This window comes from Pseudomonas sp. FSL R10-0056 (genome assembly GCF_009600105.1).
GTDB classification, from domain to species: Bacteria; Pseudomonadota; Gammaproteobacteria; order Pseudomonadales; family Pseudomonadaceae; genus Aquipseudomonas; species Aquipseudomonas bubulae.
The window spans coordinates 1-57,436 of the sequence record NZ_WIWL01000176.1; the positions used below are offsets into that span (position 1 = coordinate 1).

47 protein-coding genes and 1 pseudogene are annotated in these 57,436 nt (G+C 58.2%); 26 read left to right on the forward strand and 22 right to left on the reverse strand.

What is annotated here, in order from left to right:
- The 3 genes and pseudogenes from GHO42_RS11905 to GHO42_RS11915 form a co-directional block, all read right to left on the reverse strand.
- Positions 1-2,012, reverse strand: a pseudogene (locus GHO42_RS11905) (translocation/assembly module TamB); the annotation flags it as partial.
- A complete protein-coding gene (locus GHO42_RS11910; RefSeq protein WP_095001668.1) occupies positions 2,009-3,736 on the reverse strand; it encodes an autotransporter assembly complex family protein in 1,728 nt (575 codons plus the stop codon). The pseudogene GHO42_RS11905 and the gene GHO42_RS11910, both read right to left, overlap by 4 nt.
- Positions 3,737-3,800: 64 nt before the next feature.
- Positions 3,801-4,451, reverse strand: coding sequence for a GNAT family N-acetyltransferase (locus GHO42_RS11915; protein WP_095001669.1), 651 nt, complete (start codon positions 4,449-4,451; stop codon positions 3,801-3,803).
- Positions 4,452-4,633: 182 nt separating this feature from the next.
- Between GHO42_RS11915 and xthA the strand changes: the two genes are divergently transcribed.
- Positions 4,634-5,446, forward strand: coding sequence for an exodeoxyribonuclease III (gene xthA, locus GHO42_RS11920; protein ID WP_095001670.1), 813 nt, complete (start codon positions 4,634-4,636; stop codon positions 5,444-5,446).
- 119 nt (positions 5,447-5,565) lie between these two features.
- Positions 5,566-6,873 carry a substrate-binding domain-containing protein gene (locus tag GHO42_RS11925; RefSeq protein ID WP_153327884.1) on the forward strand — a complete coding sequence of 436 codons (1,308 nt, stop codon included), beginning with the start codon at positions 5,566-5,568 and terminating at the stop codon, positions 6,871-6,873.
- A gap of 27 nt (positions 6,874-6,900) precedes the next feature.
- Here the strand turns inward: GHO42_RS11925 and GHO42_RS11930 are convergent, their stop codons facing one another.
- Positions 6,901-8,106: an acyl-CoA dehydrogenase gene (locus tag GHO42_RS11930; protein ID WP_095001672.1), complete on the reverse strand. Its 1,206-nt coding sequence runs from the start codon at positions 8,104-8,106 to the stop codon at positions 6,901-6,903.
- 155 nt (positions 8,107-8,261) lie between these two features.
- Here GHO42_RS11930 and GHO42_RS11935 point away from each other — a divergent pair, with 155 nt between their 5' ends.
- The 3 genes from GHO42_RS11935 (at position 8,262) to GHO42_RS11945 (ending at position 10,657) form a co-directional block, all read left to right on the forward strand.
- On the forward strand, positions 8,262-9,215 hold the full coding sequence (locus tag GHO42_RS11935; protein ID WP_095022890.1) for a LysR family transcriptional regulator: 954 nt from the start codon (positions 8,262-8,264) through the stop codon (positions 9,213-9,215).
- A gap of 26 nt (positions 9,216-9,241) precedes the next feature.
- Positions 9,242-9,652 carry a MerR family DNA-binding transcriptional regulator gene (locus GHO42_RS11940; RefSeq protein ID WP_095001674.1) on the forward strand — a complete coding sequence of 137 codons (411 nt, stop codon included), beginning with the start codon at positions 9,242-9,244 and terminating at the stop codon, positions 9,650-9,652.
- 108 nt (positions 9,653-9,760) lie between these two features.
- Positions 9,761-10,657, forward strand: a complete 897-nt coding sequence (locus GHO42_RS11945; protein WP_095019304.1) for a hydroxymethylglutaryl-CoA lyase — start codon at positions 9,761-9,763, stop codon at positions 10,655-10,657.
- Positions 10,658-11,328: 671 nt separating this feature from the next.
- On the opposite strand, the gene GHO42_RS11950 is transcribed toward GHO42_RS11945, so the two are convergent.
- Entirely contained in the window at positions 11,329-13,011 is a 1,683-nt protein-coding gene (locus GHO42_RS11950; RefSeq protein ID WP_153327882.1) for an AMP-binding protein, read from the reverse strand.
- Between the two features lie 204 nt (positions 13,012-13,215).
- On the opposite strand from GHO42_RS11950, the gene GHO42_RS11955 reads away from it, so the two are divergent.
- From GHO42_RS11955 to GHO42_RS11970, 4 genes are read left to right on the forward strand one after another with little or no spacing between them, the layout of a single operon-like run.
- Positions 13,216-14,379, forward strand: coding sequence for an isovaleryl-CoA dehydrogenase (locus GHO42_RS11955; protein ID WP_095022892.1), 1,164 nt, complete (start codon positions 13,216-13,218; stop codon positions 14,377-14,379).
- Between the two features lie 11 nt (positions 14,380-14,390).
- A complete protein-coding gene (locus tag GHO42_RS11960; protein ID WP_095001678.1) occupies positions 14,391-15,998 on the forward strand; it encodes a carboxyl transferase domain-containing protein in 1,608 nt (535 codons plus the stop codon).
- Between the two features lie 27 nt (positions 15,999-16,025).
- Positions 16,026-16,844: a gamma-carboxygeranoyl-CoA hydratase gene (locus tag GHO42_RS11965; protein ID WP_095038682.1), complete on the forward strand. Its 819-nt coding sequence runs from the start codon at positions 16,026-16,028 to the stop codon at positions 16,842-16,844.
- Entirely contained in the window at positions 16,841-18,781 is a 1,941-nt protein-coding gene (locus GHO42_RS11970; protein WP_153327880.1) for an acetyl/propionyl/methylcrotonyl-CoA carboxylase subunit alpha, read from the forward strand. The genes GHO42_RS11965 and GHO42_RS11970 overlap by 4 nt, the downstream gene beginning before the upstream one ends.
- Positions 18,782-18,841: 60 nt before the next feature.
- Here the strand turns inward: GHO42_RS11970 and GHO42_RS11975 are convergent, their stop codons facing one another.
- Positions 18,842-19,501 carry a LexA family transcriptional regulator gene (locus GHO42_RS11975; RefSeq protein WP_095001681.1) on the reverse strand — a complete coding sequence of 220 codons (660 nt, stop codon included), beginning with the start codon at positions 19,499-19,501 and terminating at the stop codon, positions 18,842-18,844.
- Positions 19,502-19,630: 129 nt separating this feature from the next.
- Between GHO42_RS11975 and GHO42_RS11980 the strand changes: the two genes are divergently transcribed.
- Positions 19,631-19,978: a DUF6124 family protein gene (locus tag GHO42_RS11980; protein ID WP_095001682.1), complete on the forward strand. Its 348-nt coding sequence runs from the start codon at positions 19,631-19,633 to the stop codon at positions 19,976-19,978.
- Between the two features lie 47 nt (positions 19,979-20,025).
- On the opposite strand, the gene GHO42_RS11985 is transcribed toward GHO42_RS11980, so the two are convergent.
- Positions 20,026-21,078, reverse strand: a complete 1,053-nt coding sequence (locus GHO42_RS11985) for a Glu/Leu/Phe/Val dehydrogenase dimerization domain-containing protein (RefSeq protein ID WP_153327878.1) — start codon at positions 21,076-21,078, stop codon at positions 20,026-20,028.
- Positions 21,079-21,248: 170 nt separating this feature from the next.
- Here GHO42_RS11985 and GHO42_RS11990 point away from each other — a divergent pair, with 170 nt between their 5' ends.
- The 3 genes from GHO42_RS11990 (at position 21,249) to GHO42_RS12000 (ending at position 24,887) form a co-directional block, all read left to right on the forward strand.
- The gene (locus GHO42_RS11990; protein ID WP_095001684.1) at positions 21,249-21,716 is read left to right on the forward strand and encodes an Lrp/AsnC family transcriptional regulator; all 468 of its coding nucleotides are present in this window, start codon (positions 21,249-21,251) and stop codon (positions 21,714-21,716) included.
- Between the two features lie 535 nt (positions 21,717-22,251).
- The gene (locus GHO42_RS11995) at positions 22,252-23,403 is read left to right on the forward strand and encodes a M14-type cytosolic carboxypeptidase (RefSeq protein ID WP_153327876.1); all 1,152 of its coding nucleotides are present in this window, start codon (positions 22,252-22,254) and stop codon (positions 23,401-23,403) included.
- A 173-nt stretch (positions 23,404-23,576) separates the two neighbouring features.
- On the forward strand, positions 23,577-24,887 hold the full coding sequence (locus tag GHO42_RS12000; RefSeq protein WP_153327874.1) for a protein kinase: 1,311 nt from the start codon (positions 23,577-23,579) through the stop codon (positions 24,885-24,887).
- 56 nt (positions 24,888-24,943) lie between these two features.
- Here the strand turns inward: GHO42_RS12000 and GHO42_RS12005 are convergent, their stop codons facing one another.
- From GHO42_RS12005 to GHO42_RS12015, 3 genes are all read right to left on the reverse strand, one after another.
- A complete protein-coding gene (locus tag GHO42_RS12005) occupies positions 24,944-25,648 on the reverse strand; it encodes a YebC/PmpR family DNA-binding transcriptional regulator (protein WP_016782338.1) in 705 nt (234 codons plus the stop codon).
- A gap of 107 nt (positions 25,649-25,755) precedes the next feature.
- Positions 25,756-27,147, reverse strand: a complete 1,392-nt coding sequence (locus GHO42_RS12010; RefSeq protein ID WP_153327872.1) for an FAD-dependent oxidoreductase — start codon at positions 27,145-27,147, stop codon at positions 25,756-25,758.
- Between the two features lie 15 nt (positions 27,148-27,162).
- Positions 27,163-28,488 carry an MFS transporter gene (locus GHO42_RS12015; protein ID WP_153327870.1) on the reverse strand — a complete coding sequence of 442 codons (1,326 nt, stop codon included), beginning with the start codon at positions 28,486-28,488 and terminating at the stop codon, positions 27,163-27,165.
- A 291-nt stretch (positions 28,489-28,779) separates the two neighbouring features.
- Here GHO42_RS12015 and GHO42_RS12020 point away from each other — a divergent pair, with 291 nt between their 5' ends.
- Positions 28,780-29,649, forward strand: coding sequence for a LysR substrate-binding domain-containing protein (locus GHO42_RS12020; protein ID WP_095001689.1), 870 nt, complete (start codon positions 28,780-28,782; stop codon positions 29,647-29,649).
- 44 nt (positions 29,650-29,693) lie between these two features.
- On the opposite strand, the gene GHO42_RS12025 is transcribed toward GHO42_RS12020, so the two are convergent.
- Positions 29,694-30,551: a LysR substrate-binding domain-containing protein gene (locus GHO42_RS12025; RefSeq protein ID WP_153327868.1), complete on the reverse strand. Its 858-nt coding sequence runs from the start codon at positions 30,549-30,551 to the stop codon at positions 29,694-29,696.
- A gap of 113 nt (positions 30,552-30,664) precedes the next feature.
- Here GHO42_RS12025 and GHO42_RS12030 point away from each other — a divergent pair, with 113 nt between their 5' ends.
- The gene (locus GHO42_RS12030) at positions 30,665-31,774 is read left to right on the forward strand and encodes a 2-aminoethylphosphonate--pyruvate transaminase (RefSeq protein ID WP_095001691.1); all 1,110 of its coding nucleotides are present in this window, start codon (positions 30,665-30,667) and stop codon (positions 31,772-31,774) included.
- Positions 31,775-31,846: 72 nt separating this feature from the next.
- Positions 31,847-32,674, forward strand: a complete 828-nt coding sequence (gene phnX, locus GHO42_RS12035) for a phosphonoacetaldehyde hydrolase (RefSeq protein WP_095001692.1) — start codon at positions 31,847-31,849, stop codon at positions 32,672-32,674.
- A gap of 63 nt (positions 32,675-32,737) precedes the next feature.
- On the opposite strand, the gene GHO42_RS12040 is transcribed toward phnX, so the two are convergent.
- Positions 32,738-33,286, reverse strand: coding sequence for an NADPH-dependent FMN reductase (locus tag GHO42_RS12040; RefSeq protein ID WP_095001693.1), 549 nt, complete (start codon positions 33,284-33,286; stop codon positions 32,738-32,740).
- 196 nt (positions 33,287-33,482) lie between these two features.
- Between GHO42_RS12040 and GHO42_RS12045 the strand changes: the two genes are divergently transcribed.
- Both GHO42_RS12045 and GHO42_RS12050 read left to right on the forward strand, forming a co-directional pair.
- A complete protein-coding gene (locus GHO42_RS12045) occupies positions 33,483-33,704 on the forward strand; it encodes a hypothetical protein (protein WP_095001694.1) in 222 nt (73 codons plus the stop codon).
- Positions 33,705-33,875: 171 nt separating this feature from the next.
- Entirely contained in the window at positions 33,876-34,787 is a 912-nt protein-coding gene (locus GHO42_RS12050; RefSeq protein ID WP_153327866.1) for a LysR family transcriptional regulator, read from the forward strand.
- 53 nt (positions 34,788-34,840) lie between these two features.
- Here GHO42_RS12050 and GHO42_RS12055 read toward each other — a convergent pair whose 3' ends face one another.
- From GHO42_RS12055 to GHO42_RS12070, 4 genes are all read right to left on the reverse strand, one after another.
- Positions 34,841-35,416: a GNAT family N-acetyltransferase gene (locus GHO42_RS12055; protein WP_095019315.1), complete on the reverse strand. Its 576-nt coding sequence runs from the start codon at positions 35,414-35,416 to the stop codon at positions 34,841-34,843.
- A gap of 67 nt (positions 35,417-35,483) precedes the next feature.
- On the reverse strand, positions 35,484-36,242 hold the full coding sequence (dnaQ, locus tag GHO42_RS12060) for a DNA polymerase III subunit epsilon (protein WP_095001697.1): 759 nt from the start codon (positions 36,240-36,242) through the stop codon (positions 35,484-35,486).
- Positions 36,235-36,687 carry a ribonuclease HI gene (gene rnhA / locus GHO42_RS12065; protein WP_095001698.1) on the reverse strand — a complete coding sequence of 151 codons (453 nt, stop codon included), beginning with the start codon at positions 36,685-36,687 and terminating at the stop codon, positions 36,235-36,237. The genes dnaQ and rnhA overlap by 8 nt, the downstream gene beginning before the upstream one ends.
- 86 nt (positions 36,688-36,773) lie before the next feature.
- Positions 36,774-37,532: a class I SAM-dependent methyltransferase gene (locus GHO42_RS12070; protein WP_095001699.1), complete on the reverse strand. Its 759-nt coding sequence runs from the start codon at positions 37,530-37,532 to the stop codon at positions 36,774-36,776.
- Positions 37,533-37,641: 109 nt separating this feature from the next.
- On the opposite strand from GHO42_RS12070, the gene gloB reads away from it, so the two are divergent.
- The 8 genes from gloB (at position 37,642) to fabI (ending at position 48,264) form a co-directional block, all read left to right on the forward strand.
- Positions 37,642-38,421, forward strand: a complete 780-nt coding sequence (gene gloB / locus GHO42_RS12075; protein WP_095025492.1) for a hydroxyacylglutathione hydrolase — start codon at positions 37,642-37,644, stop codon at positions 38,419-38,421.
- A gap of 97 nt (positions 38,422-38,518) precedes the next feature.
- On the forward strand, positions 38,519-39,919 hold the full coding sequence (locus GHO42_RS12080) for a lytic transglycosylase domain-containing protein (protein ID WP_153327864.1): 1,401 nt from the start codon (positions 38,519-38,521) through the stop codon (positions 39,917-39,919).
- Positions 39,920-40,099: 180 nt separating this feature from the next.
- Positions 40,100-41,905 (forward strand): extracellular solute-binding protein, encoded by a 1,806-nt coding sequence (locus tag GHO42_RS12085; protein WP_371926180.1) that lies wholly within the window; start codon positions 40,100-40,102, stop codon positions 41,903-41,905.
- Positions 41,902-43,743: an extracellular solute-binding protein gene (locus tag GHO42_RS12090; RefSeq protein WP_153327860.1), complete on the forward strand. Its 1,842-nt coding sequence runs from the start codon at positions 41,902-41,904 to the stop codon at positions 43,741-43,743. The genes GHO42_RS12085 and GHO42_RS12090 overlap by 4 nt, the downstream gene beginning before the upstream one ends.
- Positions 43,744-44,817 (forward strand): microcin C ABC transporter permease YejB, encoded by a 1,074-nt coding sequence (locus GHO42_RS12095; protein WP_095019319.1) that lies wholly within the window; start codon positions 43,744-43,746, stop codon positions 44,815-44,817.
- A gap of 1 nt (position 44,818) precedes the next feature.
- On the forward strand, positions 44,819-45,838 hold the full coding sequence (locus GHO42_RS12100; protein WP_095019320.1) for an ABC transporter permease: 1,020 nt from the start codon (positions 44,819-44,821) through the stop codon (positions 45,836-45,838).
- A gap of 1 nt (position 45,839) precedes the next feature.
- A complete protein-coding gene (locus tag GHO42_RS12105) occupies positions 45,840-47,450 on the forward strand; it encodes an ABC transporter ATP-binding protein (protein WP_095001706.1) in 1,611 nt (536 codons plus the stop codon).
- 19 nt (positions 47,451-47,469) lie between these two features.
- On the forward strand, positions 47,470-48,264 hold the full coding sequence (fabI, locus tag GHO42_RS12110; RefSeq protein WP_016782317.1) for an enoyl-ACP reductase FabI: 795 nt from the start codon (positions 47,470-47,472) through the stop codon (positions 48,262-48,264).
- 226 nt (positions 48,265-48,490) lie between these two features.
- On the opposite strand, the gene GHO42_RS12115 is transcribed toward fabI, so the two are convergent.
- The 6 genes from GHO42_RS12115 to tig all read right to left on the reverse strand — a co-directional run bounded on the left by GHO42_RS12115 (position 48,491) and on the right by tig (position 57,004).
- Positions 48,491-50,362: a SurA N-terminal domain-containing protein gene (locus GHO42_RS12115; RefSeq protein ID WP_095019322.1), complete on the reverse strand. Its 1,872-nt coding sequence runs from the start codon at positions 50,360-50,362 to the stop codon at positions 48,491-48,493.
- A 229-nt stretch (positions 50,363-50,591) separates the two neighbouring features.
- Positions 50,592-50,864, reverse strand: coding sequence for an HU family DNA-binding protein (locus GHO42_RS12120; protein WP_016782315.1), 273 nt, complete (start codon positions 50,862-50,864; stop codon positions 50,592-50,594).
- Positions 50,865-51,012: 148 nt separating this feature from the next.
- The gene (gene lon, locus GHO42_RS12125; RefSeq protein WP_095001708.1) at positions 51,013-53,409 is read right to left on the reverse strand and encodes an endopeptidase La; all 2,397 of its coding nucleotides are present in this window, start codon (positions 53,407-53,409) and stop codon (positions 51,013-51,015) included.
- Positions 53,410-53,571: 162 nt separating this feature from the next.
- Positions 53,572-54,855, reverse strand: a complete 1,284-nt coding sequence (gene clpX / locus GHO42_RS12130) for an ATP-dependent Clp protease ATP-binding subunit ClpX (RefSeq protein ID WP_016782313.1) — start codon at positions 54,853-54,855, stop codon at positions 53,572-53,574.
- A 106-nt stretch (positions 54,856-54,961) separates the two neighbouring features.
- The gene (clpP, locus tag GHO42_RS12135) at positions 54,962-55,603 is read right to left on the reverse strand and encodes an ATP-dependent Clp endopeptidase proteolytic subunit ClpP (RefSeq protein WP_095001709.1); all 642 of its coding nucleotides are present in this window, start codon (positions 55,601-55,603) and stop codon (positions 54,962-54,964) included.
- Positions 55,604-55,693: 90 nt separating this feature from the next.
- On the reverse strand, positions 55,694-57,004 hold the full coding sequence (gene tig / locus GHO42_RS12140) for a trigger factor (protein ID WP_029611584.1): 1,311 nt from the start codon (positions 57,002-57,004) through the stop codon (positions 55,694-55,696).
- Between the last annotated feature and the right edge of the window lie 432 nt (positions 57,005-57,436).

Genomic DNA, 57,436 nt, shown 5'->3' on the forward strand with positions numbered 1-57,436 from the left:
CGCTCCAGCCGTGCCGGGTTTTGCAGCACCCAGGCCTGGCCGCCGGCCTTGACGTCGCCACTGGCCAGTCGCCCGCGCCAGTTGCCTTTGTCCAGGCCGCCATCCACGGCCAGGCCCAGTTGCACCAACGGTCCTTGCAAATCCAGCTTGAGCTGCTGACGCTTGATATCGCCACTGCCGTTGGCGGTGAGCACGCCCAGTTGGGTGTCACCGGCGCGGATGCCGCTGCCCTTGAGGTCGATGCGGCCACGCTGGTTGCGATCGAGGCTGGCATCCAGGGTCAGGCTTTGCAGATGATTGTCGGCAAACGCAAGTTGCTGCCCATTGAGCGCCACTTTGCCTTGCGGTGCCTTGAGGGTTCCGCCTACATCGACACGGCCCTTGAGCTGACCGCGCAGTTCGGGCCACAGCTGGCCCAGACGCGGCATATTGAGATCAAGCTGGGCCTTGATTTGCTGCTGCAAACTGGCGCTACCATTGATGCGATTATCGCCCAGGCGAATATCCAGCGCACTGACGGTCCAGGCCTCACCGGCGCCCTGGGCCTTGGCTTGCAGCACCGCAGGCAGGCCGCGCAAACGGCCCTTGAGGTCGAGATTGGCATCCAGCTCCAGACGCTCGTTTTTAAATGAACCCTTGCTGCGCAACGGGCCTGCCAGCGTACCCGGTAACTCGGCCACCCAATACGCAGGGTTGAGCGCACTCAGGTCCAGCGCCGTGTCCCACACCACGCCATCGGCAAACTGCACATTGACGTGGCCCTCGGCTTTGCCCTGCCCGGCCACCAGTTTGAGCTGCGGCAGGAAGACCTTGCCCAGATCGCCACTGAACGGGCTGCTGAGGCTGAACTTGCCCGCCGGGCCATCAAGGTCCGCCTTGAAGTTGCCCAGATAATTACCGTCGCGATAGGACACTTCAGCCACAAACGTGCGCAAATCCACATCAGGCTTGTCGATCAGCGGATACAGGTTGTGCCAGGGAAACTCCAGCCAGTCGATTTTGGCCTCGGCGCTCAAGCCTTCATGCCAGTCCACTTGCCCCGACAGTTTCAGGCGCTGCTGCGGGTTGGCGGTCAGGTCCAGCGCTGCGATCTGCGCACCCTTGGCATCCACGCGGCCTTTGAGCTGCAGGTTCACTGGCTGTTTTTCGGCAGGCAACAGGGCGCTGCCATTCAATTCATAGCCGTCCTTGAGGTCGCCCTTGGCCGTCAGCAACAACTGATTGAGCACCAGGGTGTCCGGCAGATCGGGGCTGGCCTTGAACGGTTCGGCGGTGATTTTCAATTGCGCCGGCAAGTTGTCGGCCAAAGGCTGCAGCTCGCCCGTCAGGTGCGCATTGATATAACCGGTGGTGTCGGCCTTGAGGTTCAAGCTAGTACGCAGATTGCCATCAACCTTGAGCGCGATCGCCAGGGGTTTGCCATCCGGAGCTGGCAGGCTGACGTTACCTTGCAAGGTCAACGGCCAGTCGCCATTGGGTTGCAGCAGGCCGGACAGTTCAACGTTGAGGTCTTCGCGCTCGACCTGCACCGAGTCGAGCTGCAAGCCCTTGGCCGTCCACTGCGCCGACATCTGCATGCCCTTGAGCTGCTCGATGCCGTTGAACAGTACATTGCCGACCTTGACCACACCCACTTCAATCGCCAGCGGCAATTTCAGCTCCGGCAGGCTGATCGGCCCGCTGCTGCTGTCTTCACTGGGCGGAAATTGCAGGCTGATGGCGTCAGCCTGCAATTGATCGATACATAGCGTCATGCGGGTCAGACAGCCCGGCGACCAGGCAAAGATCGGCCGGCTTACCTCCACCCGGCTGGTGCCTTGCTCCCACAAGAGATGATCGGCACCCCACTGGCCGCCCAGGCGCCCGGCAAAATTCTCCACCTGCAAACCCGGTACCTGCCCCAGCACCCAGCGGCTGCCTGCTTGCGTACCCAGAATCACGCCCACACTGACAACGGCCAGCAGCACCAACGCCACCAGCACCAGCCCGGCTATTTTCAAACCACGAATCACAGTTCTGGCCCCATCGAAAAGTGCAAACGGACACCGCCATCGTCATCCAGCGCATGGGCCAGATCCAGACGTATGGGGCCTACCGGCGAGATCCAGCGAATACCAACGCCGACCCCGGTTTTCAGGCTCGGAAAGTCCAGTGTGTTGAACGCATTGCCCTGGTCGACAAAGGTCGCCCAGCGCCACTTTTCGGCGAACTGATATTGATATTCCAGGCTACCCGCGAGCATGTAGCGCCCGCCAATACGATCACCTTCGGAGTTTTTCGGCGACAGACTCTGGTAATCATAACCACGCACGCTCTGGTCGCCACCGGCGAAGAAGCGCAGTGACGGTGGAATCGATTTGTAGCCGTTGGTGGCACTGCCACCAAACTGGATCCGGCCCAAAAAGCGGTGTTTTTCCCACAGGGTGGTCAACGCCTTGAACTGCACATCGCCATGCAGCAGGTTGGTATCGGACATCAACCCTTGCTTGGCCACCTGCATATCCGTGGTCACACTGTAGCCGTGACTGGGGTCGATGCGGTTGTCGCTGCGCAATACCGAATAGCTGACGCCCGGCATCAGCAAGGTACTCAGGCCCGAGTCATCGCCCAGGCGGTACTCTTCATGCTGCCATTTGAGCGAGATGACGCGCGTCCAGCCGTTATCCAGTTTGCTGTGCCACTCCGGGCCGACCGTGAGCAGCTTGCTCAAGGTGTCGGTGTTGGCGATTTCTTCGTTTTGATAACCCGCAGCAAGACGCAGTTTATCGGTCAGCGGTGGATCCAGCGGGATGTCATACCAGGCACCGACGTTTTGCTTGGGCTGGGATATTTCGGATTCAAAGCCGTAGCTGTCACCGCGCGGGTTGCCCCAGTGGCGCATCCAGCTGGCCTTGCCACGGGCTCCGGTATCGGTCGAGTAACCCAGGCCCAGGGTCATGGTGCGAGGCTTGCGGGTTTCCAGGTCGACGTCGACCGGGATCACCTGCCCCACCGCAGTACTGGGTGCGGCATCGACGCGCACCACTTCAAAGTAGCCACTGCTTTGCAGGTTCTGGTTAAGTTCGGCAACCAGTTCCGAGTCGTACGGGGTATCCGGGGTAAACGGCACCATGCGTTGCAGCAAGGTCTGGTCAAAGGGTGCATCGCCGGCAAAACTGACTTTACCGAGAAAAAAACGCGGGCCGCTTTCGTAGACCAGATTGATATCGGCAAAACCGCCCTTGGGGTCGACCAGCAGTTCGTGCTGAGTGAATTTACCATTGAAAAAACCGTAACGCAGGGCACGGTTCTGGATCAGGCGCTTGGCGTCTTCGTAGTTGCCCTGATTGAGCACCGCGCCGGGTTTGAGATCATCGCTGGCCGGTATCTGAAAGGCCTTCAGCGAAGCGGCCGGGCCTTCGACGCGCACGTTGACGTTGCGCAGATGCACCGGCTCGCCGGGATCGATGCTCAACACCAGACGCGGCGGATCGCCGGGCTTGACCTCGGCGTCGATGGAGGGCTGGTAGTAACCCAAGGCCTGGGAGGCTTTCAGGGCCTGCTCCTGCGCGCCACGTTGAAAACGCAAAAGCGCTTTCTCGTCACGATCGCCGAGGCTGCCAATATAGCCTTCCACGTTGGCCTTGAGGGCGTCGTTTGCCGGTTTGACCTTGACCACCAACTCGCTTTGGGCACACGCCGCAAAACTGCTGAGCAGCAGGACAACACCACTGGTAAATCTTCCTGGGAACGTCATAGGCGCGGATGCTATCACGGGCTGGGGTGCTCATAGAGCGCGTCAACGGGCAAAAAGTTCGTGTTCAAACCGTTGCGGTATGTGACACCTGCGGATTGGCATGGAAGAACACATGTTCTATCACCGGCCCCACCGCAACTTCCCCGATCTCCACATAGCCCTGGCGCTTGTAGAATTCAAGGTAATGCGGGTTTCCGGTGTCGAGCACCACACCTTCGGAGTGCTCGTCCTCGGCGCACCAGTTATGCACTGCTTCAAGCAACTGCTCACCGTAATGCAAACCCTGGAATTCGGGATGAATACCCAGCAACGGCAGCATATGCACGGCATCTCCCGGCACGCAGGCCTGCACTGCCTGGTGATAGTCCAGATACCGCCGCGTGCAGTTCAGCCCGGCACTGAGCACCATGCGCAACTGCCAGGCCCAGCTTTCGGTAATCCCCAGGCGCCGCTGCGGCGGGGCAATCAGGGCAATGCCCACCAGGCGGTCATTGACCAGCAACCCCAGCGCCGGCAAGTCCTGAAAAAAATGTTGCCTGACCAGCTCCCGCACTGTCGCGCGAACCCGTTGTTCGTAACCGCTGCGCTCGGCGTTGAACAGAAAGCGGAATGTCGGCTCATGGCGATAGGCCTGATACAGCAAGGAGCGCGCTTCTCTTGAATAGCCACTGTCAAGCAACTGGATCTGACTGGTGGCGTTCGGCGTTTGCGTCATGCGATCAACTCCCCGGCGCGGCCTGGATAGCGGCGCTTCTAATGCGTACGAACCCCCGAGGGCCACAACAGTTCCATCATGGCCAAGTGCATCCTACGTTAGCAGTGCATTTGCCCCACTGCACGCTGGCAGCCAGAGCGTCAGTCCGCTAGCATCGCAGTTTTGTTCAGGACTGCCCGCCCATGAAAATCGTTTCATTCAACATCAACGGCCTGCGCGCTCGGCCACATCAGCTGGCAGCGCTGATCGAGAAACACCAGCCTGACGTGATCGGCCTGCAGGAAACCAAGGTCCATGACGATCAGTTCCCCATCGCCGACATCGAAGCGCTGGGGTATCACGTGCACTTCCATGGTCAAAAAGGCCATTACGGGGTCGCCCTGCTCTCGCGCCAGGCACCTCTGGAGCTGCACAAGGGTTTTGCCGGTGATGAAGATGACGCCCAGCGGCGTTTTATCTGGGGCACTTTCGCTGACGAAAACGGCCAGCCGGTGACCATCATGAATGGTTACTTCCCACAGGGCGAAAACCGCGATCACCCCACCAAATTCCCGGCCAAGCAGCGTTTCTACAGCGACCTGCAGCAGCTGCTTGAAAGCCAGTTCAGCAATGAACAACCACTGGTGGTAATGGGCGATATCAATATCTCGCCGCAGGACTGCGATATCGGTATCGGCCCGGACAACGCCAAGCGCTGGCTGAAAACCGGCAAGTGCAGCTTTTTGCCGGAAGAACGCGAGTGGCTGGAACGTCTCAAGGGCTGGGGCCTGGTGGACAGCTTTCGCTACCTGCACCCGGACGTGGCCGACCGTTTCAGCTGGTTCGATTACCGCAGCCGTGGTTTTGAGGATGAGCCCAAGCGTGGCCTGCGCATTGACGTGATCCTTGCTTCCCAGGGGCTGGTGCCACGAATCAAGGCAGCGGGTGTGGACTACGACCTGCGTGGCATGGAAAAACCATCGGATCATGCGCCGATCTGGCTGGAATTGAGCTAAGAACAATCCCGTAGCAGCTGCCGAAGGAACGAGGCTGCTACAGAGGGGCCTGTCATCGGCTTGAAACCTTTCTGACTTAAATTGCAGGCCTTTCTATGGCTCCAGGAAGGTGCCTGCCGATGCTGCGTTTTATGTCCTTGACCCTGTTATGCGCGCTGACCGGCCTGGTCTGCGCTGCCGACCTGCGCATCCAGGGCTCCAACACCATCGGCGCCAACCTTGGCCCTGCACTGGTCAGCGCCATGCTCGCCGAGCAAGGCCTGCATGACATCCACAGTGTCCCGGTCATCCCGCCCAACGAGCACACTATTGTCGGCACCACGGCGCAGGGCCGGCAGATCCGGGTGGATGTCGCCGCCCATGGCTCGGGTACCGGCTTTACTGCCCTGGCCGCCGGGCATGCGGATCTGGTGGCGTCCTCGCGCCCCATCAAGGACCGCGAACTGGTAGACCTTGAGCGCCTGGGAGACCTGAAAAGCCCGAGCGCCGAACAAGTGATTGCCATCGATGGCCTGGCGATCATTCTCCACCCGCGCAACCCGCTCAATCAGCTTGATACCGAGCAACTGGCACAGGTTTTCAGTGGCCGGATCAGCCGCTGGGAACAGCTGGGCGGGGTCGGTGGTGCCATTCATTTATATGCCCGCGATGGCCAGTCCGGCACCTGGGAGACCTTTAAAGAGCTGGTCTTGAACCGCAACGGGCAGTCCTTGAGCAGTACGGCACAGCGTTTCGAATCCAGCGAAGAGCTATCCGATACCGTCAGCCGTGACCCACAAGCCATCGGCTTTATCGGCCTGCCGTATATCCGTGAGGCCAAGGCCCTGGCTATCGTTGATGGCGCATCGCAGCCCATGCTGCCGCTCACCAGCCTGATTGCCAGCGAAGACTACCCCTTGTCGCGGCGTCTGTTCTTTTACCTGCCTCCCTCGACGATAAATCCCTGGGCAAAAGCACTGGTTGCCTTCACCCAAAGCCCGCAAGGTCAGGCCATTGTCGGGCAAAACGGCTTTGTCGCCCAAAGCGTACAAGCTGGCAGCGTGCTACCGGGCGCGCACATGCCCCAGGCGTATCAGGCGCTGACGCGGGAGGCACAGCGCCTGTCAGTCAACTTCCGTTTTGAAGAAGGCAGCGCCTCACTGGATAACAAGGCGCGTCAGGACTTGCTGCGTGTGGCCGACTACCTTAGCGCCCATGGCAAACTCGACAAACAGATCACACTGGTGGGTTTTGGCGATGCCAAGGATGACCCGCAGCGAGCACAATTGCTGTCAACGTTGCGGGCGATGGCCGTACGCCGCGAGCTGGTGAAAAGCGGCGTGGTGCCCAGGGAAATTCGGGGCTATGGCGCACAAATGCCGGTGGCAGCCAATATCGAAGATGAAGGGCGCCAGAAGAATCGTCGGGTTGAGGTGTGGGTTTATTGAGTGTGCAAGGTCAAATGCCCCCTCTCCCTAGAGTGCATATTTATCCAGCTCAAACTTGCCCACTGCCGCCCGGTGTACTTCGTCCGGACCATCCGCCAGGCGCAGCGTGCGCTGCATGGCGTACATATAAGCCAGCGGAAAATCCGCCGAAACCCCTGCCCCGCCATGCATCTGAATGGCCCGGTCAATCACCTTCAAGGCAACGTTGGGCGCGACAACCTTGATCTGGGCGATTTCACTTCTGGCCACCTTGTTGCCTACCGTGTCCATCATATACGCAGCCTTGAGGGTCAACAGGCGCGCCATGTCGATCTCCATGCGCGAGTCGGCGATCTTGTCGATATTGGCTCCCAGACGTGCCAGCGGCTTGCCGAACGCGGTACGTGCCAGCGAACGCTTGCACATTAAAGCCAGTGCCCGCTCGGCCATGCCAATCGAGCGCATGCAGTGGTGAATCCGGCCCGGCCCAAGACGCCCCTGGGCAATTTCAAAGCCCCGGCCTTCACCCAACAAAACGTTTTCATACGGCACTCGTACGTTGTCGAACAGCACTTCGGCATGACCATGAGGAGCATCGTCGTAGCCGAATACCGGCAGTGGCCGTACGATTTTCACCCCTGGGGTGTCTACCGGCACCAGGATCATTGAGTGCTGCTGATGCCGCGGATTTTCAGGGTTGCTCAAGCCCATGAAAATCATGATCTTGCAGCGAGGGTCACAAGCTCCCGACGTCCACCATTTGCGGCCATTGATCAGCCACTCGTCACCGTCACGCACGGCGCATGCCGTCATACTAGTAGCATCCGACGAGGCGACGTCCGGTTCGGTCATGGCAAACGCCGAGCGAATGTCACCCCGCAACAGCGGCTCCAACCACTGCTTTTTTTGTGCCTCGCTGGCGTAGCGCACCAGTACTTCCATATTGCCGGTATCCGGTGCCGAGCAGTTGAAGGGCTCGGAACCCAGCATCGAGCGCCCCATGATTTCTGCCAGCGGCGCGTATTCAAGGTTGGTCAGCCCGGCGCCCAGTTCGGACTCTGGCAAAAACAGATTCCATAGCCCTTCAGCCCTGGCCTTGAGTTTCAACTCTTCCATGATCGCTGTGGGCTGCCAGCGATCACCTTCAGCCACCTGCTGATCAAAAATCGCCTCCGCCGGGTAAACATGGGCGTCCATAAACGCTGTCACACGCTCACGCAGGGCCTGAACTTTCGGAGAGTAAGCGAAATCCATAAGTGACTACCTTCTACCGGGCTGCTGAAAAGTGATACCCGATGCTAGATTAGCCACCCTTTATTTGCGCCATCTATTAACGACGTGTATTACCATTCATAAGCAATATATGATCGGGGCGCGTTTTCCTTTCCAATAACAAGAGCCAGCGCGTCATGAACCTGAACAAGGTCGATCTCAATCTGTTTATCGTCTTCGACGCCATCTATACCGAAGCCAACCTGACCCGCGCCGGGCAGATTATCGGCATCACCCAGCCAGCCGTGTCCAATGCCCTGGCGCGATTGCGCGAGAGCTTCAATGACCCGTTGTTCGTGCGCACCGCCCAGGGCATGGTGCCCACCCCCATGGCACAGAACATCATCAGCCCGGTGCGCAGTGCCCTGGCGCTGTTGCGTGTTTCGGTGCAGGAAAGCCGCACCTTCAACCCCCTGCAAGCCAACAAGACCTACCGCATCAGCATGACAGACCTGTCAGAAGCGGTGATTTTGCCGCCGCTATTCCAGCGGCTACGGCGTCAGGCGCCTTCGGTGGTGGTCGAGAGTTTTCTCTCTCATCGGCGTGAGACCACCAGTGATCTGGCTGCCGGGCGTCTGGATTTTGCGGTGGATGCGCCACTTAACACCGACCCGCAGGTGCGCCACGTCAAATTGATGGAGGACCGCTACGTTTGCGCCATGCGCCAGGGCCATCCATTGGCCGCCAAGGCAGGCCTTAGCCTGGATGAATACCTGGCGCTGACCCACATTCATATCTCGACCCGGCGCAACGGCCTCGGCGAGGTCGACCTGGCCCTGGGCAAGATGGGCCTGCAGCGCAAGATCACCCTGCGCTCGCAGCATTACCTGATGGCCTCCAATGTGCTGCAGCAAACCGACATGGCAATGACCGTGCCCGAGCGTTTTGCCCGCCGCCATGGCCTGCACTTTGTAGCCTTGCCCCTCAATGAACTGCCCAATGTGGAAACCCATTTGTACTGGCACGAAAGTACCGAGCAAGACCCGGCCAATCGCTGGATGCGCGAGCAACTGATAGAGCTGTGCCAGCAACAACAGAAATTCGAAGCCGCAAGCCTGCTTGACGTATACGTCAACCAACCTTTAGTTTAGCAACACGATTTCTCCAGAGCCCGCCCATGAGCAGCCAGACGTACAGTATTTCCGACCTTGCCCGTGAACTTGACATCACCACCCGTGCCATTCGCTTTTATGAAGAGCAAGGCCTGCTCGCCCCTGAACGACGCGGTCAGGAGCGGGTGTATTCGGCGCGGGACAAAGTCAGCCTGAAACTGATTCTGCGCGGCAAGCGCATCGGCTTTTCGCTGGCCGAATGCCGCGAACTGATCGAGCTTTATGACCCCACCAGCGGCAACCAGAAACAGCTCAACAGCATGCTGGCCAAAATCGCCGAACGCCGCGAGCAGCTTGAGCAGCAGTTGCTGGATATCCAGCAGATGCAGCTGGAGCTCGATACCGCTGAAGAGCGGTGTCTCCAGGCGCTGGAACAGACCATAAAAAAACAGACGACTAACAGTCCCTCGCTCTGACTGACCGCCTGCGAACTCCAGCACACCCCCATCTGCCCCCTCTCCCTCCGGGAGAGGGCTGGGGTGAGGGTTGGGCAAGACCCCATTTCAACGGACACGGTGATCCCCATGACACTTCCAACCCATGTGCGGCTGATCGAAGTAGGCCCGCGCGACGGTCTGCAAAACGAGGCCCAACCCATCAGTGTCGCGGACAAGGTGCAACTGGTTGACGCCCTGACCGACGCCGGATTGGGCTATATCGAAGCCGGCAGCTTTGTCTCCCCCAAGTGGGTGCCGCAAATGGCCGGTTCGGCTGAAGTCTTCGCACAAATCCGCCGCAAGCCGGGCGTGGTCTACGGTGCGCTGGCACCGAACCTGCGTGGTTTTGAAGATGCCGTGGCCGCCGGGGTAAAGGAAGTCGCGGTATTTGCCGCCGCATCCGAAGCGTTCTCGCAACGCAATATCAATTGCTCGATCAGCGAAAGCCTGGCGCGCTTTGTGCCCATTATTGAAGCGGCCAGGCAGCACGGCATCAGCGTACGCGGCTATGTGTCCTGTGTGCTGGGCTGCCCTTATGAAGGCCAGGTCAGTGCGCAGCAGGTGGCACAGGTAGCGCAGGAGCTGTACGCCATGGGCTGTTACGAGGTGTCACTGGGCGACACCATCGGCACCGGTACACCGACAGCCACACGCACCCTGTTTGAGACGGTAGCGGCTTGCGTCCCGCGGGAAAAACTCGCCGGGCATTTCCACGATACCTACGGTCAGGCGCTGGTAAATATCTACGCCAGCCTGCAGGAAGGCATCGCGGTATTCGACAGCTCCATCGCCGGCCTCGGCGGTTGCCCCTATGCCAAGGGTGCCAGCGGTAACGTGGCCACGGAAGACGTGCTGTACATGCTCAACGGCATGGGCATCGATACCGGGGTCGACATGGACAAGCTGTTACTGGCCGGCGCGCACATCTGCAAGGTGCTGGGTCGTGTTACCGGATCACGGGTGGCAAAGGCCCGCCAGGGCTAAAAAGTGTTCCGGGGTGTTACCTCGCCGCCACACAAACGAGTAACACGGAAACAAACCGGCCATGCCAAGGCCGGTTTTTTATTGCCTTAATTCTCAACTAGTTGATTTATAAGGGTTTTTAAAAGTTGGCACGGCTCCTGCTATCTCTATGGCATAACAAGAATAAAAACCGCAGCAACATAATAAAAACAATACGAAACGACTCTGACATAACAAAAACAACACGGCAGAGACGCAGCTAACAGATTTTTTTGGAGAAGGTTTACTTTTCCGAGGCGCCTAAAAACCACCTCGCAACCGGGCAGAGAAGAATAAAACTACCTTCAGGTAGCACCCGCACAGGTTGGATCACGGGTTTGATAGCCGGTGATAAAAGTGGATCAGCGCTCAAAAAAATACGTTTGCTCTTGACCCCGGATGGGGGTCGCACAAAAACGCAGCAAAAGGGCGAGTTCCAAAAACAACAATAGACCGCCCTTCAATAATAAAAAAAGAGCACGCAACGACATATTAAAGGGGAGCCTCGGCTCCCCTTTGTGCTGTCTGTGGTTTGATAATTTGCTTAACTGCATACCCCCGTGGGAGCGAGCCTGCTCGCGATTCAGGCGCCGCGGTCTGTCTGGCAAATCGCGGTGATGCCATCGCGAGCAAGCCCGTTCCCACGGGTTTGGTCATTTCTGTTGGCACTCCTGAATACTGATCTCGCGCATTTTGAATTTCTGGATCTTGCCGGTCACGGTCATCGGGAATGCATCGACAAACTTGAAAAAACGCGGTGCTTTAAAGTGCGCAATCCGCGACTTGCACCAGGTTTGCAGCTCAAGTTCATTGGCCGTATGCCCGGGATGAAACTTGATCCAGGCAACGATCTCTTCGCCATATTTGGCGTCAGGGATACCCACAACCTGCACGTCAGCCACTGCCGGGTGGGTAAAAAAGAACTCCTCCAGCTCCCGCGGGTAAATATTTTCTCCACCGCGAATAATCATGTCCTTGTTGCGCCCCACAATGCGTACATAGCCCTGCTCATCCATCTGCGCCAGGTCACCGGTATGCATCCAGCCGTCACCGTCGATGGCATCAGCGGTGGCCTGCGGGTTGTTCCAGTAACCGAGCATCACGCTGTAGCCACGGGTACACAACTCGCCAATCTCACCCCGGGCAACGGTGTTGCCCGCAGCATCGATCAACTTGCTCTCAAGTTGTGGCTGGGTACGCCCCACCGTGGTAACCCGCAATTCCAGTTCATCCGCAGGCCCCGTCTGTATCGATACCGGGCTGGTTTCGGTCATGCCATAGGCGATTTGTACTTCGCCCATATGCATTTCACTAATGACGCGGCGCATGACCTCGATCGGGCATGTGGCCCCGGCCATAATCCCCGTGCGCAGGCTCGACAGATCAAACGAGGCACGCTGCGGGTGGTCGAGCATGGCGATAAACATGGTCGGCACACCGTACAGCCCGGTGGCGCGCTCTTGCGCAACCGCTTGCAGCGTAAGGCCCGGGTCAAAGGCCTCCGCAGGGTAGATCATGGTAGTGCCATGGGTCACGCAACCCAGATTACCCATCACCATGCCAAAGCAGTGATAAAGCGGCACGGGGATTACCAGACGGTCGCTGGCCGTCAGCCCCAGGCTTTCGCCTACCATATAGCCATTATTGAGAATGTTCTGATGGCTGAGGGTCGCACCCTTGGGGAAGCCCGTAGTGCCCGAGGTGTACTGGATATTGACCGGCTGGTCGACGTGCAGGCTGGCTTCGCGGCAGCGTAACTGCTCCGGTTCGACCTCGTCAGCCAACATGGCAAGGTGCGACCACGGCAAAAAACCTGCCGGCGGCTCAGCCGCGAGGCTGATGACCCCACGCAAATCGGCAAAGCGCACACAATCCAGCGCCCCGACCGATTGCTCCGCCAACTCAGGGATCAACTCCTGGAGCATGGAGTGATAGTTGGACGTCTTGAACGCGCCCGCACACACCAACCATTGACACGCCGATTGCTTGAGTACGTATTCGAGTTCCGAGAGCCGGTATGCCGGGTTGATATTGACCAGAATCACGCCAATCTTGGCGCTGGCAAACTGGCTGATAAACCACTCGGCGCCATTAGGCGCCCACACCCCCAGCCGGTCCCCTGCCTGCAAACCCAAAGCCAGCAGTGCCCTGGCATGCAGGTCGACCTCCTCGGCCAATTGTGCCCATGTATAACGTTGCTGCTGATGGCGTACCACCAACGCCTCCCCCTGCGGGTAACGCGCAGCAGTCTGATCAAAAGCCTGGCCTATCGTCATCGCCAGCAGCGGCTTGTCCAGCGCACCCTGGCTGTAACTGGGGACGGATTGCAACTTCATGGCAACTCCTCTTGTGATTGTTTTGGGAGCATGAGCAAGGCGCGTACTGCACCGGCTCATTTGAAGAACAACAAATACTCTGGCCTAAGTTGACGTTAACGTAAAGGTCGTTGACAGTTAAAGGCGCCAAGTTTACGTTAACGTAAAGGTTATCAATGGCGACGCAGTAACCGCCTCCACAAGAACAATGAATATAGGTGCCCCATGAGCTACCCCACCCTGAACTTCGCCCTGGGCGAAACCATCGATATGCTGCGCGATCAGGTCCAGGCATTCGTCGCTGCCGAACTGGCGCCACGGGCGGCGCAAATCGACAAGGACAACCTGTTCCCGGCCGACATGTGGCGCAAGTTCGGTGACATGGGGTTGCTCGGCATCACCGTCTCAGAAGAGTACGGCGGCACCGGCCTGAGCTATCTGGCCCATGTGGTGGCCATGGAAGAAATCAGCCGCGGCTCGGCATCGGTGGCCCTGTCCTACGGCGCCCACTCCAATCTGTGCGTCAACCAGATCAACCGCAACGGCACCCACGAACAGAAACTCAAATACCTGCCCAAGCTGATCAGCGGCGAACACGTCGGTGCCCTGGCCATGAGCGAACCGAACGCCGGTTCCGATGTGGTTTCGATGAAACTGCGCGCCGACAGACGCGGCGACCACTTTGTCCTCAACGGCAGCAAAACCTGGATCACCAATGGCCCGGACGCCAGCACCTATGTGATCTATGCCAAGACCGACCTGGAGAAAGGCCCGCACGGAATCAGCGCATTTATCGTTGAGCGTGACTGGAAAGGCTTCAGCCGCAGTAGCCATTTCGACAAGCTTGGCATGCGCGGTTCCAACACCAGCGAGCTGTTTTTCGACGACGTCGAAGTGCCTCAAGAGAACCTGCTGGGCACCCTCAACGCCGGCGTAAAGGTCCTGATGAGCGGCCTGGACTACGAGCGTGTGGTGCTCTCGGGCGGCCCCACCGGGATCATGCAGGCGTGCATGGACCTGATCGTGCCGTACATTCACGACCGCAAGCAATTCGGCCAGAGCATCGGCGAATTTCAGTTGATCCAGGGCAAGGTGGCTGACATGTACACCCAGCTCAATGCCAGCCGTGCCTATCTGTATGCCGTGGCTGCCGCGTGCGAACGTGGCGAAACAACGCGCAAGGATGCCGCCGGCGTGATTTTGTACAGCGCCGAACGCGCCACGCAAATGGCCCTCGATGCCATTCAGATTCTCGGCGGCAACGGCTACATCAATGAATTCCCTGCCGGGCGCCTCCTGCGCGACGCCAAACTGTATGAAATCGGCGCTGGTACCAGCGAAATCCGACGCATGCTGATTGGTCGCGAACTCTTCAACGAAACCCGCTAAGGAGCGCAGGCATGTCCATCTTGCAGACGACAATCAACCCGCGCTCGGCCGAGTTCGGGCTTAACCGCGACGCCATGCTCAAACAGGTCGACGCCTTGCATGCCCTGCTAGCGCAGGTGCAACAAGGCGGTGGCGCCAAGGCGCAGGAGCGGCATACCTCGCGGGGCAAGTTGTTGCCTCGCGAACGGATTGACCGCCTTTTGGACAGCGGTTCGCCCTTCCTTGAATTGAGTCAGTTAGCGGCTTACAACGTGTACGGCGAAGACGTTCCGGCCGCCGGAATCATTGCCGGCATTGGTCGGGTCGAGGGCGTGGAGTGCATGATTGTCGCCAACGACGCGACGGTCAAAGGCGGTTCGTACTACCCCCTAACGGTCAAAAAACATCTGCGGGCGCAAACCATCGCCGAGCAGAACCGCTTGCCGTGCATTTATCTGGTGGACTCGGGCGGTGCCAACTTGCCGCGCCAGGACGAGGTGTTCCCGGACCGCGAGCACTTTGGACGGATCTTCTTCAACCAGGCCAACATGAGCGCAGCGGGTATCCCGCAAATTGCCGTGGTCATGGGCTCCTGTACCGCAGGCGGTGCCTATGTACCCGCCATGGCCGACGAAGCCATTATGGTGCGTCAACAGGCAACGATTTTTCTCGCTGGCCCGCCGCTGGTAAAGGCCGCCACGGGCGAAGTGGTCAGCGCCGAAGACCTCGGCGGGGCCGATGTGCACTGCAAGATTTCCGGGGTGGCCGACCACTATGCCGACAGCGACGAACACGCCCTGGCGCTGGCCCGGCGCAGCGTTGCCAACCTCAACTGGCGCAAGCTGGGCCAGTTGCAGCAGCGCACACCACAGGTACCGCTGTACGACCGTGATGAGCTGTACGGCATAGTCCCGGCTGATGCCAAGCAGCCTTTTGATGTACGCGAAGTGATTGCGCGGCTGGTGGATGGCTCGGTATTCGATGAGTTCAAGGCCCTGTTCGGTACCACGCTGGTGTGCGGCTTTGCCCATTTGCAGGGTTACCCGGTGGCGATTCTGGCCAACAACGGGATCCTGTTTGCCGAGGCCGCGCAAAAGGGCGCGCACTTTATCGAGCTGGCCTGTCAGCGCGGCATCCCCCTGGTGTTTTTGCAAAATATCACCGGCTTTATGGTCGGGCAGAAATACGAAGCCGGTGGGATTGCCAAACACGGTGCCAAATTGGTCACCGCCGTTGCGTGCGCCAGGGTGCCCAAATTCACCGTGATCATTGGCGGCAGCTTTGGCGCCGGCAACTACGGAATGTGCGGCCGCGCCTACGATCCACGCTTCTTGTGGATGTGGCCAAATGCCCGAATCGGCGTGATGGGTGCGGAGCAAGCCGCGGGTGTGCTGGTGCAGGTCAAGCGCGAACAGGCCGAGCGCAATGGCGTCGGGTTTACAGCCCGGGAAGAGGCCGAGATCAAGCAGCCGATCCTCGACCAGTACGAGCATCAAGGCCACCCCTACTACTCCAGCGCGCGCTTGTGGGATGACGGCGTGATCGATCCGGCGCAAACCCGAGAGGTTTTGGCCCTTGGCCTGTCGGCGGCCTTGAACGCCCCTGTCGAAGCCACCCGTTTCGGTGTGTTCCGGATGTAACCCCACAGCCTTTCAGGACTGACAAACATGATGGATTTCAACACCCTCGAACTGCACACCGATCCCCGGGGCTTTGCCACCCTGTGGTTGAGCCGCGAGCAGAAGAACAATGCATTCAATGCCGAGATGATTCGTGAGCTGATTCTGGCGCTGGAGGCCGTACAAGCCGACCCTGCCCTGCGTTTTCTGGTGCTGCGCGGGCGCGGCAAGCATTTCAGCGCCGGTGCCGATCTGGCCTGGATGCAGCAATCGGCCGAACTGGACTACCACACCAACCTTGACGACGCCCGCCACCTGGCCGAGCTGATGTACAACCTGGCCAAGCTGAAAATGCCCACCCTGGCCGTGGTCCAGGGCGCGGCCTATGGTGGTGCGCTGGGCCTGATCAGTGCCTGCGACATGGCTATCGGCGCCGAAGACGCGCAGTTCTGTCTGTCGGAAGTGCGTATCGGCCTGGCACCTGCGGTGATCAGCCCCTTTGTGGTGCAGGCCATCGGTGAGCGCGCTGCCCGCCGCTACGCCTTGACGGCTGAACGCTTCAGCGGCGAACGTGCCCGGGAACTGGGCTTGCTATCGGAGTGCTACCCGCTCGCCGAGCTTGAACAGCACATCGACCTCTGGATTGACAACCTGCTGCTCAACAGCCCCCAGGCCATGCGCTCATGCAAGGACCTGTTGCGGGAAGTCAGCCACGGAGCACCGACCCTGGCTATTCGCCGTTACTGCGAAAACGCCATCGCTCGCATCCGCGTCAGCCCCGAAGGCCAGGAGGGCTTGCGCGCCTTTCTGCAAAAACGTGCCCCCAGCTGGCAAGCCGATCCATCGACCCTGGAGCCGCGTTCATGAGCGCCCCTATTCTGACATCCGTACTGGTTGCCAACCGTGGCGAAATCGCCTGCCGGGTAATGCGCACAGCCAGGGCCCTGGGCCTCACCACAGTAGCCGTCCACAGCGCGACCGATCGCGATGCGCGGCATTGCCGCGAAGCCGATATCTGCGTAGACCTGGGGGGCAGCAAAGCGGCCGACAGCTACCTGAAAATCGACAAGATCATTGCAGCCGCCAAGGCCAGTGGGGCCCAGGCCATTCATCCCGGTTATGGCTTTTTGTCGGAGAACGCAGGCTTTGCCCGTGCCATTGAAGCTGCCGGGCTGATATTTCTCGGCCCGCCCGCCAGTGCCATTGATGCCATGGGCAGCAAGTCCGCCGCCAAGACCTTGATGGAAGTGGCGGGCGTACCGCTGGTGCCGGGTTACCACGGCGAAGCCCAGGATCTGGAAACCTTTCGCCTCGCCGCAGAACGCATCGGCTATCCGGTGCTGCTCAAAGCCACGGCAGGAGGTGGCGGCAAGGGCATGAAGGTGGTCGAGGACGTCGCCCAGCTGGCAGAGGCGCTGGCCTCGGCACAGCGCGAAGCCCTGTCGTCCTTTGGCGATGCGCGCATGCTGGTGGAAAAGTACGTACTCAAGCCACGACACGTGGAAATCCAGATTTTTGCCGACCAGCACGGCAACTGCCTGTACCTCAATGAGCGCGACTGCTCGATTCAGCGCCGCCACCAGAAAGTCGTAGAGGAAGCGCCAGCACCGGGCCTGAGTGTCGAACAGCGTCAGGCAATGGGCGAGTCCGCCGTGCGTGCGGCCCAGGCCATCGGTTATGTGGGCGCGGGCACTGTAGAGTTCCTGCTGGATGCGCGAGGCGAGTTCTTCTTTATGGAGATGAATACCCGCCTGCAGGTTGAGCACCCGGTCACTGAAGCCATCACCGGCCTCGACCTGGTGGCCTGGCAAATCCGCGTGGCACGGGGTGAAACCCTGCCCATCAGCCAGGCTCAGGTCCCGTTGAACGGCCATGCCATAGAAGTGCGACTGTATGCAGAAGACCCGGGCCATGATTTCCTTCCGCAAACCGGCCGTCTTGAGGTGTATCGCGAGTCGGCCGCTGGCCCGGGCCGTCGCGTGGACAGCGGTGTCAGCGAGGGCGACGAAGTTTCACCGTTCTACGACCCTATGCTGGGCAAGCTGATTGCTTGGGGTGAAGACCGCGAACAGGCACGTTTGCGCCTGATGGCCATGCTCGATGAATTCGCTATTGGCGGGCTGAAAACCAACCTGAATTTCTTGCGCCGCATTATCGGCCACCCTGCCTTCGCCGCAGCCGAACTCGATACCGGATTTATCCCACGCTACGAGGAAGAATTACTGCCTGCTGCCGAACCTTTGCCTACGGCATTCTGGTCTGCAGCTGCCCAGGCATTCAGCCAAAGCCAACCGCTACGGGTGCGCAACGATGACCCGGCATCGCCCTGGTCGGCAGCCAATGGCTTTCGTAGCGGCCTGCCGGCAAACACCTTGCTGGTTCTGGCCTGCAAGGGTGAACAGCAGGTTATCCACCTCAGTGGCAACACCACCACTTTGCGCGATGAACACCTGCTCATCGAGCAGGACGGTGTACGCCGTCAGCACCTGGCCATCCGTCGGGGCGATGCGCTGTACCTGCGCTGGGACGGTGATCTGCACTGCGTGCGTCTGCACGATCCGATCAGCGCCGTGGACGCCAGTCACACGGCCCAGGGCGGCCTGACTGCACCGATGAACGGCAGCATCGTACGTGTGCTGGTCGAGGTCGGGCAAACCGTCGAGGCCGGTGCTCAGCTGGTGGTACTGGAAGCCATGAAAATGGAACACAGCCTGCGAGCCCCCCATGCAGGCGTGATCAAGGCGCTGTTTTTCCAGGAAGGTGAAATGGTCAGTGAGGGCTCGGCACTGGTCGAGCTGGAATGAGAAAAGGCGGGTACCGTGACCGGTATCCGCCTTTTCACTTGCAGTATGGACACACCGCTTCTAAAACTTGGCAGTGGCCTGTACCACCACGCCGATAATCCGGCAGTTTTCATCAAACAGGGTTTTCGGGTAGGTCGGATTGAGTGGCTTGAGGTAACGTTGCCCGCTTTCTTCGATCAACTGCCGGAAAGTCGTGGCATCGGATTCCGGCGTAAGAGCGATGACCATTTTGCCTGGCGTGGCCTCGATGTCCGGATCAACCAGAATCATCATCCCCTGCGCAATGCTGACCCCCACCGGGGCAGTCATTGCGTCTCCCGTGACCAGCAGCCAGAACGCAGCGCCCTTGGCGTAGTGATCACTCACTTCAAACAGCGTACCGGGCGGTGCATAACCGGGCAGCAGCTTTTCGCTGACGTGACCCGCCGCTACCCAGTCGCGCACCGGGTAGCGGAATGCCGATGTGATCTCGTAGGTGTATTCGTCAACCCCGGGCTTGTCGCCCGCCTCGTTGCGCTCACGAATCACCAGGGCGACCTCAAGGTGCTCCAGCCCAAGGGCGTGAAGTACGTTGTTCATCGTCGGCAAGTCGGGTTGACGGCGTTTATTGAGCCAATGGCCGACTCCGCCCTGGGAAGCCCCGACGCGTTCGGCTAGTTTTTCTTGCGTGAGTTTCAGCTCGCGCAATTTGGTTCTGACTAAAGCGATCCATTTATCCATCTGCCGAACAATACGGATTGAATTCGACGCAACAATACACGAATTGTATTATTTACTTATAAGACAAAAATACTTAATGTACTAATCTGCTTTAGCTGACTCGATCAACTCCTGAGACGCAGGTAAATCATGACTCCCATAACAAAAATCCCTTTCGAAACCGAGTCCGATGCCGGGCTTGAATCCATCAAGGACAGCATCGCGACCCAGCGTGCCCTCGACTATTATTTGAAACCTCCTGTTTCTCAACACGCTACGGGTAAGAAAATTTTCCAGGTCAGCGATGACGTGAGCCAAGAAGAAGCTCTGGTGCTGGCCTCGGATTACTTGCGCTGCGCAATTGCCAATGCGCAAAGCGCCAGCGAGCATCAGCAGGGCTCTCAACGGGATCTGCTGCTGAGCCTGCTGCTGCTTATGGAGCCATCCCGGCAATTGCTGGACAAGGCTATCGACATGCAACAACTGACTGCCCGCTGAAGTGAAAAGGCGCTGATTGCCTGCTGCGGGCACCAGCGCCCTGGCTATCACGCGTTCAGACGCTCCTGGGCGAGGCTGTCGGCAATGCGCGTGGTGTTCATGTCCTGCGCTTTAGCCCTTAGAAAGATCTGACGCAACGTCTCGCCAATGCCTTCAACGTGCTGGCGAACCTGCTCAGGCGTGCCACCGTTGTACTCGTAAGACACGTCAATAATGCCGCCCGCATTGATTGCGTAATCCGGTGCGTGCAAGCAACCCCGACGCCACAATTCATCGGCATGGGAAGCCTTGGCCAATTGATTGTTGGCCGCACCGGCAATCACCGGTGCACGCAGTACCTGCAAGGTTTCATCGTTGATGATGGCACCCATGGCACAGGGCGAGAACACGTCGACATCGAGCCCGTAAATATCCAGTGCACTGACCGCATGGGCACCGAGTTCGTCGACAGCACGGCGCACATTGGCCTCCTGGATATCGTGAACCCACAGCTCGGCGCCCGCCTCCTTCAGGTGCCGGGCCAGGTTGTATCCCACCTGACCCAGCCCTTGAACGGCCACCCGCAGGCCCGTCAGGTCGTGGCGCTCCAAACGCTGCAACACTGCCTCACGCAGGCCAATAAAGACCCCGAGGGCGGTAGCCGGAGACGGGTCACCACTGCGCGTGCCACCGCCCAGTTGTTCGCGGGTGCCAGCACCCACCACGTGGCGGGTGCGCTGGCCCATGAGGGCCATTTCAGCAACCCCGGTGCCGGAGTCCGCCGCCGTGATGTAGCGTCCGCCCATGCTCTCGACAAAACCACCCATTGCCTGAAACAGCGCCTCGCTCTTGTCTTTGCGCGGGTCACCAATGATCACCGCCTTGCCGCCACCCAATGGCAACCCGGCCAGCGCCGACTTGTACGTCATGCCACGGGACAGGCGCAGCACATCGTTCAAGGCTTGCTGCTCGTCGGCATAGGGCCACATGCGGCAACCGCCCAGGGCTGGCCCCAGGCGCGTGTTGTGCACCGCAATAATGGCCTTGAGGCCCGTGGCCTTGTCATGACAGAACTGGACGTGTTCGTGGTGATCGAATTCGGGGTGGGTAAAAATCGGCATTGCGTTCTCTCTCTTGTTTTTAGCCAGAATGCGAGCCAGACCTTAAAGTCAGTCTGTGACCCGTGGCAAAAGAGTGAGGGTTTTACCTAGGATTTTTCTTTCTAAATTGCAGGAATTGTTCTGCTAATCTGCATGCATCATTCAAAAACAATAAGAAAACAGATCAATTCATGCAGATAAAGTTAAGCGCCATCGACCGCAAGATCCTTCGCCTGCTTCAGCACAATGCCGACCTGTCTGCCGCCGAGGTGGCGGAACGCGTGGAATTGTCGCAATCACCCTGCTGGCGGCGTATCCACCGTCTGCAAGAGGAAGGGCTGATCGAGCGCAAGGTCGCCCTGCTCAACCCGAAAAAACTCGGTCTCAATGTAGTGGTGTTCGTCAATGTGCGGCTGTCGGGCCACGGCCGTCGCCATCTGACCGAGTTTGAAGAGGCGATTACCGATTACCCCGAAGTGATCGAGTGCTACACCATGGCCGGGGACATGGACTACCTGCTCAAGGTGGTCACCCACGATATCGACAGCTACGAACGTTTTTTGCGCGATCACTTGCTGCAGAAACCACACGTACAGGAAGCCCACTCCAATATCGCCATGAGTGAGGTCAAACGCACCACGGAACTGTTACTCGATTAGGTCTGCAGGCCGCTGGATAGAGCATTGGGCCGGGGAGCGAAAAATTAATTTCGGGAAAGCGCGGGAAATAGCTTGATTTGCAAATGATAATGATTATTATTGCATGCAGCTGGTCGCGAGATCAGTCGATAATTCAAGGGACCTTAGGTCGGTCTTTTGAATTACCTCCTCATCAGGCTAATCACGGTTATTTGACCCGGCTTCTGGCCGGGTCTTTTTTTTGCGGCCAGTTATCTGGCTCTGCGTGCTTCAGGCTAATGAAGTCTGGTGTGCAGCCATTTTCTTGGGTGGCCGTCACGATAGGGTGATGATAGCAAAAGAACATCGAGAAACGGAAGCCTGAAGTCTAGGACTATAGCCGTAATGGCAATCTAGCACTTGAGAATCAATCGCAAAAACCCTACAATTGCGATGCGTCAAGGATGACGCCCCCCTTCGCTATTTCCTTCTTCCTCCCGCCTAAAATTCTGTATTGGCCTATCGCCATAGCACGGTACAGTAACGTCCACAATTATCAGATTTCGGGATTTGGACGATGACCGTGGCGCCCTCTTCACTTCATATCAGCAGCGACTTCGACAGCGGCAATATCCAGGTGCTGGATACCAGCAACCCGTTGCAGGTAAAACTTGCCATCAAGCCGGACACCAAGAGCCCGCATTTTCAGTGGTTCCATTTCAAGGTCGATGGCCTGACACCCGGTCACACCCACCATTTCCAATTGAGCAACGCCAGCCAGTCTTCCTACAATAAAGCGTGGGATGGCTATCAGGCAGTGGCGTCTTACGATCAGGAAAACTGGTTCAGGGTACCGAGCGATTTCGACGGCACATCCCTGAATATTCATTTTGCAGCCGAGCAACCTCAGGCCTGGTTTGCCTACTTCGAACCCTACAGCCGCGCACGTCATGATCAGTTGATCAAAAATGCCCTGCAGTGGTCAGGTTGCGAGCTGCTGGCCACCGGCAAGAGCGTTGAAGGTCACGACATCCAGTTGTTGCGCAAAGGTAGCGGCGCCAGCCACAAGCGCAAGATCTGGATCATCGCCCAGCAACATCCCGGCGAACATATGGCCGAATGGTTTATGGAAGGCCTGTTGGAGCGTCTGGAGCAAGGAAGCGACCCGCAAATGCGCAAGCTGCTGGACTACGCCGATCTTTACCTGATTCCCAACATGAACCCTGATGGCGCCTTCCACGGGCACCTGCGGACCAATGCCAACGGTCAGGACCTGAACCGCGCCTGGCAAAACACCAGCCCGCAGGTCAGCCCCGAAGTGTTTTTTGTCCTGGAGCAGATGAGCCAGTACGGCGTCGATCTCTTCCTCGACATTCATGGCGACGAAGAAATCCCCTATGTGTTTACCGCAGGCTGCGAAGGTAACCCGGGCTACACCCAGCGCCTGGCAACTCTGGAAGAACGCTTTCGCACGCACCTCAGCGCCCTGACCAAAGATTTCCAGACCACCCACGGCTACACCCGCGACGAACCCGGGCAAGCCAATATGACCCTGGCCTGCAACAGCGTTGGCCAACGCTTCGACTGCCTGTCGCTGACCCTGGAGATGCCGTTCAAGGACAACAACGATGCGCCGGACCCGCAGACCGGCTGGGATGGCAAGCGTTCTAAGCAATTGGCCAAGGACGTGCTGACCACCCTTTCGACGATGGTCAGAGAGCTGCGTTAAAAGCTGCATAAGCAGTACCGGGCCCGACCAAGGGCCCTTTACCGCTGACTGGCCAGAGCCCAGGTGCATCACGTTTTGCGCTCATAAGCCGCTGACAAATCCTCGGCCCCAAGCCGATAAATCGCTATCATGCGCGACACTTTTTGTCCTGCTTACGAGTCCCGACCCTGCATATGGATACCCTCGCTAAACTGCGCGCTGGCCAACTGGCGGGCCTCAAACGTCTTGATCTGTCGTGCGGGCTGACCGAGTTTCCGGCCGAGATATTCCAGTTGGCCGACACCCTGGAAATCCTCAACCTCAGCGGCAACGCCCTGAGCAGCCTGCCCGCTGACCTGCATCGCCTGACCCGGTTACGCATCCTGTTTTGCTCGGACAATCAATTCACCGAGCTGCCGGTTTGTCTTGGGCAGTGTGCGCAATTGAGCATGATTGGTTTCAAGGCCAACCGGATCGCCAACGTACCCGGTGCGGCACTGCCTCCTTTACTGCGCTGGCTGATCCTGACCGACAATTGCATCGAGCAACTGCCCGAAGAGCTGGGCCAGCGGCCACTGCTGCAAAAGCTGATGCTGGCAGGTAACCGCTTGCAGCAACTGCCCGCCAGTCTGGCCAAGTGCGAACGCCTGGAGCTGATCCGCCTGGCTGCCAACCAGTTCAGCGAACTGCCCGACACCCTGCTGGCCTTGCCGGGCCTGAGCTGGCTGGCGTATGCGGGCAACCCGCTGCGTGAAGATGCCAGCACCCGGCACCAGCCCGACACCACGCCAAATATTGACTGGTCGCAGCTCGAGCTTGAGCAAAAGCTGGGCGAAGGCGCCTCCGGGATCATTTATCAGGCTCAGTGGCGCGCACCGGGGCAATCCCTGCAACCGGTGGCGGTCAAACTGTACAAGGGCAGCATCACCAGTGATGGCTCGCCGCTCAATGAAATGAATGCCTGCATCGCGGCAGGCCAGCATCCAAACCTGATCAAGGTACTGGGCCGCGTCACGGGTCATCCAGACGATCAGGCCGCATTGGTGATGGAACTGATCGACCCGTCCTTTATCAATCTCGCGGCCCTGCCCAGCTTCGACACCTGTAGCCGCGACGTGTATGCCGACAGCACCCGTTTCACCCGCGACAGCGCCTTGCGCATTGCCCGCGGCATTGCCTCGGCGGCCGGCCACCTGCACGCGCAGGGCATCTGCCATGGCGACTTGTACGCACACAATATTTTATTCAATGCCCGGGGTGACTGCCTGCTGGGCGATTTCGGTGCAGCGTGCTTCCATGCCCTGGACGACAGCCCGCAAAGCCGGGCGCTGCAACGCATCGAAGTGCGAGCATTCGGGATTTTGCTGGGCGAGTTGCTGGAGCGGATCGACTCGGGCTTGAGCGATCAACAGCGCATTGAGCTGCAAGGGTTGCAACAGCGCTGTATTCAGCCAGAGGTACTGGCACGGCCGGGATTTGCCGAGGTTATACGGGCATTACAGTAAGTCCTGTAGCAGCTGCCTTCGTTCCTCGGCAGCTGCTACGGGATAGGCTCGATGGCTTACGCCAACGCTACAAACATGTCCTGCACGTCGTCCTGCTCTTCCAGCTTGGCCAGAAACTCTTGTACTTCGGCCATTTGCTCGTCCGTCAAACCGCTTACCGGGTTCTTCGGCTGGTAGCCCAGCTTGGCTGAAACCACGGTAAAACCTTGCTCGGGCAATGCTTTCTGTACAGCGTCGAGGTCAGTCGGCTCGGTGATGAACAAGGTCGTGCCTTCTTCTTCGCCTTCTTCGAAATCCTGGGCACCGGCTTCAATCGCGGCCATTTCAGGGTCTGCGTCCGGGGTATCAGGCTTGGCCTCGATCATGCCGACATGATTGAAGTCCCACGCCACCGAACCCGAAGCGCCCAGTTGGCCCTTGCGGAAGGCCACGCGGATTTCAGCGACGGTACGGTTGATGTTGTCCGTCAGGCACTCAATGATCAGCGGCACCTGGTGGGGAGCGAAACCCTCGTAGGTAACGCGGTGGTATTGCACGGCCTCGGTGCCGATACCGGCGCCCTTGTTGATCGCGCGCTTGATGGTGTCAGCCGGCATCGAGGCTTTTTTGGCCTGCTCATAGACCAGACGCAAGTGCGAGTTCATGTCCGGGTCGGCGCCGTTGCGCGCAGCAACCGTCAATTCCTTGGCCAGCTTGCCAAAAATCTTGCCGCGGCTGTTGGCGGCGTCCGCTTTATGTTTAACCTTCCACTGTGCGCCCATTACTCACTCTCTCAATCTGGTGTGTCGCAGCCTGTCGGCCGTCGAATGGGCGCAAGTTTATACGGCAAGAAGTCGGCAATCGACCAAAAAATCCAATTGATACCTGCTTAACCCTTGTCAGCCTTGCCCGCCGCCGCGGCAAATCTGGCCAGGCGCACATCCAGATGCCGAGGCCGGCGACCATGATCTTCGGCCCGTTCCTTGCGCCGAATGGCGTTGCGCACCATCAGCGACCCCAGGTAACGAATGGGTTCGGGCGGGAAATACCCCAACGGTCCATTGACCAGCGGCGAGCGGGTCCAGTCATTGACCAGCCCCAACACCAGCGAGGCGAGAATCTGCCCGCCCATATGGCAAGGCCCCACGCCGCTGCCTGAATAACCAAAGCCATAAAACACATTGCCGTGGCTGCTCATCTGACCAAAAAACGGCAAACCGGTGACAGAGCGGTCTGAAGGACCATTCCATGTCGCCTCGATCCCAACCCCGGCAAACGCCGGAAAGAACTGCTCCAGGCTTTTGCCCAGCAGCCCGGCGTAGGTCGACGGCTGATCGAACACAGGCAGCATGCGCCCACCGTAGGCAAAGGTATTGCCACCCTTGCCCAACATGATTCGTCCGTCCGGGGTGTTGTGGTAGTAGTGCACGAATATTCTCGAATCGAGCACGGTGACACCACTGGTCAGGCCGATGTCCTGCAGCAGGTCCGGGCGCGGTTCCGTGATCAGCATATCGCTGGAGACAATCGCCACACTGCGCTCGAACTGCGGGAATGCCCGGGCCATCCAGGCATTCATCGCGAGCACCACGCGGTCAGCACGAATGCTTCCGCCAGGCGTGCGGATCAGCGCCGGCGCGCCCTCTTCCAGCCCGGTCATTGGCGTGTTTTCGTGGATTTTAACCCCCAACTGCAAGGCCACCCGACGCAAACCACGCACCAGTTTGCCAGGCTGTACGCTGGCAGCAGCGGGAGAAAACCAGCCCTCCAAATGCTGGGCAGAACCGGCCCGGCGCTGCACGTCATCAACCGCCAGCTTGCTGAACGAGTTGATGGCCTGGCGCTCCAGCGCAGCAATCACGCCATCCGTCGATCCGATCTGGGCCTGATTGGTCGCGGTGTATAACGTGCCATCGAGGCGGTAATCAGCCTCCACACCATAGCGCTCACAAAATGCACCGATTGCGTAAATGCTCTGTTCCGAGGCTTTGACCAGCCGCACGGCCTCCTCCACCCCGAACAACCGCTCAAGGGTGAAGTACTTGGCCGACCATGACAGCGCACAGCCACCGTTGCGCCCGCTGGCACCTGCGCCGCATATATCGGCTTCAATCAGCACTACATCCAGTTCAGGGCTTTGCTCCTTGAGCATGATCGCCGTCCATAACCCGGTATAACCGCCCCCCACAATGCACACCTGGGCACGGGTTTCACCCGCCAGCGCCTCGCAGGGTGCTTCATTTTCCAGGGCCAGTGCCTGTTCCAGCCAAAAAGGTCGCATGGGTCATTCTCCTGCTCAGGTGCGTAAAGGCTTGATCAGCAATGGATGATTGGGCACAAACGGGCACGCGGCTTTGAGCCCCGCAGGTCGGCTGTTCCAGTGCGGAATCAGCACCAGCGAGGAAAACAGCGCGCAGCAGGCAAATACGATAAACACCGTGACCGTGTCGAAATAACCGGGCAGCAGGCCGCCCAGAATCGCCCCGACCGAGCCGCAGCCATTGACGAACCCCGCCGCCGTGGCTCCGGCCTTGGCGGTGCCGAAATCAATGGCTGCAGCGCCGCTGATCATGGAGTCAGGCCCATACAGAGTCAGGCCCATGACAAACAGCAAGGCCACCACCAGCACCACGCTGCCGGAATGCAGTGCACCCATGAAAAACGCCAGGGAAACGGTCAGCGCCAACAGGCTCAAAATGCAGGCGGGCATGCGCCGGGCACCGAACAGCTTGTCGGAGGCCAGGCCGATCATGATCGGCCCCAGCAAACCCGCCAACTCAAAGGCCGTAGGAATAATCGCGGCGCCGACCTTGCCCACTTGCGGCATTTGCTCGAACACAATCACCGGCCCCCACAGCAGAATCGCGTAGCGTGCCGGCTTGAGCATGAAGTACGCCAGACCCAGGGTCAGCACCGTGCGATTGCGCATGATCTCGCGCAGCGGCGCCCAGATGCTGATGCGTTTTTCGGCAGCGATTTCCTCAGCACTCATGTCGGGCTCTGGCTCGACAGCGGGCAGGCCAACATCTTGCGGCGTATTGCGCTGGAAGATAAAGAACAGCACCGCCACCAGCGCCACCACCGCCGCGCTGGAAATAAATGCCGCGTGCCAGCTGCCGATCAGCGTATAGGCCCACCACCCGGCAAAGGGTGAAGCTACCAACCCGCCAAAGGCATAACACGAACTCCACAGTCCCAGCACCCGACCACGTTGCTGCGCCGGGAAAAAGCTGCCGATGTTTTTGCACAGCCCCGACCAGCCGGTGGATTGCGCCAGGCCCTGAACCAGCATGCAGGTGGCAAAGATCGGCAAGGTGGCGTAAGTGCCCATTACCAACGCCGCCAGTGCAGAGATGATCAAGCCGCCCAGCACCACAACCCGCGGGCCGAAGCGATCGGCGAGGATGCCCCAGGTAAATTGCCCTACGGCGTAGGCTGCCAGATAGATGGCATCGAGGTTGGCCATTGCCATCTTGTCCAGATGAAAGCCGGGGTCATCAGCAATCCCCAGTTTGGCCACGGAAAAGGCTTTACGAGTGAAGTAAAAGGCCGCGTAGGCCAGCCAGGTGATGGCAAAAATCTGCACGCGCCAGCGCTTGATGGTGGCAAAGGAGTTGTTCATGTCGGGTCTGACCTCAGAGGTGGAATGTGCCGGCAGAATCAGAAGAGAACGCCTGTTTTTTTATTGTGTTGAGCACTTCAATACCGCCCTTCAGACAAGAGCCGTATTTGACAGACACACCCTGAACGGCCCTTTTTTTGTTGGAGTTAGGGGCTGCACATCAGTGTGTCGCGACCCACCGTTATCGAGGACATAACGCCGGGCTGAGGTCGATCAAAGCAATTACTGACTAATAGGTAAAATCGATTTATCGTATTTCACTCATAAGCTCAGCTTGTAAGAGGTTTTTCAATGTCAGTTTCCCATGCGCAGTTGAAGGCCTTTCATGCCGTCGCCGTTCACGGCAGTTTCACACGGGCTGCCGAACGTCTGTTTTTAAGCCAGCCGGCCATCTCCGATCAGGTCAGAAAACTTGAAGAACGCTTCGGGGTGTTGCTGTTCCACCGCAACAAGCGCTCGGTGCGCCTTACCGACCTGGGTGAGCGGTTGCTGAGCATCACCCAGCGCCTGTTCGGGGTACAGGCCGAGGCCCAGGAGTTACTGCAGGACTCCCAGGCCCTGCAAACCGGGAGCCTGATCCTGGCGGTGGACGCCCCTGTTCATGTGTTGCCGCAAATCGCCCGCTTTTGCCAGCGCTACCCCGGGATCACGGTAAAAATCGAAACAGGCAACACCGACGAATGTCTGGCGCGGCTGTTCAACTACCAGGCAGACCTGGCCCTGCTGGGGCGCGATGTGAATGATGACCGGCTGCTGAGCGTGCCCTTGCGCAGCGACCCGATGGTGGCGTTTGTAGCACGCACGCACCCTTGGGCAAGCCGCCGTTCGATCTGCCTGGCCGACCTGGATGACACACCGCTGGTATTGCGCGAAGTCGGTTCGGTAACCCGGCAAACCCTGGAAGAAGAAATGAGCCAGGCCGGCCTGCGCATCCGCGCCGCGATCCAGGTAGAGGGTCGTGAAGCTGCGCGTGAAGCAGTGGTGGTCGGGATTGGCGTGGGGGTGGTATCGGCGGCGGAGTTTGGCTCGGACTCCCGGGTGTGCGCCCTGCCCATCATCGACTGCAAAAGGCGCCTGACCGAAACCCTGGTGTGCCTGCAGGAGCAGAGCTCACGGCGGGTAGTGGCAACGTTTCTGGAGATTGTGCGGGCAGACCTGTAACACACCATTCGTAGCAGCTGCTACGCGTGTTATCCCCGCACAAATCACACCGCCAGCTCCATAAACGCCTTGATCAACCGCAACTCGGCCCGCCGTTCCATGCAGCCGAGCATATGCAGGTTGACCAGCCCCGCGCCGTTGATCGGCACCGCACGCACGCGGGGGTCATGACTGACTTCCACCGACGACACAATGCCCACACCCAACTGCGCAGCGACGGCTTCGGTCACCGCCTCCCGGCTGTCCAGTTCCAGTAATACCCGTGGATTGACTCCAGCCTGCTCACAGGCATTGTCGAAAGTGCGACGGGTAATCGAGGTTGGTTCACGCAGCACCATGATCACCTGATCCAGTTGCCCGATCGCGATGCCATCAGGCAAGGCCAGCCACGGGTGGTTGGCGGGAACCAGCGCACAAATCCGCGACTCGTTCAGCGCACGCAAGGCCAGGCCCTTGCGCGGCTCCACTTCGGTCAGCACCGCCACATCGGCATGCTCCGACAGCAACGCCGCCAGGGTTTCCTGAGCGTTGCCCAGGCGCAAATTCACGGTAATCCCCGGATAACGTGCGCGCAGGCTTGCCAGCATCGGCATCACCAGATGCGGACCATCGGCCGCCACCTCAAGTCGCCCGGTGAGCAACTGGCGGTTGGCCTCCAGCATGACCTGCGCTTCATCCACCAAACCGAACATGGCCCGGGTGATGGCCGCCAGCTTGGTGCCTTCTTCAGTCAACTCCACCCGCCGCGCCGTACGCCGCAGCAAGGTGATCTGGTAGTGCTCCTCAAGCGCCTTGATATGCCCGGTCACCGCCGGCTGGCTGATAAACAGCCGGGCCGCAGCCCGGGTAAAACTGCCCTCGCGGGCCACGGCATCAAACGCACGGAGCTGGAATAAATTCATTTATAATCCTCACTGATGGCAGGCATAACAACAAACAATTTGATTGATATCAACACAAACTGCAATTTATGTCCTGTACCAAGTAGCCATCCCATGCTTGTGAGGAATTCAGAATGAGTACTGCCGCGCCGATCCTGCTGACCCCTGGCCCACTGACCACCTCGGCGCGTACCCGCCAGGCGATGATGGTTGACTGGGGCTCATGGGATGACAGCTTCAACCAGCTGACTGCCAGCCTGTGCCAGCAACTGCTGGCCATTATCAACGGCGCCGACAGCCATCACTGCGTGCCCCTGCAAGGCAGCGGCACCTTTGCCGTCGAAGCCGCCATCGGCACCCTGGTACCCCGGGATGGCAATGTACTGGTGCTGATCAACGGTGCGTACGGCAAACGCCTGGCGAAAATCTGCGAAGTGCTGGACCGTCGCTACAGCACCTTTGAAACCGCTGAAGACGAGCCCACCACGGCGGCAGACGTCGACCGCCTGCTGCATGCAGACCCGAGCATCACCCACGTGGCGTTGATCCACTGCGAAACCAGCACCGGCATCCTTAACCCGCTGCCCGACATTGCCGCAGTGATCGCTCAGCACGGCAAACGCCTGATCATCGATGCCATGAGTTCCTTCGGTGCCCTGCCGATCGATGCCCGGCAAGTCCCTTTTGATGCATTGATCGCTGCCTCCGGCAAATGCCTCGAAGGTGTGCCCGGCATGGGCTTTGTATTCGCCCGCAAAGAAGCCCTGGGCAATGCCGCCGGTAACAGCCATTCACTGGCAATGGACCTGCACGATCAGCACGTTTACATGAGCAAAACCGGACAATGGCGCTTTACCCCGCCGACCCATGTGGTAGCCGCCCTGCACGAGGCACTGCTGCAATACAACGAAGAAGGCGGCTTGCCTGCCCGCCATCAGCGTTACGCCAACAACTGCCAGGCCCTGCTCGACGGCATGGCCAAACTGGGCATTAGCAGTTTTCTGCCCGAGGCTATCCAGGCGCCGATTATCGTCACCTTCCATGCGCCAAAAGACCCCCGCTATCAGTTCAAGGAGTTCTACGAGCGGGTCAAGGCCAAGGGTTTCATCCTGTATCCGGGCAAATTGACCCAGGTTGAGACTTTTCGTGTGGGCTGCATCGGCCACGTCAATCAGGCCGAGATGCAGGCAGCCGTAGACGCCATAGGCCAGGTGCTGCAGGAAATGGAAGTCTTCGATATTTGATGGTGCAGGAACAGGCTAGAACAACCCTATTTACTTCGTGCGGCACAGCCCGCTCTTACAGGATTAACAGACATGAACTACACCAACCCGAGCAAGCTGCAAGCCGCCATCCTCGACTGGGCCGGCACCGTGGTCGATTTCGGCTCGTTCGCCCCAACCCAGATTTTTGTCGAAGCCTTTGCCGAGTTTGACGTGCAGGTGTCCATCGAAGAAGCTCGCGGACCGATGGGCATGGGCAAGTGGGACCACATTCGTACCCTGTGTGATCAGCCGCAGATAACCGAGCGCTATAAAAAAGTGTTTGGCCGTGCACCGACCGACGATGACGTCACCGCGATTTATGAGCGCTTTATGCCGCTGCAGATCGAAAAGATCGCCGAGCATTCGGCCCTGATTCCCGGCGCACTGGACACCATTGCCCAACTGCGTGAGCAAGGTATCAAGATCGGTTCCTGCTCGGGCTACCCCGCGCAGGTCATGGCCAAAGTGGTTGAACTGGCCGCCACCAATGGCTATGTGGCCGACCACGTCGTGGCCACCGATGAAGTCCCTAACGGTCGCCCCTGGCCGGCCCAGGCACTGGCCAACGTGATCGCGCTGGGCATTGATGATGTGGGTGCCTGCGTCAAGATCGACGACACCGTACCGGGCATTCTTGAAGGTCGCCGCGCCGGCATGTGGACCGTGGCGCTGGTGTGCTCGGGCAACGCCCTGGGCCTGACCTGGGAACAATACAAGGCACTGGCCCCGGCAACCCTGGACAGCGAACGCAACCGCATTCACGCCCTGTTCGCCGGATCTCGCCCCCACTATCTGATCGACACCATCAGCGACCTGCCCGCAGTGATTAGCGATATCAACCAGCGCCTGGCCAAGGGCGAGATGCCGCAGAGCAGCTGATAGCTACAGGTTGATAGCTGCAAGCTGCAAGTTTCTGACTTGCGGCTTGCGACTGCTGTAGTCCTAGCGCTCTACCCACCCGGCAAACTGATCGATAAATTTCTGCAAAAACGGTCGGGTTTTATCCGACAGTTTACCGGATGCATCAAACGCATCACCGGCTCCTCCCAGATAGGCCTCAGGCTGCTGCATGCACGGCACATCGAGAAACACCAGCGACTGGCGCAAGTGATGGTTAGCCCCAAAGCCACCAATGGCCCCAGGCGAAACGCTGATCACCGCGCCCGGCTTGCCACTGAACACACTCTGCCCATAGGGTCGCGAACCGACATCAATGGCGTTTTTCAACACGCCTGGCACCGAGCGGTTGTACTCGGGGGTCACAAACAGGATGGCATCGGCCGGGCGGATCTGATCGCGAAAAACCGTGTATGGCGCAGGTGGCGACGCACCATCAATGTCTTCGTTGTAAAGCGCCAGCTCACCGATTTCGACAATAAACAGTTTCAGGCTTGGCGGAGCCAGCTCTGCCAGAGCCTGAGCCACTTTTCGATTGAGGGAATCCTTCCTCAAACTGCCAACCAACACTGCAACGCTGTAGACCTTGCTCATGGAAAACCCCGAGTCAGTAGCTGTAGGAAGAGTAGTTATAGATGATCGGACGGCTTTCTTGCACCCCAGTTCACCCTATCGGCCTGCAAGCCTGTAAAGTAGGGGGACTATTTTTTTCACATGGTTAAACTTCCCCTGCTGAACAACGGTCTACAGAACCGCAAATTGGGTGTTTATCTCCAGAGGTTCTCTACAAATGGCGGCAGTTCTCGTTGGACAATTTCATGCAAGAGATGCGGAAGGTCGCGTCTATTCCGTGCATGAGTTTGAAGATTCACAAGCAACCGGCGATCAACCCGTAATGACCTACAAACTGGCCATTGGCGATCGTGTCAAAAAGAACGATGACAACAACTTCGAGCTGGTGCAGTCGGGTGTCATCCTGGTTCGCGACCCGTCGCCCGTCGTCGCAGCCTGACCTGCCACTCAGGGCGTACAGGTTGAAGTCAAAGGATGAGAGACGGATCAGGCTTCGCAACGCTGAAACCTCATCTGCCGGGCACTGGTGTCCGGCCTCATGATTACGATCCTTTTTGACGACAACAGACGCCGTCAAAAAGGATCAGTATTTGCGAGACAGGACACCAGTATGCGTCTACGCCACATCGAAGTGATTCAAGCCATCTTGCAAACCGGCAACCTCGGCCATGCTGCCGAATTGCTGCAATTGCCCACGGCCACCCTCAACGCAACGCTGCAGGAAGCCGAACAGCAATTGGGCTTTATGCTGTTTGCCAGTATTCGCGGGAGGCTGCAAGCCACCCGCGACACCCTTGTGCTGCAACCCCTTATCAATCAGCTGTACCAGGCACTTGAGCCTCTGCGCCAGCTGGGCAACGAGCTGCGCCAGCATCAGGAACCGGCCTTGCGCATAGCCTGCAGCGAAACCCTGGCCCAACCGCTGCTGCCTCATTGCATAGGCGCCCTCAGACGGCGCTTTCCCGATACCCCGACAACCTTGAGCAGCCAGCCTTGCGCCGAAATTGTGCGCCGTCTGTTAATGGACGAATGCGATCTGGGCTTGAGCCTGCAGCCATCGGAGCAATCCGGGATCGAATCTCTGCCACTGGTTCAAGGCAAGGTGCAGTTTCTGGCGCCTCATGGCTGGTTGTCACCCAAGCACAAATACATCGCACTGCAAGAGCTGGCGGGACAGGCAATGATCGGCCTGCATCAGCACGACCCGTTGAGCCGCCTGCTCGACAGCAAGCTGCAAGCCTTGCGTCCGGCACCGGTGGTGCAGATTCAGGTGCAGAGTTACCAGATGATGCGCAGCATGGTCGAAGCGGGAGAAGGACTGGCGCTGGTCGACCCGTTCACGGCAGTGGGTGCCAGGGCAAGCGGGCTGGATGTGTGCCCGATCTCACCGGCGATCCCGGTGACGCTCTATGCGCTTACACGCAAAGGCACCCGGCACGGGCTGGCACTGGATGCCTTGCTGGAGATTGTGCGGCAAAAGGCCGAGGCATTGCTGGCGGATCAGGGCTTGGTGGTGCTTTAAAACACGATCCCTGTAGCAGCCGCCGAACGCAGCCTCGCAGAGCTCGACAACTGCTACAGATCCCTGCGCTCAAATATCAAATACCAGAAAATAGCCACTTCACGGGTCTGCGGGTCAATACCGCGATAGCGCAAATCATCGATGCCCCCTACCTGATACCCGCAACGCTCATACAACCGGCAGGCGCCCAGGTTGTTGTTCTGGGTCTCGAGCATGATCCCCGGCAGGTTTTTTTTATGGCTCCAGAACCTCACCACTTCCAGCAATGACCTGGCCACACCGTGGCGACGGGCGCCCGCGATAACGGCCAGTTCATCGACATGGGCAAAGCCGTTCCAGTGGGTGCTTACAACCACATGCCCCACGGGCTGGTTGTCCAGGTACGCCATAAAGATGTCGCTGCCCTTGCCACCGCGGTAGCTGGCGAACTCATCCGGGTCGATGCCGTAGCACTTGCGATAGGGCGTAATCAGCTCCAGCGGCCAGTGCTCGACCTTTTTATACCGGTCGGCACGGGCATAGGCACGAACTTCAAAGCTGAAATCGTTGCACCAGACATAGGGCGCAAAACCCTCGTCGGCCAGGCGTACCGAGACTTGAGGGTCTTGGGGGTTGATAACCAGATGCATGAAAAATCCTTCTTTCCTGTCGTCGACGCTGACAATAAGCGGCAGCGGCAGTCAGGTAGGCGCCAGGTTACTGCAGCGTCTGCCCTTTCGCGTCGAGGAGTTGCGCCCACAACGACGGGCCGCCAGCCGATTTGGCAATGGCTTCAAGTCGAGCCGCATGCTCGGTCAAGTCGCTTTCACTTGCACGAATAATCCGGCCCGGTTGACGGTCCGCCGACAGGCGGCGAATTTCGCTGGCCTGATTGCCCGACCCCTCACCCGAGCCATTACCGTCAGAAGCATTCCCGGCCAACGACAGGCTGGTCTGGCCACCGGTCATGGTCAGGTAAACGTCGGCCAGGATCTCGGAGTCGAGCAAGGCGCCGTGCAGCTCACGGCCCGAGTTGTCGACACCATAGCGTTTGCACAGCGCATCGAGGCTGTTGCGCTGGCCCGGGTGACGGGCCCGTGCCATGGCCAGGGTATCGAGGATGGTGCAGTGCTGAGTCAGGTCGGCGCGATCGGTCTGGCCGATCAGGGCAAACTCGTTGTTGAGGAAGCCCACGTCAAACGCAGCGTTATGAATAATCAGCTGTGCGCCCTTGATGAATTCGAAAAACTCATCGGCGACTTCAGCAAAACGCGGCTTGCCCACCAGGAATTCATTGGTAATGCCGTGGACGCCAATGGCGCCTTCGTCACTTTCACGGTCGGGTTGCAGATACACGTGAAAATGGCGACCGGTCAAACGGCGCCCCATCAACTCGACGCAACCGATCTCGATCACCCGGTGGCCGTCGGTGACCGGCATACCGGTGGTTTCGGTATCGAGTACAACACTACGCATGCTTGATTCCCCGTACCTGATCGACCCCACGATTGGCCAACTGGTCGGCGCGCTCGTTGCCGGGATGGCCGATGTGACCGCGTACCCACTGCCATTTCACGGTGTGACGACTGACCTGCTCATCGAGCAGCTTCCACAGGTCGGCATTTTTTACCGGCTCCTTGGAGGCGGTTTTCCAGCCGCGTTTTTTCCAGTTGACCATCCACTCGGTGATGCCTTTCATCACATACTGCGAGTCAGTCACCAGCAGCACCTCACACGGACGCTTGAGCTCTTCAAGCCCGCGAATGGCGGCCATCAGTTCCATGCGGTTGTTGGTGGTATTGGCCTCGCCACCCCAGAGCTCTTTCTCGACACCCTGGCAGATCAGCAAGGCACCCCAGCCACCCGGGCCAGGATTGCCCTTGCAGGCACCATCGGTGAACATTTCAACGCTATCAATCATTGCAAACTATCCAGGTAAGGCTGCTTATGGCCTGACCATCAGCAATGGCCAGCACCTGAGCCGGGCAAACCCGGCCCAACATAAATTTAGGAGTCTGTGTGGCGCCGATTGACCTTGGCCATCTGCAAGGGAATCAGCTTGCCCATCGGTTCCCGGCGCATCGGGTTGACAGGGCGCAAGCCCACCACCATTTTGCGAGCAACCAATACATAGAAGCCGCCACCTGCCAATTGCCAGCTACCGGCCTTGCGTTCCCAGCCGGACAAGCGGCTTTGCCACACTTTGGAAGCGAGCGGCGGACGATAGCACCCGAAGCGGCGTTTCTCCAGCGCAAAGCCCAGCAGGTTCAGCCAGTCGGCGACCCGTGAAGGTGAGATACAGCGTGCCTTGCGCAGGGCATCCTTGGCGAAGACATGGCGCAAGCCCCAACTGCTCCAGGGGTTGATCCCGACAATCAGCAGGTGCCCGCCAGGGCGTACGCTGCTGGCCGCTTCGCGCAACAGACCGTGGGGCGACAGACAGAAATCCAGCCCGTGCTGCAGCACCACCACGTCGGCAGCGTGCTCGCACAATGGCCAGGCCTGTTCTTCGCAGATGATTTCAACACCCGGTAATGGCGCGCCCAGGCGTACGTTGCGCTGAACCTGCGGGGCCTTGGGCGGGGTGTCGGCAGCAGGGCCGTAATGCACCAGATAGCCGCCGAAAAAGCGCCCCAGCTCGTCCTCAAGCACGCGTTGCTCATCTTCGAGCAACAACTGCCCATGGGGGCCAGACAGCCACTCACGCGCCGAACTGATCAGTGCCAGCCACTCAGGATCAGCCTGAGCCAATGCTTTATCGGTCATTGCTCCTCCAACTCGCCCTTTATCTGTCGCAAGCCCTGACGACGCGACTCGCAATAAAACGTCAACAGCCCCTAAGATGCGCCATTGTTTCACACTTGGGAATTGCACCATGTTACAGATCGACGCCCTGCCCGCCTTCAACGACAACTACATCTGGTTGTTACAGGACACTACCCAAAAGCGCTGCGCCGTGGTCGACCCGGGTGATGCCGCGCCTGTTCTGGAGTGGCTGGCCAGGCGCCCGGACTGGGTCCTCAGCGACATTCTGATCACCCATCACCATTTCGATCATGTGGGCGGTGTCGCGCAACTTCACGCACACACTAACGCGAAGGTCTGGGGGCCGGCGCTTGAGACCATACCGGCCCGACAAGTGGCACTCAACGACGGCGACCGCATCGAGGTACTGGGCCTGGAGTTCCAGATCCTGCTGGTACCCGGCCATACGCTTGGGCATATCGCCTACTATCACCAAGACCCGACAGCGCCCCTGCTGTTCTGTGGCGACACCCTGTTCGCCGCGGGTTGCGGCCGACTGTTCGAGGGCACCCCGGAACAGATGCATCACTCCCTGACTCGCCTGGCCGCGCTGCCCGCCCACACCGGCGTGTACTGCACCCACGAATACACCTTGAGCAACCTGCGCTTCGCCCAGGCCGTGGAACCGAACAACCCGGATATTGCCGCGCGTGTAGCGCAAGTCACGCAGTGGCGGGCTGAAGGTCGTATCAGCTTGCCATCATCTATGGCACTGGAACTACGCACAAATCCCTTTCTGCGAGTCCACGAAACATCTGTTAAAGAAAAAGCTGACGAGTGGAACTCCCGCGACAACGACTCGCCCAGTGCGGTCTTTGCCAGCCTGCGCAGCTGGAAAGACAGGTTCTAAAACCGGCCGCGGTCAGAACAAAAATTCTCAACAGTTGACCGCGCCCCCCCTGCTTTCTAGAATCCCCCGACATTTTTTCCTGACTTTTTTCAAAACAATGTCGTCATTTAAAGGTAACTCCATCAATTCAGACGCATTGACGCGCATGGTCAAAGCCATTGCGGTGGCTGTCTGCGCCACGCTCGCGGGCTGCCAGTCCATGGATCATTCGGCGCAGACCACGGAGCGGGCCAGCCTTAAAATCGCCAAACGCATTCCCCAGGATCCACTCTGGCTCAGCCAGAAGCCCAGCCCCCTCCCCCCTCAAGATGTGTGGGAGCGCATGCGCCAGGGTTTCAAGTTGCAGGACGGCCAGAACGTCAACCCCCGAATTGAACAACAGCGCCTGTGGTTTGCGAGCAACCCGTCGTTTCTCGAGAATGCGGGCGAGCGCGGCAGCCTTTATATCCACTACATTGTAGAGCGCCTCGAAGAACGCGATATGCCGCTGGAACTGGCCCTGCTGCCAGCCATTGAAAGCGCCTACAACCCAATGGCGTATTCCCACGCAAATGCGGTCGGGCTCTGGCAGTTCATTCCGTCGACAGGCCGCTACTTCAACCTGCGTCAAACCCGTGCCTACGATGGTCGCCGTGACATTACCGCCTCGACGCTGGCAGCCCTGAACTACCTGAACCGTCTGCATGACATGTTCAACGGCGACTGGCTGCTGGCCCTGGCGGCCTACAACGCTGGCGAAGGTACCGTAAGCCGGGCCATCGAGCGCAACGAAAAGCTCGGCCTGCCGACCGACTACTGGAACCTGCCACTGCCGCAGGAAACCAAAGACTACGTGCCAAAACTGCTGGCCCTGTCACAAGTGGTTCTGGCCCCTGAAGCCTACGGCATCAACCTGAACCCGATCGCCAACGAACCCTACTTCGAAATGGTCGAGATCAAACAGTCCATGGACCTGTCCCGCGTGGCAGCCCTGGCCGAAATCGACGAAGACGAAATGTTCCAGCTCAATCCGGCCTACAAACAGCGCGCCACCACCGATGGCCCCCAGCATCTGCTGGTACCTACGGCAAAAGCCCAGCTGTTGACTGCCAGCCTGTCCAATCTCAGCTCCGACCAACTGGTCAGTCTGCGCCCCAACAAGCCGGTATTTGACAAGGTTGCAAGCACATCCCCAGCTCGCCTGAACCGCAAGTACCGGGTCAAGAGCGGCGACAACCTGACCCTGATTGCCAAGGCCAACAAGGTCAATGTCAAAGACTTGCAACACTGGAACAAACTCAGCGGCAACAACCTCAAGGCCGGCCAGGTCCTGGTGATGCAGGACACACGCAAGCCCTCGGGCAAAAAGCCGACCCAATACAAGGTCCAGAAAGGCGACTCGCTGTATATGGTGGCCAAGCGTTTCAACGTTGAAATGCAGCATCTCAAGCGCTGGAATCCAAACAGCGCAAAAGCCCTCAAGCCGGGGCAAATGCTGACCGTTTCCAAACCCCGATAAGCACAGCGCTGACATCCCCGCGGGCAAGCTGATTCCTACACAAAAGTAGGCCGCAGCTTGCCCGTCGTGCTTACCAGCGTGGCCTTTTTCCTACAGATACAAGCTGTTACTGTACGGAAACCTTAAGCCCAATGCCTGGATCGGATCTCTGACTTGACGCGTCCCCTCCTTACGCTATTTATCTGCCTGGCCTTGAGCTTCACCGCCAGCGCAAACCTGAGCGAAAGCCACGGTTATGCGCAGTTCGGCACACTCAAGTACCCCGCCACCTTTACCCATTTCGACTGGGTAAACCCTGACGCCCCCAAGGGCGGCACCTTGAAGGTCATGGCGTTCGGCACGTTCGACACGCTCAACCCCTACACCTTCAAAGGCACCAGCCCGGTTTCGACTCCCAACTTCCTGCAGTACGGGGTCAATGAACTCAACGAAACCCTGATGGCCGGTACGGGCCAATATGCCCCCTCCGGCGATGAGCCAACATCCAGCTATGGTTTGATCGCTCAATCAGTGGAGTACAACGAGGACCGCAGCTGGGTCGTCTTTAACCTGCGACCCGAAGCCCGCTTTCATGATGGGACGCCGATCACTGCCTACGATGTTGCCTTCTCCTACGACCTGTTACTAAAAGAAGGTCATCCGCAGTACCGCACCAATCTTCAGGAAGTCCAGCGGGTCGATATCCTGGGCCCCAAACGAATTCGTTTTGTCTTCAAGCGCTCAGGCAACCCGTTGCTGATTTTGCGCCTGGGCGAACTGCCCGTGTTGCCCCAGCATTACTGGGCAAAGCGCGACTTCAAAGCCACCACCTTCGAGCCACCGCTGGGTAGCGGCCCCTATCGCATTACCCGGGTTACCCCCGGGCGCGAACTGGTCTTTGAGCGCGTCAAGAACTGGTGGGGCGCCAACCTGCCGGTCAACCGCGGCAAATACAACTTCGACCGGGTTGAAGTGGAGTTCTACCGCGACAGCGATGTCGCCTTCGAGGCGTTCAAGGCCCGCGAGTTCGACATTTACATCGAGCACCAGGCCAAGAACTGGGCCAATGGCTATAACTTCCCGGCGGTACGCCGCGGCGATGTCATCAAGGCCGAAATTACCCACCAGATCCCGACACAAACCCAGGGGCTGTTTATGAACAGTCGCCGCGCCACCTTTGCGCAAAACAAAACCCGTGAGGCCCTGGGCCTTATGTTTGATTTTGAATGGACCAACCGCACCCTGTTCAACGGCGCCTACCAGCGCGCCGTGAGCCATTACCCCAACAGCGAATTCTCGGCCAGCGGTATTCCCCAGGGGCATGAGTGGCTGATGCTGTCACCCTGGCGCAGCCAACTACCGCCCGAACTGTTCAACCAGGCCTTTACCTTGCCGCAAACCGACGGCCGCGGCATCCCCCGCGCAACTCTGCGCCAGGCACTGGCACTGCTGGATGAAAGCGGCTGGAAACTGTCGGGCCAGCGCCTGGTCAATAGTGAAGGCAAACCCCTGCGTTTCGAAATATTACTGGTAAACCCGAACCTTGAGCGCATCCTGCAACCCTATGTGGAGAACCTGGCCAGCATTGGCGTCGATGCCCGGCTGCGCACCGTGGATCGCGCGCAATACAAGCAGCGCCTGGACCAGTTCGATTTTGACATGATCCTGATGACCCTTGACCAGACCCTGAGCCCCGGCCTTGAACAGTGGCAGTACTTCCACTCCAGCCAGGCCAACGTCAAGGGCAGCAAAAACTATGCAGGGGTAGCCAGCCCGGTGGTGGACCAACTGCTCGAGCGCCTGCTGGCCGCACGGACCCGCGACGAGCAATTGTCTGCCGGCCAGGCCCTGGACCGCGTGTTGCTTTGGCAGCACTACATCATTCCCAACTGGTATCTGAACTATCACCGCCTGGCGTACCGCAACCGGTTCGCCTTTGTGACTACGCCGCCCTACACCCTGGGCCTCAGCGCGTGGTGGCTTAAGCCTACGGAGAAAAAACAATGATGCCTTTGCGTACATGGCTAAAGCCCCTTGCCAGCTTGTTGTTTGCCGGTTTTGCCTGCACGGCCATGGCCTCTCCCCAGCATGCCTTGACCCTCTATGACGAGCCGCCGAAATATCCTGCCGACTTCAAGCATGTCGACTACGTCAACCCGCAAGCCCCCAAGGGCGGTACCTTTCGCAAGTCTGCGCTGGGCAGCTTTGACAGCCTCAACCCGTTTATCAATAAAGGCGTGCCAGCCGACGACATTGATCTGACCTTCGATACCCTGGCCCGGCAAACCCTCGACGAGCCTTTTACGTCCTACGGCCTGATTGCCGGGAAAATCGAGAAAGCCCCGGATAACAGCTGGGTGCGGTTTTACCTGCGCCCGGAAGCGAAGTTCAGCGATGGCCATCCGATTCGCGCCGAAGATGTCGTGTTCAGCTTCGATACCCTGATGAAAAGTGGCTCGCCGCTGTACAAGGGTTATTACAGCGATGTCGACCAGGCCATCGCGGAAAACCCGCTGCAAGTGAAATTCACCTTCAAGCACAACAAAAACCGTGAACTGCCGCTAATCCTTGGCCAGCTCCCGGTTCTGCCCAAGCACTGGTGGGAAACCCGCGACTTCAACAAGGGCAACCTGGAAATCCCGCCCGGCAGCGGCCCCTACACCATCGCCGAGATCAAGCCCGGGCGCTCGATCCGCTACGAGCGCAACAAGGACTACTGGGGCAAGGACCTGCCCATCAACAAGGGCCTGTACAATTTTGATGCCATCACGGTCGATTACTTTCGCGACAACAGCGTTGCCTTCGAAGCCCTCAAGGCCGGTCAGTTTGATTACTGGCTGGAGATCAGCGCCAAAAACTGGGCCGGAGCCTACAACTCTCCGGCATTTACTCAGGGCCGCCTGAAAAAAGAAGAAATCCGCAACCACAATCCAACAGGCATGCAGGGATTTGTCTTCAACCTGCGCAGGCCAATGTTCCAGGATGTGCGTGTACGCGAGGCGCTAAGCCTGCTGTTCGACTTTGAATGGGCCAACAAGCAACTGTTCAACGGTGCCTATGCGCGCACTGGCAGCTACTTCGAAAACTCGGAAATGGCCGCCAAGGCGCCGCCGACCGAAGCTGAACTGGCCATTCTGGAGCCCTTGCGCGGCCAGATTCCCGAGCAGGCGTTCAGCCAGGTGTTCAAGCCCAGCGTCACCGACGCCAGCGGCATGATTCGCGAGCAACAGCGCCGCGCCTATCAACTGCTGCAAGACGCCGGCTGGCGCATCGTCGATGACAAGATGGTCGACGCCCAGGGCAAGCCGGTGAAGATCGAATTCTTGCTGGCACAAACCGAATTCGAGCGCATCCTTCTGCCGTTCAAGCGCAACCTCAGCGACCTGGGCATCGATTTGCAGATTCGCCGGGTCGACACCTCCCAATACCTCAACCGCCTGCGCTCAAGGGATTACGACATGATTGTCGGCAGCTTCCCGCAGTCCAGCTCACCCGGCAGCGAGCAGCGCGAGTACTGGGAATCACAAAGTATCGACAAACCCGGCAGCCGAAACTTTATCGGCCTCAAGGACCCGGCCATCGACCAGTTGACCGAGGGCCTGATCAACGCCGAGTCACGGCAAAGCCTGATCAACCATGCCAGGGCGCTGGACCGTGTGTTGCAGTGGGGCTTCTACGTGATCCCCAACTGGCATATCAAAACCTGGCGCGTGGCCTACTCGAACCATATCGGCCATCCCGAAGTTACGCCCAAATACGATATCGGCACCAACACCTGGTGGGCCAAACCTGACGCAAAACCTGCACCCTCTACCAAACCTTCAAGCGCGAGCCAGGAGCCTTAAATGCTGGCTTATATTTTCAGGCGACTGCTGCTGATCATTCCGACACTGTTCGGGATTCTGTTGATTAACTTCATCATTATCCAGGCGGCCCCCGGCGGCCCGGTTGAACAGATGATCGCCAAGCTCGAAGGCTTTGACGGCGCCACCAGCCGCATCGCCGGTGGTGGTTCGGAAGTGTCGGTGGCGGGCTCCAACTACCGTGGCGCCCAAGGGCTGGATCCGGAACTGATCAAGGAAATCGAAAAGATGTACGGTTTCGACAAGTCGGCGCCGGAACGCCTGTGGATCATGATTAAAAACTACGCCCGACTGGACTTCGGCGAAAGCTTCTTCCGCGACGCCAAGGTCATCGACCTGATCAAGGAGAAAATGCCGGTCTCCATCTCGCTGGGGTTGTGGAGCACCCTGATCATGTACCTGGTGTCGATCCCCCTGGGGATCGCCAAGGCCACGCGACACGGCAGCCACTTTGATGTCTGGACCAGTTCACTGATCATCATCGGCTACGCCATCCCGGCCTTTCTGTTTGCCATCCTGCTGATCGTGCTGTTTGCCGGGGGCAGTTACCTGGACTGGTTCCCCCTGCGCGGCCTGACGTCCAACAACTTTGACGAACTGAGCCTGGGCGGCAAGATTCTCGATTACTTCTGGCATCTGGCATTGCCCGTTACGGCACTGGTTATCGGCAACTTCGCCACCATGACCCTGCTGACCAAAAACAGCTTTCTCGACGAGATCAACAAACAGTATGTCGTCACTGCCAAAGCCAAGGGCCTGACCAACCACCGGGTGCTCTATGGCCATGTATTCCGCAATGCCATGCTGCTGGTTATTGCCGGTTTCCCGTCGGCCTTTATCGGAATTTTCTTTACCGGCTCACTGCTGGTCGAAGTGATTTTCTCCCTCGATGGCCTGGGCCTGATGAGTTTCGAGGCTGCTATCAATCGCGACTACCCGGTTGTCTTCGGCACCCTGTTTATCTTTACGCTGGTCGGGCTGGTGGTGAAGCTGATCGGTGACCTCTCATACACCCTGGTCGATCCGCGTATCGACTTTGAAAGCAGGGAGCATTGAGATGAAGCTATCCCCCCTCAATCGACGCCGTTTTGCCCGTTTCAAAGCCAACAAGCGTGGCTGGTGGTCGCTGTGGATCTTCCTGGTGCTGTTCGGGCTCAGCCTGAACGCCGAGTTCATTGCCAACGACAAACCCTTGGTGATCAATTACGACGGGGAGTGGTATTTCCCGGCGCTCAAGCGCTATCCAGAGACCGACTTCGGCGGTGAATTCCCCCTCGAAGCCAACTACAAAAGCCCGTATATCCGTGAACTGCTGGCCAAGAAAGATGCCTGGGTTGTGTGGCCACCCATCCCCTACAGCTATCAAAGCATCAACTACGACCTGAAAGTCCCTGCCCCTGCACCGCCCTCCGCCGAGAACTGGCTGGGCACCGACGACCAGGGCCGCGACGTGCTGGCCCGAGTGATTTATGGCTTTCGCATATCGGTGCTGTTCGCCCTGACCCTGACGGTACTGAGCTCCATCATCGGCGTGATCGCCGGGGCCTTGCAGGGCTTTTATGGTGGCTGGGTCGACCTGGCCGGTCAGCGCTTTCTGGAAATCTGGTCAGGCTTGCCCGTGTTGTACCTGCTGATCATTCTCGCCAGTTTTGTGCAGCCCAATTTCTGGTGGCTGCTGGGCATCATGCTGCTGTTCTCGTGGATGAGCCTGGTGGACGTCGTGCGCGCCGAATTCCTGCGTGGGCGCAATCTGGAGTATGTGCGCGCCGCCCGCGCCCTGGGCATGCAGGACATGGCCATCATGTACCGCCACATCCTGCCCAACGCCATGGTCTCCACCATGACCTTTATGCCGTTTATCCTCACTGGCGCCATCGGCACCCTCACTGCCCTGGACTTCCTGGGCTTCGGCCTGCCCCCGGGCGCGCCGTCGCTGGGCGAACTGGTGGCCCAGGGCAAGTCCAACCTGCAAGCGCCCTGGCTGGGCATCAGTGCATTCGCAGTGCTGGCCATCATGCTCAGCCTGCTGGTGTTTATCGGTGAGTCCGCTCGCGATGCCTTCGACCCGAGGAAATAAGATGACGCAGGACAATCTGATCGAAGTGCGCGACCTCAGCGTCGAGTTTGTAGCGGGTGACACACCGCAGCGGGTGGTGCAAGGCGTCAGTTTTGATATCAGGCGCGGCGAAACCCTGGCCCTGGTGGGCGAAAGCGGTTCGGGCAAATCGGTGACCGCGCACTCGATCCTCAGGTTGCTGCCCTACCCCCTTGCACGCCACCCCAGCGGCAGCATCGCCTACGGCGGCCAGGATTTGCTCAGCGTGGACGAGAAAAAGCTGCGCAACATTCGCGGCAACCGCATTGCGATGATTTTTCAGGAGCCCATGACCTCCCTGAACCCGCTGCACAGCATTGAAAAACAAATCAATGAGGTGCTCGGCATTCACAAGGGGATCACCGGCAAGGCCGCTACCCTGCGCACCCTGGAGCTTCTGGAGCTGGTAGGCATACCCGAGCCTCACAAACGCCTCAAGGCGCTGCCACACGAGCTCTCAGGGGGTCAGAGACAGCGCGTGATGATCGCCATGGCCCTGGCCAATGAACCCGAACTGCTGATTGCCGACGAACCTACCACCGCCCTGGACGTGACCGTTCAGCTTAAAATCCTCGACTTGCTCAAGGATCTGCAAGCCCGCCTGGGCATGTCGTTGTTACTGATCAGTCACGATTTGAACCTTGTACGAAGAATTGCGCATCGCGTATGTGTCATGCAGCGCGGTTTAATCGTCGAACAAGCATCGTGCGAGCAGCTGTTCCGTTCGCCGCAGCATCCTTACACCCGGGAACTGCTCAGCGCAGAGCCCAGCGGAGGCCCGGCCAGCACCATTGCCGGTCCGCCATTGCTGCAAGTCGAGGACCTGAAGGTATGGTTCCCGATCAAGAAAGGCCTGCTGCGCAAGACCGTCGATTACGTGAAAGCGGTGGACGGTATCAATTTCAGCTTGCCCCAGGGGCAGACCCTGGGAATTGTGGGTGAAAGCGGATCGGGCAAATCAACGCTGGGCCTGGCGATTTTGCGTCTGATTGCCAGCAAGGGCCTGATCAGCTTTGAAGGCAAACGGCTAGACTGTCTGTCACAGAAAGAAGTCAGGCCATTGCGACGGGAAATGCAGGTGGTATTCCAGGACCCGTTTGGCAGTCTCAGCCCGCGCATGAGCGTCAGCGAGATTGTCGGTGAAGGGTTGCGCATTCACCGTATGGGCACCGAAGCGGAACAGGAAAGTGCAATTATTGAAGCCTTGCGAGAAGTAGGTCTGGATCCGGAAACCCGGCACCGTTACCCTCACGAGTTTTCAGGCGGACAACGGCAAAGAATCGCCATTGCCCGCGCACTGGTGTTAAAGCCGGAGTTGATATTGCTGGACGAGCCAACCTCTGCGCTGGACCGCACAGTACAACGCCAGGTTGTTGAACTGCTGCGCTCACTGCAAGCCAGGCACAACCTGACGTATTTGTTTATCAGCCATGACCTGGCTGTCGTCAAAGCGCTGAGCCACCAATTGATGGTGGTCAAGCATGGCCAAGTGGTCGAACAGGGTGATGCGCAAAGTATCTTTGCCTCACCGCAACATCCATATACACAACAGCTGCTGGAAGCCGCCTTTTTGGCACCAGTGGCTGTCGATTAACCTGATAGAGGAACAACACATGGGTTTTCTCACCGGTAAGCGCGTACTGATCGTTGGTGTCGCTAGCAAATTGTCCATCGCTTCTGGCATTGCTGCCGCCATGCACCGTGAAGGCGCCGAGCTGGCTTTCACTTATCAGAACGAAAAGCTGAAAGGTCGTGTTGAAGAATTCGCCGCAGGCTGGGGTTCGAACCCTGAGCTGTGCTTCCCTTGCGACGTTGCCAGCGATGAAGAAATCGCCAAGGTCTTCGAAGACCTGAGCAAGAAGTGGGACGGTCTGGACTGCATCGTTCACTCAGTAGGTTTCGCTCCTGGCGACCAGCTGGATGGCGATTTCACCGACGCCACCACCCGTGAAGGCTTCCGCATCGCTCACGACATCAGCGCCTACAGCTTCGTGGCCCTGGCCAAGGCTGGTCGCCCGATGATGAAAGGTCGCAACGGCAGCCTGCTGACCCTGTCCTACCTGGGCGCCGAGCGCACCATGCCTAACTACAACGTGATGGGCATGGCCAAGGCCAGCCTGGAAGCCGGTGTACGTTACCTGGCAGGCAGCCTGGGCCCTGAGGGTACTCGCGTTAACTGCGTATCGGCAGGCCCGATCCGTACCCTGGCAGCGTCGGGCATCAAGAACTTCCGCAAAATGCTGGCGGCCAACGAAGCGCAGACTCCACTGCGTCGCAACGTGACCATCGACGAAGTCGGCAATGCCGGCGCCTTCCTGTGCTCGGATCTGGCATCGGGCATCAGCGGCGAAATCATGTACGTAGACGGTGGCTTCAACACTACCGCCATGGGCAGCCTCGAAGAGTAAACCCTTCGTTACAAGCGCTACTCAAAAACGCCCGGTGCAGAGATTGCATCGGGCGTTTTTTTGCCTCGCGACAATCTCTGGGAGATGATCTGTGGGAGCGGGCTTGCCCGCGATACGTCAGACAGAGCGCATGGATGCCATCGCGAGCAAGCCCGCTCCCACAAAAAAACCAGCGCAAAAAAATGGCCGCTCAATGAGCGGCCATTTTTAGCGAAGCAGGCTGAACTTAGTAGCGCTCAACCTTGGCTTCGTTTTCCAACTGCTTGCGGTAGGCAGCAAAGTCTTGCTGGCCAACACGCGAAGCGAGGAAGCGGCGATACGACGCTTTCTCTTCTTCAGTCGGCGCTACTGCATCGTTGACGCCGTTCAAACGCAATACAACCACAGTGCCATCTGCCAGGGTGACACTGCTGAATGTCGGCTTGTCCTTGGCTGCAGGTTTCGGCATGCGGAATACCGCTTGCAGCACGGCAGGATCAATACCTTCCTGACCACGGGCAACCGCTTCCTGGACCTTCCACGCCTGACCATCAACCGGCTGGTTCAACGGCAGTTTGCCATCGCGCAGCTCCTTGATGATTTCTTCAGCACGGGTTTTGGCCGCAGCACTGGCGTGCTCCTTGACCAGTTGCGCACGAATGCTCGAGGCAACAGCCTCCAGCGGCAACTGCTCAGGCTTGCGGTGCTCCTTGACGCGCAACACCACTACGGTCTCAGGGTCCAGCTCCAGGGCTGTACTGTTCGCGCCCTCATCCATCACTTCGGTGCTGAATGCGGCCTGAATCACAGCGCGATTGGCGGTGACACCCTCGCCCCCCTCGCGACCAAATGGCGCAGAGGTATGCACAGTCAGCTTAAGCTCTTGAGCTGGCTGAGCCAGATCGGACGCTTCAAATGCCGAGTCTTCCAATTGCTTGGTTGCATCGACAAACAGGCGTTCAACCTGCTGGGTTTTCAGGTCATGGGTCAGCTTGTCTTTCAGGCTGGCAAAGCTCGGCACTTCAGGTGCTTCAACACCCAACAGCTTGATCAGGTGATAACCGAAGCTGGTGCGTACCGGCTCCGAAACCTGGTCCTGCTTCAACCCGTAAACAGCCGTTTCGAACACAGGATCGTAAACACCAGGGCCTGCGAAGCCCAGGTCACCGCCATTGGCAGCCGAACCCGGATCCTGGGAGAACTCCTTGGCCAGAGCTTCGAAGCTTTCACCTTTGGCCAGACGCTGCTGAATCTCGGCGATCTTGGCTTTGGCCTGCTCGTCGCTGACCTTGTCGTTCACTTCGATCAGGATATGCGCAGCGCGGCGCTGTTCGGCCAGGTTGGCGATTTCCTTTTGATACAACGCTTGAAGCTCATCATCCTTCACGGCTACCTGGTCAAAGAAAGAAGATTTCTTCAACTCGATATAGTCGATCACGACCTGATCAGGGGTCATGAATTCCTTGGCGTGCTCGTCGTAGTAAGCCTTGATTTCGTCATCGCTCAGTTTCACCGCAGCCGGGTCGGCCTTGATGTTCAGCGAAGCGAAATCACGGGTTTGTTTCTCAAGACGGGCGAACGCATTCACCTGTTCGTCGGTCACGAAACCACTGCCCGCCAGACCGGCACGCAGCTGACCAATCAGCATTTCTTCGCCCAGCATGTTACGGAACTGCAAGCGACCGTAACCCAGTTGACGGATCACCTGGTCGAAACGCTCAGGGCTGAATTTGCCGTCTTCCTGAAATTCAGGAGTCAACAGAATGACTTGGTCCAAAGCGGCTTCAGAAAACGAAAACTTCGCGTCTTTGGCGCCTTGCAGCAACAGCTTGCGATCGATCAACCCTTTGAGGGCCGCTTCACGCAGCATTTTTTCATCCAGCAACGACGAGTCGAAATCCTTGCCCAACTGCTGCAGCAGCTGCCGGCGTTGCATATCGACGGCCTGGCTCAGTTCAACCTGGGTGATTTCTTCACCGTTAACCTTGGCAGCATCCTGGCTGGTAGAGGTGGCTTGAAAAATGGCATCGAAACCGGTCAACGCCATTAACGCGACGATGACACCGATGATGGTCTTGGCAATCCAGCCTTGTGAATTGTCCCTGATATTTTGCAGCATGCTTCCCCCAGAAACGGTCTTGCATAATGAGCAACCGTGGAGCGTGGGTAGAGTCCGGATAGAAGAAAGGCGCATCCGAGGATGCGCCTTCTCGTAACTGGCGGAGCGGACCGGGCTCGAACCCGCGACCCCCGGCGTGACACATCGATGTTGCCACCGACTGCACTACCGCTCCGCTGCCAAGCCTGGCGTGCGCCTGACCCGGTTGGGTAAAAGGTGTTACAGAAACTTAGTTAACCGCTTCTTTCAGTGCTTTACCGGCTTTGAAGCCTGGCTTTTTGGCAGCAGGAATTTCCAGCGTTTTACCGGTCTGTGGGTTACGACCAATACGGGCAGGACGATCGGTTACAGAGAAAGTACCAAAACCAACCAGTACCACAGAGTCGCCAGCCTTAAGAGCGCCAGTGACGGATTCGATTACTGCGTCCAGCGCACGGCCAGCTGCAGCTTTCGGGATATCAGCAGATGCAGCGATAGCATCAATCAGTTCCGACTTGTTCACTCTAAGTCCCCTTATATCTGTCTGAGTATGTTTCTAAAGTTTTTTGGTAAAAGCAAAACGACTGCTGAAGCACTTACGGACACTTATAGAGCCGCTTTATAACAAGGGCTCTAAAAAGCGTCAAGAAAGCCCGTCAGGCGAATCCGTATTAATGCGTGCTAATTCTTTCCTTAGAGTCAGATTCTCGTTTGTCGTCCTTGGCAACAATCTCGGGAGCCACATCCGGCAAGGGCTCCGGGGCGTATTGCAGCGCAATTTGCAGGACTTCGTCAATCCATTTAACCGGTTTAATCTGAAGATCCTGTTTGATGTTGTCAGGAATTTCCTTCAGGTCACGAACGTTCTCTTCAGGAATAATTACAGTTTTGATGCCACCACGGTGAGCAGCAAGTAATTTTTCCTTCAGGCCACCAATCGCCAACACCTGACCACGAAGGGTAATTTCACCGGTCATGGCAACATCGGCGCGTACCGGAATCAGGGTCAATGCAGAGACCAGGGCAGTACACATTCCCACACCAGCACTAGGGCCATCTTTAGGCGTAGCGCCTTCGGGCATGTGAATGTGAATATCGCGTTTTTCGTGGAAATCCAACGGGATACCCAGGCTCTTGGCGCGGCTGCGCACCACCGTCAATGCAGCGGTGATGGACTCTACCATCACGTCGCCCAGCGAACCGGTCTTGATCAGCTGGCCTTTGCCAGGAACAACGGCCGCTTCAATGGTCAACAACTCGCCACCCACCTGGGTCCAGGCCAGGCCGGTCACTTGACCGATCTGGTCCTGAACTTCAGCCAAACCGTAGCTGAATTTTCTTACGCCCAAAAAGTGCTCAAGTAGCTCCGGCGTGACGGTGACCGCAAAGCGTTTTTCCAGCGCATGCTCTTTGACCGCCTTGCGGCAGATCTTCGCAATCTGGCGCTCAAGGCCCCGCACACCGGCTTCCCGGGTGTAGTAGCGGATCATGTCGCGGATGGCTTCGTTATCAAATGCCAGCTCGCCCTTCTTCAAGCCATTGGCTTCAATTTGTTTCGGGGCCAGGTATTTGACAGCAATGTTGATTTTTTCGTCTTCGGTGTAGCCAGGCAGACGAATGACTTCCATCCGGTCCAGCAAGGCTGGCGGGATGTTCATCGAGTTGGACGTACACAGGAACATCACATCGGACAGGTCGTAATCAACCTCGAGGTAATGGTCGTTGAAATTGTGGTTCTGCTCGGGATCGAGCACTTCAAGCAGTGCAGACGCCGGATCGCCGCGCATGTCACTGCCCATCTTGTCGATTTCATCAAGCAGGAACAGCGGGTTGCGCACACCAACCTTGGTCATCTTTTGAATCAATCTTCCTGGCATCGAACCGATGTACGTACGGCGATGGCCACGAATTTCCGCTTCGTCACGCACGCCACCCAAGGCCATACGCACGAATTTACGGTTTGTTGCGTGGGCAATGGACTCAGCAAGCGAGGTTTTGCCTACACCCGGAGGACCGACCAGGCACAGAACCGGACCACGAATTTTCTTCACACGCTTTTGCACGGCAAGATATTCGAGAATCCGTTCTTTGACTTCGTCCAGACCGTAGTGATCTGCGTCCAGAATGTCTTCAGCACGCTTGAGATCCAGGCGCACCTTGCTCTGAGCCTTCCACGGCACCTGCACCAGCCAGTCGATGTAGGAGCGCACCACGGTGGCTTCTGCGGACATTGGCGACATTTGCTTGAGCTTGTTCAGCTCCGCCTGGGCCTTGGCCATTGCATCTTTCGGCAAACCGGCAGCATCGATGCGTTTTTTCAGCTCTTCGATTTCATTGTGACCTTCGTCACCATCACCCAGCTCTTTCTGAATGGCCTTCATCTGCTCATTCAGGTAGTACTCGCGCTGGCTGCGCTCCATTTGCTTTTTGACGCGACCACGGATGCGCTTTTCGACTTGCAGCAAGTCGATCTCGGCATCCAGCAGGGCCAGAACGTGCTCGACACGGGCCTGCAGATCGATGATTTCGAGGATTTCCTGCTTCTGCTCGATCTTGAGTGCCATATGGGCAGCCATGGTATCGACCAGACGGCTTGGCTCGTCAATGCTGTTAAGCGATGACAGAACCTCGGCCGGGACTTTTTTGCCCAGTTGCACGTATTGCTCGAACTGCGAAAGCAGGCTGCGCACAAAGACCTCGGATTCGCGATCCGGGGCAGCCACTTCGTCAATCAGGGAGACTTCGGCACTCAGATAACCATCTGCCTGACCAAAATGCTCAACCGCACCGCGTTGCTCACCCTCAACCAGCACTTTGACCGTGCCGTCCGGGAGCTTGAGCAGTTGCAGAACAGTTGCAATGGTACCGACGCGATACAGGGCGTCTTCGCCCGGATCGTCGTCAGCCGGATTCTTTTGAGCCAACAGCAAAATTTGCTTGTCGCCCGTCATCGCAGCCTCAAGGGCCTCGATCGACTTCTCGCGTCCCACGAACAGTGGGATCACCATGTGCGGATACACAACAACATCACGCAACGGCAGGAGAGGCAATTCGATGGTTGTCTTCATGATTTCGCCTCTACGGCGGCCATAAGGCCGTAATCAGATGGATGTAAGCTTGAAGCCAAGATGGGGGCAGTCTTGAAAAAAAACAAGCGTTGAACGACAGGAAAAACAAAGGGGCCCGAAGGCCCCTTCTTTAACACGCAATGTGGAATGCCAGCATTACATTTACGCGTCAGGTGCAACCTTGGCAGTCGCTTCGTTGTTTTCATAGATCAACAACGGCTTGGACTTGCCTTCTATAACGCTTTCGTCGATCACAACTTTACTCACCTCGGATTGCGAGGGGATTTCATACATTGTGTCGAGCAGCACGCCTTCAAGAATCGAACGCAGGCCACGAGCGCCCGTTTTGCGCTCCAGAGCACGCTTGGCCACGGCCTTCAAGGCGTCGGCACGGAACTCAAGATCTACACCTTCCATCTCGAACAGCTTGCCGTACTGCTTGGTCAAGGCGTTCTTCGGTTCGGTGAGGATCTGCATCAAGGCAGCCTCGTCCAGCTCGTCCAGGGTTGCCAGCACAGGCAGACGACCCACGAATTCCGGGATCAGGCCAAACTTGACCAGATCGTCAGGCTCGACTTCACGCAGGGATTCGCCAACCTTCTTGCCCTCTTCCTTGCTGCGCACTTCGGCACTGAAGCCGATGCCGCCGCGAGTCGAGCGCGCCTGTACAACCTTCTCAAGGCCCGAGAACGCACCACCGCAGATAAACAGGATGTTGCGGGTATCAACCTGCAAGAACTCCTGCTGCGGGTGCTTGCGGCCGCCTTGAGGCGGTACGGAAGCCACGGTACCTTCGATCAGCTTGAGCAATGCCTGCTGCACACCTTCACCGGAAACATCACGGGTAATCGAAGGGTTGTCAGACTTGCGCGAAATCTTGTCGATTTCATCGATGTAGACAATGCCCATCTGGGCTTTTTCTACGTCGTAATCGCATTTCTGCAGCAGCTTCTGAATGATGTTTTCAACATCTTCGCCCACGTAACCGGCTTCAGTCAGCGTGGTTGCGTCAGCGATGGTGAAAGGTACATTCAACAGGCGTGCAAGGGTTTCTGCCAGCAGGGTCTTACCCGAACCGGTAGGGCCGATCAGCAGGATGTTGCTCTTGCCGAGTTCGACGTCGTCGTTTTTCTTGTCACGCTGGTTGAGGCGCTTGTAGTGGTTGTACACCGCTACAGCCAAAACCTTTTTGGCACGTTCCTGACCAATGACGTATTGATCAAGGATGCCGCTGATTTCTTTTGGCGATGGTAATTTATGCGCGCTGCTCTCGGCCTGGGCTTCCTGCACCTCCTCACGGATGATGTCATTGCACAGGTCAACGCATTCGTCGCAGATAAAGACCGAGGGGCCGGCAATCAATTTGCGCACTTCATGCTGGCTTTTGCCACAGAAGGAGCAATAGAGCAATTTGCCGTTGTCCTCGCCGTTGCGGGTGTCAGTCATTCGATCGATCCAAATCCGATAGGCTTGCAACACAAGATGAAGGCAACTGCGGGCTTTTTCAAGCCCGCAGGTGGTCGGTTAACCCAACCACCCACATTTGAGCTGCTTAAGCGGGCATTTGACGCTTGCTGAACACAGAGTCGATCAAACCGTATTCGGCTGCACGCTCGGCGCTCATGAAGTTGTCACGCTCGGTGTCGCGCTCGATGGTTTCGAGAGTCTGGCCCGTGTGGTGAGCCAGCAGCGAGTTCAAACGGTGACGGATGTTGAGGATTTCCTTGGCATGAATGTCGATATCCGACGCCTGGCCCTGGAAACCGCCCAGTGGCTGGTGAATCATCATGCGCGAGTTCGGCAGGCAGTGACGCTTGCCCGGTGCGCCACCGGCCAACAGGAAGGCACCCATGCTGCAGGCCTGGCCGATGCAGATGGTCGACACGTCAGGCTTGATGAATTGCATGGTGTCGTAGATCGACATGCCTGCAGTCACCGAACCGCCCGGCGAGTTGATGTACAGGTGGATGTCCTTGTCCGGGTTCTCGGCTTCAAGGAACAGCAGCTGCGCAGCCACCAGGTTGGCCATGTAGTCTTCTACGGGGCCGACCAGGAAGATGATTCGCTCCTTCAGGAGGCGCGAGTAGATGTCGTAAGCGCGTTCGCCACGGGCGGACTGCTCGACAACCATCGGGACCAGGCCGCCAGCGGCGTGGATATCAGAGTTCTGCTGAATATAAGAATTGCGGGACATGTCCGGCAGTCACTCCCAAATAGTCTTGTCTGGATACGCATAAGCCAGCTCGAGGCTGGCTTATGGTTGTGTTTTCTAACGAGTCAGAAATCAGTCGGCTTGTGGAGCTTCCACCGGCTTGACAGCTTCTTCGTAAGAGACCGCTTTATCGGTCACCTTGGCCTTCTGCAGAACAGTATCCACAACTTGCTCTTCCAGCACAACCGAACGAACCTCGTTCAATTGCGCGTCGTTTTTGTAGTACCAGGCTACAACCTGCTCTGGCTCCTGGTAAGCGGAAGCCATTTCCTGAATCATTTCGCGAACGCGATCTTCGTCAGGCTTGAGGTCGAACTGCTTGACCACTTCAGCCACGATCAGACCCAGCACTACACGGCGGTTGGCTTGCTCTTCGAACAGCTCTGCCGGCAGTTGATCAGGCTTGATGTTACCACCGAACTGCTGAACAGCCTGCACGCGCAGACGGTCAACTTCGTTGGCCAGCAGCGACTTCGGCACTTCGATCGGGTTGGCAGCCAGCAAGCCGTCCATTACCTGGTTCTTGACCTTGGACTTGATGGCCTGACGCAGTTCACGCTCCATGTTCTTGCGAACTTCGGCGCGGAAGCCTTCCAGACCGGTTTCCTTGATACCGAACTGGGCGAAGAACTCTTCGTTCAGCTCTGGCAGCTTAGGCTCGGAAACAGTGTTCACGGTTACGGTGAACTCGGCTTCTTTGCCAGCCAGGTCCAGATTCTGGTAGTCAGCAGGGAAAGTCAGTTTCAGAACGCGCTCTTCACCGGCTTTGGCGCCTACCAGGCCTTCTTCAAAGCCAGGAATCATGCGGCCCGAACCCAGCACCAGCTGAGTACCGGTGGCGGAGCCGCCAGCGAATACTTCGCCGTCTACCTTGCCAACGAAATCGATGTTCAGCTGATCATCGTTCTGGGCAGCACGGTCAGTCACTTCAAAGCGGGTGTTCTGCTTGCGCAGCACGTCCAGCATCTTGTCCAGGTCGGCATCAGCCACTTCGGCGCTCAGGCGCTCGATAGCGATGGTGTCCAGACCGGTCACTTCGAATTCAGGGAATACTTCGAAAGTAGCAACGTATTCCAGATCTTTGCCTTTTTCGAAAACCTTAGGCTCGATCGAAGGAGCACCAGCCGGGTTCAGCTTCTGCTCAACCACAGCTTCGTAGAACGAAGACTGGACTACATTGCCCAGCGCTTCCTGGCGCGCATCAGCTTCGTAACGCTGACGGATTACGCTCATTGGCACCTTGCCTGGACGGAAGCCCGGGATCTTGGCCTTTTGGGCAGTCTGTTGCAGACGCTTGTTGACTTCAGCCTCAATACGCTCAGCTGGCACGCCAATGGTCATGCGACGCTCAAGAGCGGAAGTATTTTCAACAGAAACTTGCATGGATATTCCTCGTTGCACAGACATTAGCCGGCCGTTTCCGACCCCATAATCAAGGGCAAGCATTCTAGTGGGTCAAACTCAAGAAGTCACCCTACCGCAAACACCCTAAGAAACGGCCGACAGAAATTAAGTAAAAGCAGCCATCCGCCTCGCCTTCTATATAGATAGAAGACTGCACTGATCAATTGGCGATAACGGGCAGCCTTTGGAGCTACCCCGATCTGCGCGCATTGTCACACAAATCACAGAGGACGCTAAGCATGCGGGAAACAAGGCGCCGAACGACACCCCTATATGCGATTCTCAAACCGCAGATACAAAAAAACGCCAGAGGGTTAGTCTGGCGTTTTCTTTTAATATGGGGTGGACGAAGGGGATCGAACCCTCGACAACGGGAGTCACAATCCCGTGCTCTACCAACTGAGCTACGCC

Excerpts from the sequence above, each read along its gene's own strand:
- GHO42_RS11910 (WP_095001668.1), bottom strand. The coding sequence starts at position 3,736 with ATGACGTTCCCAGGAAGATTTACCAGTGGTGTTGTCCTGCTGCTCAGC.
- GHO42_RS11915 (WP_095001669.1), bottom strand. The coding sequence starts at position 4,451 with ATGACGCAAACGCCGAACGCCACCAGTCAGATCCAGTTGCTTGACAGT.
- xthA (WP_095001670.1), top strand. The coding sequence starts at position 4,634 with ATGAAAATCGTTTCATTCAACATCAACGGCCTGCGCGCTCGGCCACAT.
- GHO42_RS11925 (WP_153327884.1), top strand. The coding sequence starts at position 5,566 with ATGCTGCGTTTTATGTCCTTGACCCTGTTATGCGCGCTGACCGGCCTG.
- GHO42_RS11930 (WP_095001672.1), bottom strand. The coding sequence starts at position 8,106 with ATGGATTTCGCTTACTCTCCGAAAGTTCAGGCCCTGCGTGAGCGTGTG.
- GHO42_RS11935 (WP_095022890.1), top strand. The coding sequence starts at position 8,262 with ATGAACCTGAACAAGGTCGATCTCAATCTGTTTATCGTCTTCGACGCC.
- GHO42_RS11940 (WP_095001674.1), top strand. The coding sequence starts at position 9,242 with ATGAGCAGCCAGACGTACAGTATTTCCGACCTTGCCCGTGAACTTGAC.
- GHO42_RS11945 (WP_095019304.1), top strand. The coding sequence starts at position 9,761 with ATGACACTTCCAACCCATGTGCGGCTGATCGAAGTAGGCCCGCGCGAC.
- GHO42_RS11950 (WP_153327882.1), bottom strand. The coding sequence starts at position 13,011 with ATGAAGTTGCAATCCGTCCCCAGTTACAGCCAGGGTGCGCTGGACAAG.
- GHO42_RS11955 (WP_095022892.1), top strand. The coding sequence starts at position 13,216 with ATGAGCTACCCCACCCTGAACTTCGCCCTGGGCGAAACCATCGATATG.
- GHO42_RS11960 (WP_095001678.1), top strand. The coding sequence starts at position 14,391 with ATGTCCATCTTGCAGACGACAATCAACCCGCGCTCGGCCGAGTTCGGG.
- GHO42_RS11965 (WP_095038682.1), top strand. The coding sequence starts at position 16,026 with ATGATGGATTTCAACACCCTCGAACTGCACACCGATCCCCGGGGCTTT.
- GHO42_RS11970 (WP_153327880.1), top strand. The coding sequence starts at position 16,841 with ATGAGCGCCCCTATTCTGACATCCGTACTGGTTGCCAACCGTGGCGAA.
- GHO42_RS11975 (WP_095001681.1), bottom strand. The coding sequence starts at position 19,501 with ATGGATAAATGGATCGCTTTAGTCAGAACCAAATTGCGCGAGCTGAAA.
- GHO42_RS11980 (WP_095001682.1), top strand. The coding sequence starts at position 19,631 with ATGACTCCCATAACAAAAATCCCTTTCGAAACCGAGTCCGATGCCGGG.
- GHO42_RS11985 (WP_153327878.1), bottom strand. The coding sequence starts at position 21,078 with ATGCCGATTTTTACCCACCCCGAATTCGATCACCACGAACACGTCCAG.
- GHO42_RS11990 (WP_095001684.1), top strand. The coding sequence starts at position 21,249 with ATGCAGATAAAGTTAAGCGCCATCGACCGCAAGATCCTTCGCCTGCTT.
- GHO42_RS11995 (WP_153327876.1), top strand. The coding sequence starts at position 22,252 with ATGACCGTGGCGCCCTCTTCACTTCATATCAGCAGCGACTTCGACAGC.
- GHO42_RS12000 (WP_153327874.1), top strand. The coding sequence starts at position 23,577 with ATGGATACCCTCGCTAAACTGCGCGCTGGCCAACTGGCGGGCCTCAAA.
- GHO42_RS12005 (WP_016782338.1), bottom strand. The coding sequence starts at position 25,648 with ATGGGCGCACAGTGGAAGGTTAAACATAAAGCGGACGCCGCCAACAGC.
- GHO42_RS12010 (WP_153327872.1), bottom strand. The coding sequence starts at position 27,147 with ATGCGACCTTTTTGGCTGGAACAGGCACTGGCCCTGGAAAATGAAGCA.
- GHO42_RS12015 (WP_153327870.1), bottom strand. The coding sequence starts at position 28,488 with ATGAACAACTCCTTTGCCACCATCAAGCGCTGGCGCGTGCAGATTTTT.
- GHO42_RS12020 (WP_095001689.1), top strand. The coding sequence starts at position 28,780 with ATGTCAGTTTCCCATGCGCAGTTGAAGGCCTTTCATGCCGTCGCCGTT.
- GHO42_RS12025 (WP_153327868.1), bottom strand. The coding sequence starts at position 30,551 with ATGAATTTATTCCAGCTCCGTGCGTTTGATGCCGTGGCCCGCGAGGGC.
- GHO42_RS12030 (WP_095001691.1), top strand. The coding sequence starts at position 30,665 with ATGAGTACTGCCGCGCCGATCCTGCTGACCCCTGGCCCACTGACCACC.
- phnX (WP_095001692.1), top strand. The coding sequence starts at position 31,847 with ATGAACTACACCAACCCGAGCAAGCTGCAAGCCGCCATCCTCGACTGG.
- GHO42_RS12040 (WP_095001693.1), bottom strand. The coding sequence starts at position 33,286 with ATGAGCAAGGTCTACAGCGTTGCAGTGTTGGTTGGCAGTTTGAGGAAG.
- GHO42_RS12045 (WP_095001694.1), top strand. The coding sequence starts at position 33,483 with ATGGCGGCAGTTCTCGTTGGACAATTTCATGCAAGAGATGCGGAAGGT.
- GHO42_RS12050 (WP_153327866.1), top strand. The coding sequence starts at position 33,876 with ATGCGTCTACGCCACATCGAAGTGATTCAAGCCATCTTGCAAACCGGC.
- GHO42_RS12055 (WP_095019315.1), bottom strand. The coding sequence starts at position 35,416 with ATGCATCTGGTTATCAACCCCCAAGACCCTCAAGTCTCGGTACGCCTG.
- dnaQ (WP_095001697.1), bottom strand. The coding sequence starts at position 36,242 with ATGCGTAGTGTTGTACTCGATACCGAAACCACCGGTATGCCGGTCACC.
- rnhA (WP_095001698.1), bottom strand. The coding sequence starts at position 36,687 with ATGATTGATAGCGTTGAAATGTTCACCGATGGTGCCTGCAAGGGCAAT.
- GHO42_RS12070 (WP_095001699.1), bottom strand. The coding sequence starts at position 37,532 with ATGACCGATAAAGCATTGGCTCAGGCTGATCCTGAGTGGCTGGCACTG.
- gloB (WP_095025492.1), top strand. The coding sequence starts at position 37,642 with ATGTTACAGATCGACGCCCTGCCCGCCTTCAACGACAACTACATCTGG.
- GHO42_RS12080 (WP_153327864.1), top strand. The coding sequence starts at position 38,519 with ATGTCGTCATTTAAAGGTAACTCCATCAATTCAGACGCATTGACGCGC.
- GHO42_RS12090 (WP_153327860.1), top strand. The coding sequence starts at position 41,902 with ATGATGCCTTTGCGTACATGGCTAAAGCCCCTTGCCAGCTTGTTGTTT.
- GHO42_RS12095 (WP_095019319.1), top strand. The coding sequence starts at position 43,744 with ATGCTGGCTTATATTTTCAGGCGACTGCTGCTGATCATTCCGACACTG.
- GHO42_RS12100 (WP_095019320.1), top strand. The coding sequence starts at position 44,819 with ATGAAGCTATCCCCCCTCAATCGACGCCGTTTTGCCCGTTTCAAAGCC.
- GHO42_RS12105 (WP_095001706.1), top strand. The coding sequence starts at position 45,840 with ATGACGCAGGACAATCTGATCGAAGTGCGCGACCTCAGCGTCGAGTTT.
- fabI (WP_016782317.1), top strand. The coding sequence starts at position 47,470 with ATGGGTTTTCTCACCGGTAAGCGCGTACTGATCGTTGGTGTCGCTAGC.
- GHO42_RS12115 (WP_095019322.1), bottom strand. The coding sequence starts at position 50,362 with ATGCTGCAAAATATCAGGGACAATTCACAAGGCTGGATTGCCAAGACC.
- lon (WP_095001708.1), bottom strand. The coding sequence starts at position 53,409 with ATGAAGACAACCATCGAATTGCCTCTCCTGCCGTTGCGTGATGTTGTT.
- clpX (WP_016782313.1), bottom strand. The coding sequence starts at position 54,855 with ATGACTGACACCCGCAACGGCGAGGACAACGGCAAATTGCTCTATTGC.
- clpP (WP_095001709.1), bottom strand. The coding sequence starts at position 55,603 with ATGTCCCGCAATTCTTATATTCAGCAGAACTCTGATATCCACGCCGCT.
- tig (WP_029611584.1), bottom strand. The coding sequence starts at position 57,004 with ATGCAAGTTTCTGTTGAAAATACTTCCGCTCTTGAGCGTCGCATGACC.